Source organism: Arthrobacter sp. Bi26 (genome assembly GCF_918697925.1).
Taxonomy (GTDB): Bacteria; Actinomycetota; Actinomycetes; order Actinomycetales; family Micrococcaceae; genus Arthrobacter.
In genome coordinates this window covers 1-41,293 of sequence record NZ_CAKKMF010000041.1, presented here as the reverse complement: position 1 = coordinate 41,293, position 41,293 = coordinate 1, and the positions used below count along the sequence as shown (strand labels likewise).

The 41,293-nt window shown below is 63.5% G+C and carries 32 protein-coding genes and 4 pseudogenes; 22 read left to right on the top strand and 14 right to left on the bottom strand.

Going from position 1 to position 41,293, the window contains the following annotated elements:
• Nucleotides 1–489: 489 nt before the first annotated feature.
• The 3 genes from LQV16_RS12495 to LQV16_RS12485 all read left to right on the top strand — a co-directional run bounded on the left by LQV16_RS12495 (nucleotide 490) and on the right by LQV16_RS12485 (nucleotide 3,155).
• Entirely contained in the window at nucleotides 490–1,068 is a 579-nt protein-coding gene (locus LQV16_RS12495; protein WP_229994210.1) for a TetR/AcrR family transcriptional regulator, read from the top strand.
• Between the two features lie 456 nt (nucleotides 1,069–1,524).
• Nucleotides 1,525–2,745, top strand: coding sequence for an acetyl-CoA C-acyltransferase (locus LQV16_RS12490; protein WP_229994209.1), 1,221 nt, complete (start codon nucleotides 1,525–1,527; stop codon nucleotides 2,743–2,745).
• Nucleotides 2,742–3,155 (top strand): hotdog fold thioesterase, encoded by a 414-nt coding sequence (locus LQV16_RS12485; protein WP_229994208.1) that lies wholly within the window; start codon nucleotides 2,742–2,744, stop codon nucleotides 3,153–3,155. The genes LQV16_RS12490 and LQV16_RS12485 overlap by 4 nt, the downstream gene beginning before the upstream one ends.
• Before the next feature lie 142 nt (nucleotides 3,156–3,297).
• Here the strand turns inward: LQV16_RS12485 and LQV16_RS12480 are convergent, their stop codons facing one another.
• The 4 genes from LQV16_RS12480 to LQV16_RS12465 form a co-directional block, all read right to left on the bottom strand.
• Nucleotides 3,298–4,617 carry an NADH:flavin oxidoreductase gene (locus tag LQV16_RS12480; protein WP_229994207.1) on the bottom strand — a complete coding sequence of 440 codons (1,320 nt, stop codon included), beginning with the start codon at nucleotides 4,615–4,617 and terminating at the stop codon, nucleotides 3,298–3,300.
• A 125-nt stretch (nucleotides 4,618–4,742) separates the two neighbouring features.
• Nucleotides 4,743–5,771, bottom strand: coding sequence for an ABC transporter permease (locus LQV16_RS12475; protein WP_229994206.1), 1,029 nt, complete (start codon nucleotides 5,769–5,771; stop codon nucleotides 4,743–4,745).
• Nucleotides 5,768–6,727, bottom strand: a complete 960-nt coding sequence (locus LQV16_RS12470) for a hypothetical protein (protein WP_229994205.1) — start codon at nucleotides 6,725–6,727, stop codon at nucleotides 5,768–5,770. The genes LQV16_RS12475 and LQV16_RS12470 overlap by 4 nt, the downstream gene beginning before the upstream one ends.
• Complete coding sequence (locus LQV16_RS12465) at nucleotides 6,724–8,232, bottom strand: sugar ABC transporter ATP-binding protein (protein WP_229994204.1); 1,509 nt, start codon at nucleotides 8,230–8,232, stop codon at nucleotides 6,724–6,726. The genes LQV16_RS12470 and LQV16_RS12465 overlap by 4 nt, the downstream gene beginning before the upstream one ends.
• Before the next feature lie 127 nt (nucleotides 8,233–8,359).
• On the opposite strand from LQV16_RS12465, the gene LQV16_RS12460 reads away from it, so the two are divergent.
• From LQV16_RS12460 to LQV16_RS12450, 3 genes are all read left to right on the top strand, one after another.
• Complete coding sequence (locus LQV16_RS12460) at nucleotides 8,360–9,616, top strand: substrate-binding domain-containing protein (RefSeq protein ID WP_229994203.1); 1,257 nt, start codon at nucleotides 8,360–8,362, stop codon at nucleotides 9,614–9,616.
• A gap of 14 nt (nucleotides 9,617–9,630) precedes the next feature.
• Nucleotides 9,631–11,043 carry an MFS transporter gene (locus LQV16_RS12455; protein WP_229994202.1) on the top strand — a complete coding sequence of 471 codons (1,413 nt, stop codon included), beginning with the start codon at nucleotides 9,631–9,633 and terminating at the stop codon, nucleotides 11,041–11,043.
• 668 nt (nucleotides 11,044–11,711) lie between these two features.
• Entirely contained in the window at nucleotides 11,712–12,077 is a 366-nt protein-coding gene (locus LQV16_RS12450; RefSeq protein WP_229994201.1) for a DoxX family protein, read from the top strand.
• A gap of 384 nt (nucleotides 12,078–12,461) precedes the next feature.
• On the opposite strand, the gene LQV16_RS12445 is transcribed toward LQV16_RS12450, so the two are convergent.
• Both LQV16_RS12445 and LQV16_RS12440 read right to left on the bottom strand, forming a co-directional pair.
• On the bottom strand, nucleotides 12,462–13,481 hold the full coding sequence (locus LQV16_RS12445) for a dihydrodipicolinate synthase family protein (RefSeq protein ID WP_229994200.1): 1,020 nt from the start codon (nucleotides 13,479–13,481) through the stop codon (nucleotides 12,462–12,464).
• Between the two features lie 27 nt (nucleotides 13,482–13,508).
• Nucleotides 13,509–14,522 (bottom strand): ornithine cyclodeaminase family protein, encoded by a 1,014-nt coding sequence (locus tag LQV16_RS12440; protein WP_229994199.1) that lies wholly within the window; start codon nucleotides 14,520–14,522, stop codon nucleotides 13,509–13,511.
• A gap of 144 nt (nucleotides 14,523–14,666) precedes the next feature.
• Between LQV16_RS12440 and LQV16_RS12435 the strand changes: the two genes are divergently transcribed.
• The 10 genes from LQV16_RS12435 to hxlA all read left to right on the top strand — a co-directional run bounded on the left by LQV16_RS12435 (nucleotide 14,667) and on the right by hxlA (nucleotide 25,691).
• On the top strand, nucleotides 14,667–16,043 hold the full coding sequence (locus tag LQV16_RS12435; protein WP_229994198.1) for an aldehyde dehydrogenase family protein: 1,377 nt from the start codon (nucleotides 14,667–14,669) through the stop codon (nucleotides 16,041–16,043).
• A 104-nt stretch (nucleotides 16,044–16,147) separates the two neighbouring features.
• Nucleotides 16,148–17,653, top strand: coding sequence for a bifunctional 3-(3-hydroxy-phenyl)propionate/3-hydroxycinnamic acid hydroxylase (locus LQV16_RS12430; RefSeq protein ID WP_229994197.1), 1,506 nt, complete (start codon nucleotides 16,148–16,150; stop codon nucleotides 17,651–17,653).
• Nucleotides 17,654–17,694: 41 nt separating this feature from the next.
• A complete protein-coding gene (locus LQV16_RS12425) occupies nucleotides 17,695–18,633 on the top strand; it encodes a VOC family protein (protein WP_229994196.1) in 939 nt (312 codons plus the stop codon).
• A 30-nt stretch (nucleotides 18,634–18,663) separates the two neighbouring features.
• The gene (locus LQV16_RS12420; RefSeq protein ID WP_229994195.1) at nucleotides 18,664–19,695 is read left to right on the top strand and encodes a fumarylacetoacetate hydrolase family protein; all 1,032 of its coding nucleotides are present in this window, start codon (nucleotides 18,664–18,666) and stop codon (nucleotides 19,693–19,695) included.
• Nucleotides 19,692–20,543: an ABC transporter substrate-binding protein gene (locus LQV16_RS12415; RefSeq protein WP_229994194.1), complete on the top strand. Its 852-nt coding sequence runs from the start codon at nucleotides 19,692–19,694 to the stop codon at nucleotides 20,541–20,543. Before LQV16_RS12420 ends, LQV16_RS12415 begins: the two co-directional genes overlap by 4 nt.
• Before the next feature lie 86 nt (nucleotides 20,544–20,629).
• Nucleotides 20,630–21,646 carry a fumarylacetoacetate hydrolase family protein gene (locus LQV16_RS12410; protein WP_229994193.1) on the top strand — a complete coding sequence of 339 codons (1,017 nt, stop codon included), beginning with the start codon at nucleotides 20,630–20,632 and terminating at the stop codon, nucleotides 21,644–21,646.
• Nucleotides 21,646–22,254, top strand: coding sequence for a cupin domain-containing protein (locus tag LQV16_RS12405; protein ID WP_229994192.1), 609 nt, complete (start codon nucleotides 21,646–21,648; stop codon nucleotides 22,252–22,254). Before LQV16_RS12410 ends, LQV16_RS12405 begins: the two co-directional genes overlap by 1 nt.
• Nucleotides 22,251–24,221 (top strand): acetoacetate--CoA ligase, encoded by a 1,971-nt coding sequence (locus LQV16_RS12400; RefSeq protein ID WP_229994191.1) that lies wholly within the window; start codon nucleotides 22,251–22,253, stop codon nucleotides 24,219–24,221. Before LQV16_RS12405 ends, LQV16_RS12400 begins: the two co-directional genes overlap by 4 nt.
• Before the next feature lie 41 nt (nucleotides 24,222–24,262).
• The gene (gene hxlB, locus LQV16_RS12395; RefSeq protein WP_229994190.1) at nucleotides 24,263–24,952 is read left to right on the top strand and encodes a 6-phospho-3-hexuloisomerase; all 690 of its coding nucleotides are present in this window, start codon (nucleotides 24,263–24,265) and stop codon (nucleotides 24,950–24,952) included.
• 115 nt (nucleotides 24,953–25,067) lie between these two features.
• Entirely contained in the window at nucleotides 25,068–25,691 is a 624-nt protein-coding gene (gene hxlA, locus LQV16_RS12390) for a 3-hexulose-6-phosphate synthase (RefSeq protein ID WP_229994189.1), read from the top strand.
• 1,362 nt (nucleotides 25,692–27,053) lie between these two features.
• Here hxlA and LQV16_RS12385 read toward each other — a convergent pair.
• The 4 genes from LQV16_RS12385 to LQV16_RS12370 form a co-directional block, all read right to left on the bottom strand.
• Entirely contained in the window at nucleotides 27,054–27,902 is an 849-nt protein-coding gene (locus tag LQV16_RS12385; RefSeq protein ID WP_229994188.1) for a bifunctional 5,10-methylenetetrahydrofolate dehydrogenase/5,10-methenyltetrahydrofolate cyclohydrolase, read from the bottom strand.
• A gap of 1 nt (nucleotide 27,903) precedes the next feature.
• On the bottom strand, nucleotides 27,904–28,746 hold the full coding sequence (gene purU / locus LQV16_RS12380) for a formyltetrahydrofolate deformylase (protein ID WP_229994211.1): 843 nt from the start codon (nucleotides 28,744–28,746) through the stop codon (nucleotides 27,904–27,906).
• Between the two features lie 142 nt (nucleotides 28,747–28,888).
• On the bottom strand, nucleotides 28,889–30,196 hold the full coding sequence (locus LQV16_RS12375; RefSeq protein WP_229994187.1) for an MFS transporter: 1,308 nt from the start codon (nucleotides 30,194–30,196) through the stop codon (nucleotides 28,889–28,891).
• Between the two features lie 43 nt (nucleotides 30,197–30,239).
• Nucleotides 30,240–31,580 carry a hypothetical protein gene (locus LQV16_RS12370; protein WP_229994186.1) on the bottom strand — a complete coding sequence of 447 codons (1,341 nt, stop codon included), beginning with the start codon at nucleotides 31,578–31,580 and terminating at the stop codon, nucleotides 30,240–30,242.
• A gap of 243 nt (nucleotides 31,581–31,823) precedes the next feature.
• Here LQV16_RS12370 and LQV16_RS12365 point away from each other — a divergent pair, with 243 nt between their 5' ends.
• On the top strand, nucleotides 31,824–32,771 hold the full coding sequence (locus LQV16_RS12365; protein WP_229994185.1) for a LysR family transcriptional regulator: 948 nt from the start codon (nucleotides 31,824–31,826) through the stop codon (nucleotides 32,769–32,771).
• Between the two features lie 457 nt (nucleotides 32,772–33,228).
• Here the strand turns inward: LQV16_RS12365 and LQV16_RS12360 are convergent.
• From LQV16_RS12360 to LQV16_RS12350, 3 genes and pseudogenes are all read right to left on the bottom strand, one after another.
• Nucleotides 33,229–33,435 (bottom strand): annotated as a pseudogene (locus LQV16_RS12360) (GntR family transcriptional regulator); the annotation flags it as partial.
• Nucleotides 33,428–34,329, bottom strand: a pseudogene (locus LQV16_RS12355) (fumarylacetoacetate hydrolase family protein); the annotation flags it as partial. The pseudogenes LQV16_RS12355 and LQV16_RS12360, both read right to left, overlap by 8 nt.
• Before the next feature lie 67 nt (nucleotides 34,330–34,396).
• Entirely contained in the window at nucleotides 34,397–35,308 is a 912-nt protein-coding gene (locus LQV16_RS12350; protein ID WP_229994184.1) for a LysR substrate-binding domain-containing protein, read from the bottom strand.
• Nucleotides 35,309–35,423: 115 nt separating this feature from the next.
• Here LQV16_RS12350 and LQV16_RS12345 point away from each other — a divergent pair, with 115 nt between their 5' ends.
• From LQV16_RS12345 to LQV16_RS12325, 5 genes and pseudogenes are all read left to right on the top strand, one after another.
• Nucleotides 35,424–36,719, top strand: a complete 1,296-nt coding sequence (locus LQV16_RS12345) for a cytochrome P450 (protein WP_229994183.1) — start codon at nucleotides 35,424–35,426, stop codon at nucleotides 36,717–36,719.
• A gap of 28 nt (nucleotides 36,720–36,747) precedes the next feature.
• The gene (locus LQV16_RS12340; RefSeq protein ID WP_229994182.1) at nucleotides 36,748–37,071 is read left to right on the top strand and encodes a 2Fe-2S iron-sulfur cluster-binding protein; all 324 of its coding nucleotides are present in this window, start codon (nucleotides 36,748–36,750) and stop codon (nucleotides 37,069–37,071) included.
• Nucleotides 37,072–37,087: 16 nt separating this feature from the next.
• Nucleotides 37,088–38,404, top strand: a complete 1,317-nt coding sequence (locus tag LQV16_RS12335) for an FAD-dependent oxidoreductase (RefSeq protein ID WP_229994181.1) — start codon at nucleotides 37,088–37,090, stop codon at nucleotides 38,402–38,404.
• Nucleotides 38,405–38,419: 15 nt separating this feature from the next.
• Nucleotides 38,420–39,805: an MFS transporter gene (locus tag LQV16_RS12330; RefSeq protein ID WP_229994180.1), complete on the top strand. Its 1,386-nt coding sequence runs from the start codon at nucleotides 38,420–38,422 to the stop codon at nucleotides 39,803–39,805.
• Between the two features lie 146 nt (nucleotides 39,806–39,951).
• Nucleotides 39,952–40,741 (top strand): annotated as a pseudogene (locus LQV16_RS12325) (alcohol dehydrogenase catalytic domain-containing protein); the annotation flags it as partial.
• Between the two features lie 379 nt (nucleotides 40,742–41,120).
• Here LQV16_RS12325 and LQV16_RS12320 read toward each other — a convergent pair.
• Nucleotides 41,121–41,293, bottom strand: a pseudogene (locus LQV16_RS12320) (IS481 family transposase); the annotation flags it as partial.

Sequence of the window (41,293 nt, the reverse complement as noted above, 5' to 3'; positions counted from 1 at the left end):
GGGCTGGATCGGCTTCGTGGGCGCCGGGTCGATTCCGGGCGTCGCCGATGCTGCCGGCGATTTGTGAGTCCGACAGCCCACGACAACCGAGCTCACCGTCAAGTCCCTCGCCTGGGCTGAACCTCCGGCTTCCATGACCTCCGTGGCAGAAGACTCAGTCACGGCACCTCCCTTAAAGATTCGATCCGTTTCGTACTGAGTGTAAGGTGAGTCACAATTCCATGCAAAGATGCCACGTCACCTCGTCGGCGGGTTACTGAAGAATGCCCGAAGGTCGCGGGCCTGAGTGGGAATCCGTGGCAATCCATTTCGTGGCCCCAGAAGACCCTTTGTTGCCAGGCCACTTGGGGCGTTGTTGTTCCTATATACACAGGCTGACGCTTTTTGCCGGGCCCCATCGCCAGTACCTCGCGATACCCGGAAGATTGAAGCATCAAAGTGTGATCGTGTACGTTTCGTATTGGATGGCTAAGCACGTATGGTTGACCCATGGCAATCAGAAGCGAAGAAAGTCGTCGGGCCATTTTGGAAGCAACCATGAAGTTGCTCGAAGATTCGGGGCCTGACGGATTTACGGTGCAAAAGCTCTCGATCGAGCGCATTGCCCGTGAGGCCGGAGTCAGCAAGACCACTATCTACAGGTGGTGGTCGAGCAAGGTTGCCGTGGTTATCGATACATTCCTGGACAACCATGTCGCGCGTACTCCGGTGCGCCAGGATGTCCCTGCGATCGACGCGCTTCGTGAGCACATGGCCTCACTTGCGGAGGTCTACGCGGGCAATGAGGGCCGGCTCGTGGCGCAACTCATCGGTGAGTGCCAGGGCGACGAGGCAGCGATGGCTGAATTCAAGAAACATTTCTGGACCCCGCGCGCGCTGGTCGTTACGTCCCTGGTTGAACGGGCCATCAACGAGGGGTCGATGCGCAAAAATCTCGACGCCCAGCTCGTCACGGAGCTGCTCTATGCCCCCGTGTACTTCCGCCTGTTGTTCCAATCGGGCCCCCTCGACGCCAAAGCCACCGATGCCATCATGCAGACGGCACTTGAAGGGCTTGCTGCAGGGTAGCGGCCCCAAGTATTACTTGTGTTCCGTCCGGGCCCATGGGCCCGATCGGCTCCGTGACTGAAGAATGGACCCTATAGCCTTGGGTTGCCGCGGCATGTTGGGCGAATAGCATGCCGGTGCTGGCTTTAGCCGGGGCGCAGCCCGGCGCCCGCGTTGAGTGGCGTGCACCCATTTGAGGGTGCGCAAGAAGTTTTCGGCGGCGGTCCGGTAGGCGGCGACGCCCTGTCATCGCCTGCTCCCACCGTGACTTCTTTGCGACATGCCCGTGGCGCCCTTTGCCTCCCGATTTCCCTTCCACGTGTCCGGTGTGGGCGTGGGAGGCCTCGAGTCTGTGCAATACGATACGGTTCGTATATATTGGATGTGACGTTAGATGTAGGAAACTGACCCTGATCTGTCCCTGCCCGTGGAGCCAGCCCGTTAGGGAAGCCGTCCACACTGAGAGGAAACATCATCGTGAAAACCGCCATCGCGCCGAATGATGCGGTCGTCGTCGCCTATCGCAGGACACCGATCGGCCGGGCCCGCAAGGGGTCTCTGGCCGGTGAGCGCCCCGAAGACCTCGCGCTGGCAGCCATCCGGGGAGCGCTCGCTGCGGTTCCGCAGGTTGACTCCGCCGAGTTTGCGGACGCCTACGTGGGGTGCGCGGTACCGCAGGGCGCGCAGGGCGACAACATTGGCCGCCGCATCATGGTTCTTGCAGGGATGGACAGCGTCCCCGCGGTTACTGTGAACCGCTTCTGCGCGTCCTCGTTGCAGGCCACCGCGATGGCGGCCCAGGCCGTGCGGGCGGGCGACGGGGACGCGTTCCTGGTTGCGGGCGTCGAATCGACCACCTCGACACCGCCCGTAGTTGAATCACTCCACCCCGCCTTCGCGGACGCAGCACGGCGTGCCGATGGCATCTTCGAATCCGGCCAGCCTTGGTCCGACCCCCGGGATCACGGGGAGCTGCCCGATGTGTACCTCTCTATGGGCAAGACCGCCGAGTTCGTGGCCCGTCAAACCGGCACCACGCGCCGCGACCAGGACGAATGGGCTCTGGAGTCCCAGCTCCGGGCGGAACGGGCGATGGAGTCCGGCTACTTCGCGCGCGAGATCGTGCCGGTGGCCACGGCTGCCGGCACGGTGGTGCGGGCCGATGACGGCCCGCGTCCTGGCACCACGCTGGAGGCCCTCTCGGGCCTCAATCCCGTGTTCCACGAGTCCGGTACCGTCACCGCGGGCAACGCCAGCCCGCTCAACGACGGCGCGTCGGCCTTGGTGGTGATGAGCGCCCGGCGCGCGGGCGAACTCGGGCTGAAGCCGCTGGCCCGCATTCTGGGCAGTGCCGCAAGCGGCCTCTCGCCGGAAATCATGGGGCTGGGTCCGGTGGACGCATCCCGCCGCCTGCTGGATCGTTTGGGCCTGTCGATCGGTGACATCGACATCGTCGAGCTGAACGAGGCCTTTGCCGCCCAAGTGGTTCCCGTGGTGCGGAAGCTGGGGGTAGATCCCGAGCGGGTCAACCCGTTTGGCGGGGCGATCGCCTTGGGCCACCCATTCGGTGCGACCGGCGTGCGGCTGGTCGGAACGCTCATCAACGGACTGCAAACCAAGGACGGATCGCTCGGCCTGGCGACGCTCTGCGTGGGCGGCGGCCAGGGCATGGCGATGGTAGTGGAGAGGTTGTCGTGAACCAGCCAGCGATCATTGCCGACCCGGCCCGCTCGATGCTGGCCGCCGACCGGAGCCTGGAAGGGCTCGGCATCCAGGTGTTGCGCGCCAGCGAGGGCCGTGCCACGGCCGTCCTCCGGGTCACGCCCGAAATGGCTAACGGGCACGGGATTGCCCACGGTGGATTGGTCTTCGCGCTGGCAGACACCGCGTTCGCTATGGCCGCAAACACATTCGGCGCCGGAATCGCGACCGCCGAGGCTTCCATCTCCTACATTTCCCCGGCCTGCATCTCGGAGGAGCTAGTCGCCTCCGCTGAAGTGACCTTTCACGAGGGCCGCCGGATGATAGTGGATGTGGTGGTGCGGGCGGGGGAGCGGACTGTCGCCATCTACCGCGGAACGGGCAGGGCGCTGCGCCCGGCGGACTGAGGCTTCTTGAACAGCTGCCGATATGGGGCGGCAAGACATGCGTGTGTGCCCGGGCTCCAAGTCGGAGTCCGGGCACACAAGTATTTGTAACAAGGTTGCCGCGCCGGCTCCCGCCACGGGTGGGGCCGGCGCGGCGCAGGTGTCAGCTCTTGGATGCCTTCGAGCCGGCGGTCGCCAGTTTGTCGGCGATGCCCATGAGGACCGGTGACCCCGTCGCGGCAATCAGTAGGCCCTGGACTGGACGCTTAAGCATTACCGATACAGGTTCCTTGGCCCCCGCAAGGACCGCTTCGCGTCCCATGGCCGGGTTCTTGTGGCACCGGACCGGCACATTGAATATCAGGCGGCGCAGGCATGAATTGCCGTGGTCGCACCACACGATCTCATCCTGTCGTCCCTCGAGGACCTTGTTGGGGAATTCCGGATCGGCCAGCATTTGCCGGGCCAGCATGATTCCGTCCGCGAACCCGGCGGTGATGGCGTCTGCACACTGTTGCGGGTCGAAAGTGCTGCTGAGGAGCAACGGGACCTCGGGCATGGCGGCGCGGAATGCTTGCGGCTCTCCGTGCTCCAGGATGGCGCCCGAAAAGGAGGTGACGTTATTGTCCATCGACTCGTAGTTCGCATCGCTCAGGGCGATATATCCAACCCCTTCCTTTTCAATGATCGACGCAACTTCGGCGAACCCCTCAGGTCCCTGACCATCGGGAAGGTGATCGTTGGTGCTCATTCTGAGGCCCACCGGATAGTCGGTTCCGACTTCGGCCCGGATCGCCCGAATCGTGTCCGTGAGGATGCGGGCGCGGTTTTCGGCACTCCCGCCGTATTCGTCCGTCCTCCAGTTGGTGCGCGGTGAGAGGAAGGAGGAATAGAGGTAGCGCATGTGCGCGCCCAGCTCGATGCCGTCGAAGCCGGCCGCCTTTGCACGCCGTACGGCGGCGACGGACTGCTCCTGGACCTCGAGGATTTCCTCCTTGGTGATCTCCTCCGGCGTCGGGTTCGTTCGACCGCCGGGAATGTAGAAACCGTGAGGCAGGCGGGGTGCGGCCATGCGGACGGGCTTCGGGCTCGCGGCCCTTGTGGGCCGGCCGTCGCCCGGCACGCCCATGGCGCCGAAGCTCGGGAAGATCTGGGCGAAGATGGGTACATCCTGCTCGTGCACGGCATCGACCATGCGCCGCAGCCCCGGAATGAACTCGTCCCGGTCGAAGCGCATCAAGGGCTGGAACGGCGCCTCCTGGTTCCCGCGCTCGGTGGCCACGCCGCCACCGATGATCAGCAGCCCAGCGCCGCCGCGTGCCCGCGTGGTGAGGAACGCGATTGTCTGATCGCTGGGATGGCCGTCCTTTGTCGGCTGGAGGACGGCCATGGGGCTAAGCACATAGCGGTTCTTGATCGTCAGGCCGTCGATTTTCCAGGGGCTGGAAAGCACTTCGGCGACAGTTGCTGTCTCGGGGGACATTTATTCTCCTTGGTTTTCAGTTGGACCAGGATGAAATGACTCATCCAAAATTGGCATCCGACTCGGCTCGTATCGTGACCGCGCGTCGCAGTGGACCGCCGGAAGTAGGGGACCCGGACCAGGCCTCAGAACCTGTCTCGGACGTGGCGTTCCCGACCGTAGAGCGAGACCACGGCAAGGATGATGACGCCGAAGACGATGCGGCTCTGGGCTTCCGTCAGCCCATTGCTGACGATGATCGTTGACAAGAGGGTGAGAGTGAGTGCGCCCAACAGCGTGCGGGTGTAGCTGCCGCGAATCGAGCCGAAGATCGAGCCGCCGACGAGGACCGCGGCCAGGCCGGAGAACAGGTAGGGTTCCCCGATGGTTTGCGACCATCCCGCGCCGAAGGATGCGATGAAGATGCCGGCAACCCCGGCCAGGGCTCCGGAGGCCGCAAAGACCATGGTCCACACGGCAGCGGTCCGGACCCTGGCCAATCGCGCGGCCCGGAAATTGATTCCCGTCGCGTAGAAGCGACGTCCCGCCGCGGTGCGATTGAGGAAAAGCCACATTCCCGCCCCGCAGAGAAGCACGATCAGGATGATCGGGGGGAACGGCAGGCCGAGGGTGGTCCCCCTTAGGCTGGCCAGGGAACGCAGCGCCTCCGGCGGGGCGGAGGAATAGTCGCCGTCGGCGAGGAACAGGGTCGCGCCCGTGATGGCCGCGCCGGTGCCCAGCGTGACGACTAGTGGCTGGACCGCGAAGCGGTGGCAGATCCAGCCGATCAGGGCGCCGATGCCGCCGCAGGCCAGAACTGTGATCAGCAGGGCTACGACCGGAGGGACCCCGAGCTTGCCCGCGACGTTCGCCGCCATGAAGGCACCGAAAAGGATGTAGCCCGGTGCCGCCAGGTCAAGTCCGCCCAGGATCACCACAAGCGTCTGGCCCATGGCTGCCAGGGCCAGCAGGGACGTGATGACCAGTATCGACGTGATTGACCTGGGGTTCGCGACGGCCGGTATGGTGATCACCAGCCAGGCTGCCAAGGCCGCCACGACGAGTACCTGGAGTGCCGGTACCTCGAAGGCCCAGGCCCTGAACGTGGTCCAGGGCCTGGGCCGGACCGTCGGTGCCTGGGTTCTTGGTGCGGGGGACAGGGTGTCACCAGTCATGATGCGTTCCTCTTCAAACGGGGGGCCAGCAGCGTCGCGCCCAGCACGACGCCAACGACGAGGACGGCGCCGTAGGCAAATTGGATGAGGCTGGGGGCCACGCCCGAGGCCGTGAGCAACTGCTGCAGCAGATAGATGGAGACCGCCCCGAAGAGGGCACCCAACAGCCCGCCGCGGCCGCCGGCCAGGCTCGTCCCGCCCAGCACGGCCGCGGCGAGCCCCAGCAGGGCATAGGTGGAGGCGAGCGAAGACTGCGATGACTGCACGATAGCCGTCAGGGCGATTCCCGCGATTCCGGCGAACAGGCCGCCGAGGGTATAGGCCAGGATCCGGATTGCCTTGATGTTCACGCCGGAACCGTAGGCTGAAACATCACTCTCGCCGGTCGCGAGGAGATTGCTGACGAAGGCCGTTCGGCGCAGGGCGAACCAGATCAGCCCGGCGACGCCGATGGTCAAGAGAGCGCCCGGGACGACGCCGATGCCCCCGGCGAAGACCTCCGTCCAATTATTCGGGGCGGCCACCGGATTCTGGGCGATGGTCAGCGACAGGCCAACGAGCAGGAACAGCATCCCGGTGGTTGCGACCACCGGATGCAGGCGCAAGACGGCGACCAGGATTCCGTTCAGGGCTCCGATTCCGGCAGCCACCGCCAAGATGATGGGTGCCGCGAGATCCCAGTTGCCCAGCCCCGCGGGAATGAGGATGGCGACGAACAGGCAGTTGATGAAGGTGGCCAGGGGACCGACCGAAATGTCAATGCCACCGGCGAGGATCGAGGGCGTGGAGGCGAATCCCACCAGCACGAACGGCGCCAGCGTGGCCAGGGTGCCGGGGAGACGCGCGGGGGAGAGGAAGGACGGTGAGACGATCAGGTTCAACACCAGCAGCACCAGTGCGAGCAGGAAGGCAAAGGCGAAAGGCCAGCGCTGGAACAGGGGGAGGACGCGGTTCATGTATGCACCTCTGATTTCTGGCCGAAGTATGCGGCGACGATGGACTCGGTGGAAAGCTCGGAATGGGGGATCTCGGCAAACACTGATTGGTCGCGGAAGACCAAGACGCGGTCTGCGAGGTCAACGAGTTCGTCGACCTCGCTGGAGAGGACCACGACGCTCATGCCTTCGGCACTGAGTCGGTGCAGGATTGCGTAGATCTCCCGCTTGGTCCCGATGTCGACCCCTCGTGTGGGGTCGTTAAGCAGCAGGACCTTGGGGTCCGTGGCAAGCCAGCGGGCCAGCAGCACCTTCTGTTGGTTACCGCCGGACAATGTTGAAATTGCATCCTGCGCTGCACCGAAGCGCAGGGACAAGGTCCGAGCGAACGCATCGAAACGGCGGGCAATGCTGCGGGTGTCCAGCAACCCGCCGCGGCGGTCCTTGGCCAGGGTCGGGAGCGCGAAGTTTTCGCGGATCGACATGGACTCGAACAGCGACTCGCCACGACGTTCGCGCGGCAGGTAGGCGACCCCCAGGGCATCCCCGTTGCGCTCGGTAAGCTCTGCGGCGCCCTCGGGACGGATGCGAACAACACTGCCGGGCCCGGCAGCCACGCCGGCCAGGCGTTTGATGAAGTGGTCCTGTCCGTGGCCTTCTAGCCCGGCAAGGCCCACGACTTCGCCGGCGCGCAGCTCGAAGTCGATGGGTGCCGAGGCCGGCGCAAGGCGGACGGCCGCTCCCTGAAGGATGGTGTCCCCGGCATCATGCGGTTGCCGCCGGGTCTCGGCGTGGCCGGAGTTTCCGGTCATGTCCGCGATCAGCCGGTTGATGGACAGATCCGACCTCTCCACGGTGGAGACGCTGCGCCCGGACCGCAGGACGGTGACCCGGTCCGAGATCTCCGCGACCTCGTCCATGCGGTGCGAGATGAACAGGATGGCGGTCCCCTCGGCTGCGAGCCGGCGCATCTCGACGAAGAGCCGATCGCGGGAGCTGACATCCAGGGAGGCTGTCGACTCGTCGAGGATGAGAACCTTGGGCTTGCGCACGAGTGCGCGGGCAATGCAGAGGGCCTGCCGCTCGGAGAGCGAGAGCTGCCCGGCCGGAAGATCCAGCGGGATCGCGCCGGCAATGCGCGTCAGGACGTCCTGCGCGATTGATCGCTGCTCGGCGCGGCCCAGCCGGCGACGAAACGTTCCGTGGGACCCGAGCCAGACATTCTCGAGGACCGATTGGCTCCCCGCGGTGAGGACTTCCTGGAACACCGTCGCAATCCCCAGGTCCATGGCCGCTCGGGGCGATCTGCTGGTTACGGGGACGCCGTCCAATGTGACGGTGCCGGAATCCGGGCGGTGGACGCCTCCCATGATCTTGACGAGGGTACTCTTCCCGGACCCGTTTTCGCCCAGGAGCGTGTGGATCTCGCCCGGCCGGAGGCGGAGGTCGCCGTCGATGAGGGCGCGGGTGGCACCGAAGCGCTTGCTCACCCCGGTGAGCACCAGTCCGGATGGTTGGTTGTTCACGGCGGATCTCCTTTGAATGGCCGATAAATGTGTCGCAGGTCATATTCGAAACTAGACGAATCGTACCGCATGCATTTACTCTGATGCCATACGATACGAATCGTTCATTTAGCAGGGAGATTAATCAATGAAGAAGACCTCTTTCCCCCGTTTTACGCCTGTTGGCGCCGCGATTCTGGGGGCCGGCACCCTCGTTCTGACGGGCTGTTCGGCGTCGGCACCAGCGGCCCCGGGCTCCGCCGGAGGGGCCACACCCGGGCCGGCGTCGTCGGCGGCCGCCGGGACCTGCGGGTCGCTGCCGACGGGTACGGCGAACGATCCGAATGGCCTGCTGGCCGGTGTACCCAAGGAGATCGCCGCGGGCTACAACCTCTACCCCTACGAGATCCGGAAGTCGGCATGGGCCGACTACAAGTCGAAGAAGACTGACGGTTTCACGGCCGCGATTGTGGGCATGCCACCTGCCAGCCCGTTCATAGCCTCCATGTCGGAGGCGATCCGCTCGAGCCTCAAGGCCAATGGTGTCAAGATCGTCGGCGACTTCGCCCCGGACGACCCGTCGAACGTGCCCCTGCAGCTCCAGCAGTTCAACGAAGCTCTCTCGCTCAAGCCGGACGTGATCATCTACACCGCCATCGCACCGGAGCCTTCCGTGGACCTGGCCAAGGCAGCCCATGACGCTGGCATCCCGCTGGTCGCCGCCCAGATTCCGATCGATTCCGAATACGCCGTCAGCGTCACGAGGAACACCCCGCTGGCCGTCGCCCAGGTCACCGCCGGGACAGTGGGAGCACTCGGGGGCAAGGGGACCGTCCTGCGCGTCGAGGGCATCCCGGGGATCCCTGCCTCGACCTTCGCGAACCTGGGCATCGATGCTGTCCTGGATAACTGCCCGGAGGTCAAGGTCACCGGGTCGGTCACGGGCTTCTTCCAGCCGGCAAAGGCCCAGGCGGAGGTCCAGAAGTTCCTGGCGACCAACCCTGCCGGGGTTGACGCCGTTCTCCAGGCCGGAACGATGGGCGTAGGCATCCGCAACGCCTTTGAGGAATCAGGCATGGACGTGCCGCCGATCGCGGACGACGGATCGAGCCACGGCTTCTCCTCCTGGGCGCTGGCAAACCCGGACTACCCGTTCTTCGGCACCACGACCCCGTCCGTGCGCACCGGTGAGGCAGTGGTCGACGTGGCGCTGCGCATCCTGAAGGGCGAGGGCCCGAAGATCAACCAGATTGTTGAACCCTCGGTGATCGTCTCCCGGGAGAACCTTGCCAAGGTCGCGGACCGCTCGTGGGACCACAATGATCTGACCGACTTGGCTGGCGCCCCGGAGGATTACCTGCCTACCGATCGCCTCAACGAGTTCTTCGCACACCCCGGCAAATAGGGATGGTGCGATCCTTGAACACGAGCAGTGGGTCCACCGCGCGGTCTGCCGACAACGCGAGCCCCGAAAGCCTGACTCCGAGGCACTGGCTCTACTTCAGCCTGATCACGCTCGTTCTGCTCTCCGATGGTATGGACGTCACGATCGTCGCCCATGTCTTTCCGACGCTCATCAAGAGCTGGGGCGTCTCCGTCGGGGGCGGCATCGCGTTCGTGGTCGCTGTGGGTTTCCTGGCCATGGGCCTTGGTGCCGTTGTCGCCGGCGGCATGGCCGACAGGTGGGGACGCAAGACAGTGCTCATCGGCAGCGTGGTTGTCTTCGGCGGGGCCACCGCCCTGGGCGGAACATCTGGCGACTTCACGGCATTCGCCGGCTGGCGAATCCTGGCCTGCCTGGGGATGGGCGCTGCCATGGCATCAGGGAACGCCCTGCTGGCAGACCTGATTCCCGAACGGCGGCGCGCGGCATTGATCGCGACGGCCTACGCCGGAGTGGGTTTGGGGACAACGTTAGGTGCGGTTCTCGCCGGCGCCTTGATACCCACCTCGGGGTGGCGCCTGCTGCTCGTGGTGGCAGGCTTGATCCCCTTGGCAGTGATCGCTGTGCTTGCCGCCGTCGTTCCCGAATCTCCCGCGTTCCTCTTGGCCAAGCGCCGGGTGGACGGTGCAGCGTCGACGGACGGACGTGGTGCTGAAACATTTGATCCGGGTTTGAGGGTTCGGCCGTCACTTGCGGGGTCCGCGGTGTCGGTGCGGACCGTCCTGTCCCGTCCACTGGCCCCTAAGACCCTCCTGCTGTGGCTTTTCGGCTTCTTCTCCCTGGGCACCCAATTGCTGATCGCCCAATACATGCCAACCTTGCTGCAGCTGCCCAAACCGGGGCTCGACACCGTGCAGAGCAGCACCATCGTCGGGGTCTATGGATTGGCCAGTGTCGTGGGAGGGGTGGTGCTGGGAGCCATTCTGGCCCGGTTGTCACGCTTCCTGATCATCGGGATTGTCCTCGGATTGGCTGCGGTGATGTCCATCGTGGTTTATCTGCTGCCCGATCCGGGGTTCGGTTCCCTGCTGGTCGTATTGGGGATCGCCGGATTCATTTTGCCGAGCGCCTTCGGCCCCACGCGGAGCGTCCTGGCAGCCATGGCCTACCCGGCCGGCATGCGGGGTGCGGGAATAGGCGTGGCGGAATTCGGCGGACGTTTGGGAGCGGCTGCCGGCGGTGTTGCCGGCGGCACGCTCATCGCCGCCGGAATGGGGCTCTCGGGTCTGTTCCTGGTCCTACTGTTGCCAATCGGCGTGCTTCTTGGTTCCTTGACGGGGCTTCGTGCGCAGTCACGGCGGACCCCGGTGTCTGAACAAGCGGAGGTCGGTCCAACTGGCCCCGCGCCGGCGGAAGGAACCCCCGAACGCGCGGCCGCCATGGACTGATGGCTTCCCTGGTTATGGCTGTCCGTAGCCACGCATCGTCGAGTGCCGGGACGAACGGCGCACCGGTGAGCGATGCATTGCGTCCCTCGGATCATCCCGGCGCCTGATGCCAATGCGGGAACACGCTCATCACCAGGCTCGATGCGGAACCGAATACTTTGTCCCACGGTGGACGTCGAATCGACATCCACCGTGGGACGAAGCGTGCAGTTGTTTGCACCGCGAAACATGGTTACCGGCCCGGAAGCGGGGACGCAGGGCATACGGCCTCAGAAGAACATGCGGCTGCTGCCCCGTACAACACAGGCACACGCCGGAACTGGCTGCCGGCGTGTAAAACAAAGCGAGCGGTGACACGCCGTCGAGTCGCATCGGTCAGGACCGAGCCGTTGGCCCTGAATATTCCCTGGCAATCGATACCAGACGTACCGCCCTGCTCTCCATGCAATGACAAAACGTTCGGCCCTGCAAACTTACTGGGGAGCTTTAACAATGTTTCTTGCACTTCGGCGCCATTGCGACGCCTCGAACCCTTCGTCCCTTTGCTCCTGCGAATCGCGATCAGTGCAACGCTGATTGCCCACGAACTCCAGTTCGCGCCGGCGAAGTTCGCCGCGATTGTAGAGGGCGCGTGAGGACTTCCATTCCCTCTTCTGATCGGTTCGTACGTGACGCTTCTGATGTTCGTCGGCGGGAGCTTCATCGCGTTTGGTTTCCTCACCATGCCGGTGGTAATTCCGCTAGTGGTATGCATGCTCCTCGCGATCTTCATGGTCGAAATCAATAGGGGGTTCGCGCCCGCGGAAGGCGGCGGCATGCAGGTACCTGTTGCGTTGGTCGCGGGGTTGTTCGTTCTCCTGGTGACAGGTCCGGGACCGGTTTCCATCGATCGCCTGTTTGGCTGGGGACGGCGGATTGGCGCGGGAGGCCACCCCGGATACGCAAAGGCTTGCATCGATGAGCTGACCGAGCCGTTCCAGAAACGGAACCGAGGGCCCTTCGCAGGTGGATGTTGCTTCGACCCCCACCTTTGAAGGAGCCTTTGCCCGTGGGTGGGCTTCATCGCGAACACGGGGAATGGCTCGAATGCCCGGGGGGAGGGCAGATGGCGGGCGGGAAACGCCCGTTTTGCAGCTTCCGATTTCATAGTCGGCGAGCCAGTTGTTCACGGCGGCTTCCGGTTGGTCCGCGAAGGGTCGTCTACGAAGCTGTAGCGCGCTGGTGCAGGGAATATCCCAACTATCGACGAGCGCAGCCGCTTCGACAAGCCGCCGTCGTGGCGTCAACCCTCGGTTCGGGTGCCGCGTTGTGTCCGGCACTTTCGGTCACACGCAAAGAAGCCCCTTGGACCAACGAACCAGCCAGCCGGTTCAGTGGTCCAAGGGGCTTTGCAATGCCGGCACGCGGCCGGGCAAGGCTTAGGCGCTGACGCGTCCGCGCAAGAATTCAGAGTCCGGGGAATCGGTGACGGGCAGTCCCGAGGCTTCCAGGCTTGCGCGCAGCTGCTTCATGAAGCGGTCGGGAAGTCTGACTGCTGGCGGGCGCAGGGCGCCGCCGTTGAAGCCGGAGAGCCACTCTTGGTACTTCCACTGGGTGCGGTTGATGGAGCTGGTGCCCGGTGTGGAAGTGGACGATACAGCCATATTGGCGGCCCGGGCCGGCTGGACCTCCCAGTAGCGCTTCATGGCTTCTTCCCACTTGCCGGTGCGCGCCAGTTCGAAGGCCTTGGGGTAGTAGTCGCCCATCCAGTTCGTGTTCGCGGTGCCGGAGAACTGGACGTCCAAGACCGACATGAGGGGGATTATTTCCGCCTCGATGGGGCAGGAGATCACGACTTCATCGCGGAAATGGTGGTACATCTCCATGACTCCGGGGATGCCCGGGTAGCCCTGTTCGGCCTTGATGGCAACGATGCTCGGCATCGCGTCAAGGACGCGGCGCACGAAGTCAACGCTCATGCCTGCAGGGTGGATTCGCTCGAAGCCCCAGGCCGGCAGGGGGAAGAGCATGGTGGCCAGATCGGTTTCGTCGGTGAACCGCTTGGTGTAGTCGAAGACCTCGTCGTAGGAGGTCGGCCAGAACGAAGAGGGGTAGGCCAGCAGCGCTCGGTCGGCGCCGGCCTTGGTAGCCAGGTTTGCCGCGTGGATGTTCTCCTCCAGGGTGCCGAAGATGGCGTGGAAGAAGAGTGCGAAGTCCGGGCCGGCTGCTTCGCGGGCGATGGCCGTGATCCGGGCGTTCTCCTCCGGGGTGACATTGGCTTCGGCGATCAGCAGGGAACCCTTATAGCCACGTTCCTTGAGCAGGAGGATGTCGTGGCGGATCGCATTTTCGTTGATGCCAGAGAAGTCCGGGGTGAAGGATGGGTGCGTCACCGCGACGGTGCCGACGAAGTTCTCCCGGGCCCAGGAGCGGGCTTCGGATTTGGTGTAGTCCACCATGTTGTTCTCCTTTTGTCTGTGAGGGGTCTATTTGCGGCTGGTGACGATGCCGACGGGCAGGACAGTGCCGATGCCCTCGGCACGGGCGCGGTCCACGAGCATCTCGGCAACCACGATGTCCTGCAGGCCGGACCCTGTTGACTTGTAGATCCGGATCCCTTGCTCTGCGTCGATCTTGGTTTCACCGGTCAGGACGTCATTGAGGGTGACGACGAGCGAATCGACATCGACGCCATGTGCCCGGGCCGCAATCATGTCCCCGCTTCCGTGAACAACCTCGTCACGGGCGTCCACCACGACCACCGCGGCGCGGGCGATCAGCTCCGCGGGCAGTTCGCGCTGGGCGGGGGTGGTTGAACCGATCGAGACCACCGCGGCGTTCGGGCCGACCCATTCGGGCAGCAGCGTCGGGGATTCATCGCGAGAGCGTGCAGCGCACAGGATGAGATCCGCGCCTTCTGCGGCCTCCTGGGCCGAGTCGACAGCTCGTGCGGGTGCGCCGAACGCGCCGTCGAACTCGCGTGCAAAGACCTCGCGGTTGGCAGGGGTCGGACTGAACACACGGATGTCGGCGAACTCCAACAGGTGGGAAAAGGCTGTCAGGTGGGAACGCGCCTCAAAGCCGGAACCGATCACACCGACGATCAGCGGCCGCTGCGGCACGATCGTGGAGGTGCCCACCGCAGTGGTCGCGGCGGTGCGCAGGCCGGTGACGCGGTTTCCGTCAACCAGCGCCACCAAATCTGCGGTGTCCTTGTCGAAGAGTGAAATCAAGTAGCTGACGCGCAGGCCGTCCGCGAAGGACCCGGCGATTGACTTTGAGCCGAAAAGTTGGCCGCTGGGCGGTACCGAGGGCATGATCCGCAACCATTTCCGAGGTGTCTGGGCGAAGATCCGGCCCGGGGTTCCGGCCTCGTCGCCGGGGGCCTTGTAGGCGGTGCGGACGGCTTCGATCGCCCCGGCCCAGTCCGAAAGGCTGGCGACGTCGGCGTCGGTGAGAAAGAGCGGAAGGCTGTTTGGTAGCTCGCCATTGGTGCTCACGGGGGCACTCCTTGGATGTCGGGCAGCCGGTCCACAGGCTGCGGGTGTGGGTGGATTTACTAAGTAGACCCAAATAGTATCCGATACGAATCGTATCCTATATAGTCGTGACAGAGAACACGTCTCCAGGAAAGGATCCCAACCATGGCAATCGCAACCGTCAACCCAACCACCGGTTCGACCGAAATGATCATTGAGCCGCACTCGGCCGAGGAAGTCCAGGATCGCATCGCGAAAGCCGCCGAGGCGGCACGCCTGCTGCGCGGCAGTACGTTCGCCCAGCGTACGCAGTGGATGCTCGCCGCGGCGGACATCCTGGAGGACCAGGCCGAGGGCTTGGGCGAGCTAATCACCGTCGAGATGGGCAAGCCGATTGCGCAATCGATCGCCGAGGTGCACAAGTGCGTCAAAGCCATGCGTTTCTACGCCGCGCATGCCGAGGGCTTCCTGGCCGATGCCCCGCTGGCGGACCCGTCGTCGGTCGGTGCTAGCCGAGCGTGGACGCGCTACGAACCGCTGGGCACCGTCCTGGCGGTCATGCCATGGAACTACCCGCTCTGGCAGGTCATCCGCTTTGCCGCCCCGGCGCTCATGGCGGGCAACTCCGGCCTGCTCAAGCATGCATCGAACGTGCCCCAGGCGGCACTTTTCCTCGACACGCTCTTTGAGCGGGCAGGGTTCCCCCTCGGCTCCTTCCGCGCCCTGCTGATCGGCGGCTCCGAGGTGGCCGCCGTCCTGGCCGATGCGAGGGTCAAGGCGGTGACCCTGACGGGTTCCGAGCCGGCGGGGCGCTCCGTAGCCTCCATTGCAGCGGACCATGTGAAGAAGTCTGTGCTGGAACTGGGCGGGTCGGATCCGTTCATTGTCATGCCCTCGGCGGACGTCGCCGCCGCTGCCGCAAGCGCAGTGCGTGCGCGGATCAGCAACAATGGGCAGTCCTGCATTGCCGGCAAGCGCTTCATCGTGCACACCAAGGTCTATGACTCGTTCGCTGCCGAATTTGTGAAGCTGATGTCAGAGCTTTCCATCGGGGACCCGCTGGACGCCGCGACCCAGGTGGGGCCGCTGGCCACCGCGGCCGGACGCGACGAGCTGGCCGGGCTGGTGGAGGACGCCCGAGCCCTGGGTGCCCAGGTGTTGACTGGCGGCACCATTCCCGAGGGCCCCGGCTTCTTCTATGCCCCCACGGTGCTCGCCGGGCTCAGCGAAGGGATGCGGATCATCCAGGAGGAGACCTTCGGGCCCGTCGCGTCTCTATACCGTGCGGCGGACCGCGAGGATGCCCTGCGCATCGCCAACCAGACCACCTTCGGTCTGTCCAGTGCGGTCTGGACCAACGACGCAGAGGAAGAGGAGTGGTTCACGGCCAACCTCGACGCGGGCGCGGTGTTCATCAACGGCATGACCGTCTCGTACCAGGAGCTGCCGTTCGGCGGGATCAAGCGCTCCGGGTTCGGGCGTGAGCTCGCCGCTGACGGCATCCGGGAGTTCTGCAACCTCAAGACTGTTTGGAAGGCCTGAGCGGCAGGGCTCGACGCACGCCGGGAGCCGTTAGCTCTTGTGTGGGCGAGTGATGGGTGTTACCTTTTTTACGAAACGATACGTACTGAACACAAAGGAGTGAGATGGCAAACATCGTCAATGTTGACGTGGTGGTGGTCGGGGGAGGACCCGTGGGGGTCACTGCCCTGGCGTTGCTGGGCCGCGCCGGCCTGAGCGCCGTAGGCGTCGAACGCGAGGTCCAGGCATGGCCCACCGCGCGTGCCGTGCACTTCGATGGCGAGACCTTCCGCACGCTCCAGTCGCTGGGCGTGGCCGAACGCTTTGCCGAGGCCACGTTGCCGATGGCCTCGTTCCACATCGAGAACGAGGAGCGCGAAGTCCTGGTGTCGGTGCCGACCGGTCAGCTCGGCACCCAGGGTTGGCACGATGACCTCACCTTCCACCAGCCGGACATCGAAGTCCTGCTTCAGGAGGTCGTCCATGAGCTTCCCGGTGTCGAGCTCCGCCGCGGCATGACCGTGGTCTCGGTGCGCAATGTCGGGCAGGGCGTCGAGGTCGCCGTGCGTGACGCGGACGGCGACGATTTCCTCATCCGCGCCCGCTGGGCCATCGCGGCGGACGGGGCGCGCTCGCAGAGCCGCCAGGCACTGGGCATCGAGTGCGAGCAGCTGGGCGAGGATGCGCAGTGGCTGGTCGCGGACGGGATCCTTGAAGAAGGTCCAGGCCTGTCTTCCGACATGATCTTCCTGGGCCACCACACGCGGCCCGCCCTGTGGATCCGCCTCCCCGGCCCGCGGGTGCGGATGGAGTTCATGCTGATGCCGGGGGACGATCCCGAGGAAATTGCGACTCCCGCGGGCGTGGAACGGATCAGCCATGGCGTGCTGCCGGCAGACAAGTTCGCTGCGGACCGGCTGGCGATATATACGTTCCGGGGGCGCATCGCGCATCAGTGGCGCGCCGGGAACATCTTCCTGGCCGGGGATGCCGCGCACCAGGCCCCGCCGTTGTTTGGGCAGGGCCTGTGCGCCGGAATGCGCGATGTGGCCAACCTGGTGTGGAAGCTCGATGCCGTCAAGCGCGGTGCCGCTGACGACGGCCTGCTTGACACCTACGAGAGCGAGCGTATGCCGCACGCACGGTTCTGGGTCGAGCAGGCAACCCGCGCCGCCGGCTTCATGCAAACCACGGACGCCGACATTGCCAAGCAGCGTGATGCCTTCATCCGTGCAAACCCCGCGGCATCGGCACCGGTCGCCCCCGCGCTGGGTCCAGGCCTGCACGAAGGCAGCACCGACGAACGCGCCGGCCGGCTCGGCATGCAGCCGATCCTCGCCGACGGGGTGCGCCTGGATGACATGGTGGGAAGCCGTTTCCTGGTGGCAACAACCCGCGAGCTCTATGCCGCGGTCCCCGCCCCGCTGCGGGAACAACTCGAGGAACATACCGACGTCGTGGTCCTGTTCGATCCGGCCAAGGTCGGCCAGATCCTTGCAGCCGCCGGCGCCCAGGCTGTCGTCGTGCGCCCGGACCGCTACATCCTGGGCCTCGGCGACACACCCGAGGCCCTGGAGCGCCTCATCGGCAGCATTCCGCAGGTCGGCCACAACGTGCCGGCACGCATCTAAACCCACATCCGCGTCAAACGGACAGAACACAGGAGACCATCATGGCATTCAGCCCGATCACACACCTGAGGCACTTCGACATCGCGGTGCCCGACTATCAAAAGCAGGTTGAGTTCTACAAGAACCACTGGGGACTCACCGAAATGGAGAACGACGGCGGCGTCACCTACTTCGCCGCCGAGGGCTCCCCGGAGCAGTATTCGGTCCGCGTGCGCGAGGCCGAGGAGAAGCGCCTTGACATGGTCGCGTTCGGCGCTGCGGACAAGGCCTCCGTGGACCAGCTCGCCTCGGACCTCATTGCCAAGGGCGTGAAGCTCATTGGCGAACCCGATGACGTCAAGACCCTCGGCGGGGGATACGGCTTCCGCTTCTTCGACCTGGAGGGACGCACCATCGAGGTCTCGTCAGACGTCGAGGTGCGCAAGCACCGCAAGATCGAGGAACGCGAGGCGATCCCGGTGCGGCTCTCCCACGTGGTGCTCAACTCCCCGGAACCGGAAAAGATGCGCGCCTGGTATGAACAGCATCTGGGCTTCCGTCTCTCCGACACCCTCAACCACCCGCACATGGGCGACCTCTTCTACTTCATGCGCTGCAATGCGCAGCACCACTCCATAGCGATCTCCCGCGGCCCGCATGCCTCGCTGCAACACGCGTCCTTCGAGCTGCGCGGCATCGACGAGTACATGCGCGGCAGCGGCAAGCTGCTGCGGTCCGGGTTCAAGAAAATCTGGGGCCCTGGCCGCCACAAGGCCGGGGACAACACCTTCACCTACTTCCACGATCCCAACGGGAACACCATGGAGTACACCACCGAGCTGGATTCGGTGGATGAGGATACATGGCATCCAAGCATCTTTGACACGCGCGACCCCGAGACCTCCGACCAATGGGGAACCGGAGGCGACATGGACGAATTTATCGCCCGCGAAATGTTCAACGACCGCGACAAGGGCCTGTTTGTCCCGCCACCGGTATAGCGGCAGCAGACAATGACTAATGGAGGATTCATGGAAGAAGCACGCGTGCGCGGATTCATGCTGGGCACCTTCGAGGACGGCGGGGAGCAATTTCCCGGTGTGGTCTTCGGGGACACTGTCGTTGACCTGCGCACAGTGGTGCCGGGAATCGCGCGGATCGGGGATCTGTTCGCCGGCTGGGACGCGCACCTGGATACGCTCGAGTCCGTCGACCCGGCAGCGGCCGGCGCGCGCCCGCTCGAGGGGCTGAAAGTGCTGCCTCCAGTGCAGCCGGTGGGCACCATCATCGCCGCGGGGGCGAACTACCGTGAGCACGTCCTGCAGATGAGCGTGGCCCACAAGCTCGGCAAAGAAGGCGCCGATGCGACGCAACTGGCCGCCGACGCCGCCGCTGAAATCGATGAGCGCGGCCGCTCGGGCGACCCCTACGTCTGGACCGGGATCCCCTCGGCGGTCTGCGGCGCCTACGACGACGTGCAGTTGCCGGATGTCGGCGGCAACGTCGACTGGGAACTGGAACTCGGCGTGGTCATCGGCCGCAGGGCGCACCGAGTCTCGGCCGACGACGCCTTCGACTACGTGGCCGGATACACGATTGTCAACGATGTCACCGCGCGCACGCTCGTCCCGCGCAACGACATCGCGATGATGGGCACCGACTGGTTCCGGGCGAAGAACCAGCCGACGTTCTTCCCCACCGGCCCCTACGTGGTGCCAAGGCGGTTCATCCCGGATCCGGCGAAGCTCCGGATCCGTTTGAGCCTCAACGGTACGCTGATGCAGGATGCTCTGGCAGATGACCTACTTTTCGACATCCCGAGCCTGATCGCCTACGCGTCCTCGATGGCCGTACTGCTGCCCGGGGATGTCCTCATCACCGGCTCGCCGGCGGGGAACGGTTCGCATTGGGGCCGTTTCCTGAGGGACGGCGACGTGATGGAGGCGGAAATCTCTGGTCTCGGTACCCAGCGTTCAACGGTCCGCGGGCCCAGCGGGCAGTTGCCTCCCTGGTATGTTGACCGCCCGGTCGCCGTCGCCGCGGCCGGCGGGGCCTCCTCATGAGCCTGCGCCAAAGCCACTTCGTGCCGCCGGTTTCCTATCTGCTGGCGGACCAGCTGGGATTCCTGCGCTCAGTGGATGTGGTGCCAAGCCGAACCACCTCGAGCGCGGAGCAGTTGCGTGCCCTGCTCGCCGCGGAACAGGACATGGTGGTCACAGCAATTGACAACCTGTTCGAATGGACCCGGGCTGGGGCCGACCTGCGCCTGGTGGCCCAAGTCGAGGCGACCACGCCGCTGGGCATCCATGCAGGCGGTGACGTGGAATCCATCGCGGACCTGGCCGGTTGCCGGTTCGCGGTGGACGCGCCCGACAACGGTTTCGCGCTGATCGCCAAACGCCTGTTGCGGGACGCCGGCGTCGAGGTCGACTACGTGCTGGTGGGTGGCGTGCGTGAACGCCTGGAGGCGCTGGTCGAGGGGCGCGTGGACGTGACCCTGCTCGGGCCCCCCTTCGACAAGCATGCTGAGCGGGCCGGGTTCCGGGCCCTTGCAGATGTCAACGCCCTGCTGCCCGGACTGCCGGGCCAGGGCTTGGTGGCCCGCGCCGATCTTCTTGGTTCCGCGGAGCTGGAAGACTACCTGCGAGCACTGGTGCGGGGGGTGGAGGCCGGAGCGTCGATGGCCGAGGCGCAGGGCATCGAGTTCCTTGAACGGCGCGGTTACCAAGCGGCGGCCGCGACGGCCTGGGGCACACGCGCCTGCACGCTCACCGTTGATCACCACGGCCTGGAGCTACTGACGGAGATTCGTCGAAGCCTGGGCATGCTTCCGCCCGACATCGGCCTGGAGGAACTCTGCGACGCGGGACCTCTCCTGAGGGCCACTAGGTCCGCCACTATCGGTAGCTGAGCTTCACCCCCACGTAGTTGCCTATTGCAACTCCACTAACGCAATACGATACTGTACGTATCGTATTATTCATTCAAAGGAGCACCATGAAACTGGGACGTATAGCAGTGCCCACGCCCGACGGCGAACAGATTCGACTCGTCGCAGCCCAGCCAGACCAGGGCCGGGTCATTGATCTCGCCCGCGCTTATGCCCTGACGCTTCAGCGCAAGGCGGCCGATCCTGACCGGGCTCGGGCGCTCGCCCTGGCCATTCTCCCCGGGAGCCTGGCTGCAGGAATCGGCGGAGGTGCGATCTTCATGGATGCGGCCCACGAGGCGCTTGCTGCTGCTGATGATGCTTCGTACGGCATCGACGAGGTCTCATGGCGCGCGGCTGTCGACTCCCCGGTCATACGCGACGGGCTGACGTTCGAGAAGCACATCCAGAACTTCCACCGCATTGTTGCCAAGGCCCAGCCGGCACGCTCGATCTACGATCGTCCGGGCTATTTCAAGGGCACCACTGCCATGTCCTACGGACACAACCAGGAGCTGCCCTATCCCGACTTCACCGAGGCCCTGGACTGGGAACTTGAGGTCGGGTACGTGGTAGGCAAGTCCGGCAGCGACCTGACCCCGGACACGGCGCTGGACCACCTCTTTGGCATCACCATCTTCAACGACTTCAGCGCACGCGATATCCAGGGCGCCGAAATGGCCATCGGCATGGGCCCGCAAAAGTGCAAGGACTTCGGCTACGGCATCGGCCCCTGGGTCACCACGATGGATGAAATCACGTCGATCGAGGGGTTGCGCGGCCAAGTCCGTGTCAACGGGGAAGTCCTCTCCGACACCAAGGTCGAGGACTTCGTCTACACCCCCGCAGAACTGCTGGCCTACGTCTCCATCTCCGACCGCCTGCAGCCCGGGGACATCATCGGTTCCGGCACAATGGGCTTCGGCGCCGGCGTCGAAATCGGGAAGTTTCTGAACCCCGGCGACGTCATCGAGTTGGAATTGGAAGGCGTGGGCACTTTGCGCACGCCGATTTCGACCGAACGCCACAAGGCCCCCTGGTGGCCCGAGCCCCGCACCTACCCGCACGAAGAATGGGTGGCGTGATGACCCGGCCCCCAGTTCGCCGCATCGTCACCGGACACGACGACCAGGGACGCGCCATCATCCTCTCGGACGGGGCCGCACCCAACCACTGGTCCTCGGACATGATCCCTGGATTCGGTGCCACTGTGCCCTGGCTGACCCAAGCTGGGATAATCGACCACGTTAGTGACTCGGATCCGGCAAGCGCCGATGCGGAAATCCCCAGCTTCCCGGCCCCGGGCCAGACGATCATGCGCATCGCCGACTTTCCGCCGGACTCCGCGTATCCGGACGAGGCGGGTTCGGTGATCTTCAGCGAGCTCGACGGACACGACGAAGCCGAAGCGGGAGCCGAGCACAGCGGCTCCAGGCACTTCTGGTTCCACCGCACCGACTCCCTGGACTACGCCGTCGTCCTTGAAGGTGAAATCACCCTGCTGGTCGATGAAGGTGAGGCGACCATGCGCGCCGGCGACGTGGCAGTGCAACGTGCCACCAGCCACGCGTGGTCCAACCGCACGGAGACAACGGCCCGCGTCCTTTTCGTGCTGATCGGGACCGAGCCCCTCACAGCGGCCCAGATTGCCGAGCGGCGCAAGGAAGCCTCGCAGACGCTGGAGAGGGCATGATCACCGACGCCCAGGCTGCAGACGGGGAGGTGATCTGGGAACCTGACCTCGAACACAGCGCCGAGACCGGCGTCGCCCGTTTCGCCGCCTTCCTGGGCGGCCAGGGCATCGAGATCGGTGCTGGCTATGAGGAGCTGTGGCATTGGTCGGTTGATGAGCCCGAACAGTTCTGGGAACTCTTTGCCCGGTTTGCGGGAGTCGAGTTCGGCGGGGCGGCAGGGCCGGTCTGCACCACTGACCCCATGCCGCACACGCGGTGGTTTCCGGGACGCACCCTTAATTTCGCCCGGCACCTGCTGCAGGGCCACGAGGGGACCGCACTTATCGGCATCGCCGAGGACGGGACACGCGAGGAGGTCACCTGGGATGCGCTGAGGCGCGAGGTGGCCTCCCTCGCCGCGCACCTTCGTGCCCGCGGTGTGAGCCACGGGGACCGGGTCGTCGGAATCCTTCCGAATGTCGCTGAGGCCGTCGTCGGGCTGCTCGCCGCTGCCTCGATCGGCGCGATCTGGTCCGTCTGCGCCCCGGAGTTCGGCCCCGGCGCGATCGTTTCAAGGTTCGCCCAGCTCGGTCCAAAGGTCGTCATCGCCGCGCCCGGCTACCGGCTCGGCGGGAAGGACCGGGACCGACAGGCGGAGCTGGGGGAGATCTTCGCCCAACTCCCCACCCTCGAGCACATCATCTGGGTGGGGCGGCACACGTCCGTCCCGAGTATCCCAACCCGGGTTCCCGCCGTGGACTGGGCACAGGCCGTGGCCGAACCGGCGGAGCTCGCCTTCGAAGACGTCGAGTTCAGCCACCCCCTGTGGGTCCTGTTCTCCTCCGGGACAACAGGCATTCCCAAGGGCATCGTGCATGGCCACGGCGGGGCGCTGCTTGAGGAAATGAAAATGCTCCTCATCCACTCCGACCTGCGGCCCGGGGACCGCTACCTCAATGTGGCCTCGACGAGCTGGGTGCTGTGGAACGCACTCGTCTCCGCACTGGGCGTGGGGGCGACGGCGGTGCTCGTCGACGGAAACCCCACCTTCCCGTCGATCGACCGGGTGTGGCAAATTGCCGCGGCCGAGCAGGTCGCGGTCCTCGGTGTGGGTGCGGGATTTGTCCATTCCTGCTCGAAGGCCTCCCTGGTGCCGATGCGCGACCACGACCTGGGTGCCCTGAAATCCCTTCAGGTCACCGGATCGCCGCTCTCGGCCGACGGCTACCGCTGGGTCTACGGCAATGTGGGTGACATCTGGTTGAGTTCGATGAGCGGTGGAACCGACATCGCCTCTATCTTCGTAGGAGGATCCCCGACACTGCCGGTCCGTGTCGGCTACATCCAGGCTCCGGCCCTCGGAGTGCGCGTGGAGTCGTGGGATGAAGCCGGCAATCCCACGACGGGCAAGGGTGAACTGGTGGTAACCAAGTCAATGCCCTCGATGCCGCTGAGCTTCTGGGGGGATGACGGCAGCCGTTACCACGAGAGCTACTTCGGCATGTATCCGGGGGTGTGGCGGCACGGGGACTACATCGAGTTCACGCACTGGGGCATCCTCATCCACGGCCGTTCCGACTCGACCCTCAACCGCAACGGGCTCCGGCTCGGTTCGGCAGATATCTACGCGGTGGTTGAATCGCTGCCGGAAGTCGCCGAGGCACTGGTTGTCGGCGCGGAGCTGGGCACTGACTACTACATGCCGCTGTTCGTCCACCTGGCCGGAGGCACCAAGCCGGGCGTGGCCCAAGAGGCGATCACCAGATCCATCCGTGAGAACCTGTCGGTCCGATACCTGCCAGACGAGATTGTCTTCATGCCTGGAATTCCGCATACCCGCACCGGAAAGAAGCTGGAGGTTCCGGTCAAGCGGCTTCTGCAAGGGGCGCGCCTGGAAACGGTCGCGGATCTAGGGTCGGTGGATGATCCCGTGCTGTTGGAAGAATATGCCCGGTTTGCCCTTGAACGGCAGACGACCTCACCCTAAGTGGCACCGCTACCGGCTTCCGACAGGTTCAGGCCGCCGTAATGGGCGATGGGCGCCGGGAAGTATCGAGGATAGAACATCAGACGACTCCACGGATCGCTGAATACGGCTCACCCCTCAAAGGAGAGACATTGGGAACCACGCCACTAGCAACACCTGCCAGTCAAGAAACGGCCGACGCCATCGGGCACAGCATCTCTCTGATCCGGGGCGAGGTTGGAGAGACGGCAGACCGCATCAATGAACAGGAACTTGCTCTCCTGGCCGCCCATCTCACCACCGTTAACCGGGTGTTTGTCGCCGGGGCAGGCCGCAGCGGCCTGGTTCTCAGGATGGCCGCCATGCGGCTGATGCATCTTGGCCTCACGGTCCACATCGCAGGGGACACCACCACTCCTGCGATCCGCGCAGAGGATCTGCTGGTGGTGGCCTCTGGATCCGGAACGACCTCAAGCGTGGTGAAGGCGGCAGAAACTGCGGCAAAGGCCGGTGCAAAGGTGGCCGCGTTCACTGCCAACATAGATTCCCCACTAGCTGCAGTAACCGACATGCTCGTGGTTATCCCGGCCCCGCAGAAAACCGACCACCAATTGGATGCTTCCCGGCAATATTCCGGAAGCCTCTTCGAACAGGTGCTTTTCCTCGCCACCGAAGCGGTGTTCCAAGCCCTCTGGGAGGAATCCAGCATTTCTGCCCAGCAGCTCTGGACCCGGCACGCCAATCTCGAATAGTAGAACCCAGAATGGCGACGACGACGGCGGCGGCGACCGACGCAGCGGAAAACACTAAGCAACCACTCACCCCTAAATTCCTTCAACCTAACAATTCCTAAAGAAAGAGCCGATCATGAAACTCCAAGTTGCAATGGACCTCCTCACCGTCGAAGACGCCCTCGAATTGGCCGCCAAGGTAGCCGAGTACGTGGACATCATCGAACTCGGAACACCCCTGATAAAGGCTGCAGGTCTCTCCGCTGTCACCGCCATCAAAAATGCCCACCCCGACAAAATCGTTTTCGCTGACATGAAAACAATGGACGCCGGAGAATTGGAGGCCGACATCGCCTTCAAAGCCGGCGCCGATCTGGTATCTGTCTTGGGCAGTGCAGACGACTCGACCATCGCCGGCGCCGTGAAAGCCGCCCGGGCACACGGCAAAGGCATCGTTGTTGACCTCATTGGGGTACCCAATAAAGTCTCCCGCGCCAAGGAAGCTCGTGCCCTTGGCGCCAAGTTCGTGGAATTCCACGCTGGCCTTGATGAGCAGGCACAGCCCGGCTATGACCTTAACGGGCTCCTGGCCGCCGGCGAAGAAGCGCGCGTCCCCTTCTCAGTAGCCGGAGGAGTGAACCTCTCGACGATCAACGCTGTCCAGCAGGCAGGGGCGGACGTGGCCGTAGCGGGCGGCTCAATCTACGGAGCCGCGGATCCCAGCCTGGCCGCCAAAGAACTGAAGGCCGCCATCATCTGACGTTTCTCTTCCATGACCTGCGGCGGCCCGCCCGTGCAAAACGTGCGGCCGCCGCATCCAGTCCACTCACAAGGAACCGGACCGATAGAAAGCGGGTATGCGATGAATGCTGGAGCCACGCTTCAGCCTCGGCCCACCCATCAGCCCATCCATCAATGGGAATACCTGAGCCTAGGCGACAGCGTAAAGGTGTGTCTGGAGGATCTCCAGTACGCCGGATGGGCAGAGGCGGTCGGAGACCGGGGGCATCTGATTTGGGTGATTGAGAACGGTACGGCTGACCGCCGACTGTTCCTGCGCGGGGATGGCGTCACACTATGTCCGATCTGACGTTGCTTCCCAACCCGACTCCGACCAGGTCCGCGGTACACGGTCAAAGCCCTTCCCTCCTGGCGTATTCGGAAGAGCGGCGCGAGGTGTCCACTGCTAACCCAAATCTTGTCGAGCAGTTACTGAACGAGGCTGAGTCGTCGCTCATCGAAGTGGCTCTGAACCGCCGGCCCGCCGGCATTTTGGTCACCCGCCATCACTCAGGCCGGTACGTCCTAGAGCTCAGTGAAGAAGTGCCGTTCGGGGAATCTCGGGAGCGGTCCGCCTGGTAAGAGCGCGTACCTGCTTCCGGAACCACGTGGTCGTTAGCCATGCATCCGTTCGAGAGCCAGCACGCAACGCAGCCTGAACCTAGGAGTAGTAGTTCAGCCGTGCTTCAATCCGTTGCCATGCCGTCCGGCCGAGGGCTTAATCCGCTTTGGGATCCGTGGGATCGCCGTTTGAACCGGATTGCCGTCCTCGCTGGTGCTCTTTGGAGTCACCGGTGACCTTGCCCCTAGGAGCTCATGCCGGCGGTGTCTGACCTGGCGAACCCCTTTGGCAGCGCATGGGGGTCCTGTGCAGGAAAACTAAGGCCTTAGGTGAAGCTGTGCCGCCGCCAGGATGCCGAAGGCGCAATGGAGCAAGGACGAGCGTTTCATGAGACTTTGGCCCTTGCGGGGGGTAATCCCCGTATGGCTCAGACGCTTACACGCAGTCTTCTTGAGACCGCGAGGGCCTACCACGTTGGGCCCGGAATGCGCCCCTATTTGTGCAGCAGTACTGAAATTACCGAGCATGCTATTTTGCTGCCGTCTCTGCGGGGACAGCGGCGGAGCTAGGCAAGCAATGCGTTGGCACTTGCAGTCCATTCGGCGTGCGGTCGTTGTGCAGTTCGCCTGGATTGTGATGCCAATATCTGCTGGACAAATGGGCTCCATTTGTCTGCAAGGCCCTCACATATGACGCACACGTTGTAGGGACTGGGCTTCTCATGCCTCAACATTTAGAATCGTGGCCACTGCTTCTAGCCGGGTCGAAGCGTGACGCCGTTCAGCTCTGGAGCTGTGCTGCTTTGAGTGTGTTGCGGAGGAGTTCGGCGATGGTCATCGGACCTACCCCGCCGGGGACTGGGGTGATTTTTGACGCGACCGTGCTGGCTGCGCTGAAGTCGACGTCACCGGTGAGTCCGTCCTCGGTGCGGTGGATGCCGACGTCGATGACGACGGCCCCGGCGGAAATGTGTTCGGCGCCGATCAGGTGGAGAACACCGGCTGCAGCTATCACCACCTGCGCCTGGAGCGTGGCGGCAGCCAAGTCCTTAGTCTTCGAGTGCGCTACGGTCACCGTGGCGTTCTTCTGCAGGAGGAGTTGTGCCAGCGGTTTGCCGACGAGGTCTGAGCGTCCGATGACCACCACATTGGCGCCCTGCAGCTGGACCCCCTCATTCTCTAAGAGAGAGATCACTCCGAGCGGAGTGCAGGGCCGCAGTCCCTCAACGTTTCGGGCTAGCCGGCCGGCACTAATAGTAGTAAGACCGTCGACGTCCTTTTCCCAGGGGATCCGGTCAATCAACGCTGTTGCGTCCAAGTGGGCGGGCAGCGGAAGCTGCAGCAAAATGCCCGACACTGCAGGGTTGGCTGCCAGTTCATCGAGTGCGTGAGCTACCTGTTCCTGGGTAGCGTCTTTGGGGAGGCGGCGGTGGTGGTCCTCAATTCCTGCCTGCTTGGATAGTCGGCGCTTGCTGTCGGCATAGACCTCGGATGCCGGGTTGTCACCAACAAGCACGGTCGCAAGGCCGATGGGCCGGCCGGTGGACTGTTTGAATTGCTCGACGTCGGTTCGGAGTTGTTCCCGGAGCCTCGTGGCGAGTGCTTTTCCGTCGATGATGTGGGCTGCCATGTCAGAAGACGATCGTTGTGTTGCCGTCGCGCATGACCCTGTCTTGGCAGTGCCAGGTAACGGCCCGGGAGAGCACGCTTCGTTCGACGTCGGCTCCGGAGCGCATGAGCTCCGCGGTGGATTCACGGTGGGTGACGCGGATGACGTCCTGTTCGATAATCGGGCCCTCGTCCAGGTCCTTGGTCACGTAGTGAGCTGTGGCTCCGATGAGTTTGACGCCGCGGTCCTTGGCTTTCTGGTACGGGCCGGCGCCGATGAAGGCGGGCAGGAAGGAATGGTGGATGTTGATCACCGGTACCTGGACATCGTCGAGGAACTCAGCGGAGATGATCTGCATGTACCGTGCCAGGACCACGAGGTCGACGTTTCCGTTCAGGAGTTCCAGGTGCCTGCGTTCGGCGTCCTTCTTGTCCCCCGTCACGGGGACGTAGAAGTAGGGGATGTCGAACGGGCGCACCTGGTCGGCCAGGCCGGGGTGGTTGGAGATGACCATGACGACATCCATCGGGATCTCTCCGCGCCGGTGCCGCCACAAAAGGTCCAACAGACAGTGGTCGGTCTTCGAGGCGAAGATCGCGACCCGCTTGCGCTTGGAAGCATCCGTCAGTTTCCAGTCCATCTGAAGCGATTCGGCAAGCTTCGCCTGAATATCGGCCTCAAGGACCTCTCGCTTGGCGGCGAAACCGGGAAGGTGGAACACGGTCCGCTGGTAAAGGGTCCCGTTTTCGGCGCCGGTTGTGAACTGGTCCAGGGACACAATGTTTGCCCCGTGCTCTCCCAACAGCTGCGTCAGCTGGGCGACAATGCCCGGCTTATCAGGGCAGCTGACAGTGAGTCGGCCGATTTCAGCGGTGCCACTAGCCGTAACGGGCTTGGCCGGAAGGGTGGTGCTAGACGGTTGCAAGAAGATCACCTCGTGAAAACGATAGGTTGAGTAATGGGTTCGCCGGACCAGGGAAACTCCTGGTCCGGCGGGCGCGCATGGTTTAGCGGCGGTCGCTGAGCGCCGAAGACGCGCCGGCGACTAGGTCGATTCCCTTTGGTTCCCTAATAAAGGCTGCGCCGATGTACGAGGCAATGCAGAGAATCATGATGTAGGCGGCGATGGAAAGCGAGCTTTGCGTGGCTCCGAGGAGCCACTCTGCTGCAAGGGGGGCGAAGGCCCCGCCAAGGATAGCGCCGATGGCGTATGCGATCGATATTCCCGAATAGCGAATCTCTGCCGGGAACATCTCAGCGAACAGGGCCGATAGTGGCCCGTAAGTCAGACCATTTCCGATGGTCAACCCCACCAGAGCCAGAAGGTAGAGCCACACGTTCGCGGCATCTATCAGCAGGAACAGCGGGACCATCCAGACGAACATCAAGATATAGCCGACCTTGACGGTCTTGATGCGTCCCCACCGGTCGGAAAGATGGCCGCCTACCATCGTGAAGACAAGCCAGCTCATGCCGGCGAGCGTGGAAGCCAAGAGTATTCCTGGCCTGTCCATCTTGTGAACCCGGATGGCGTAGGAGGAGAGGAAAGCAATCAGCAGGTAGCCGGCGGCGTTGCTGCCGATGAAGACCAGCGCTGCCAAGACGATCGCTTTGGGATTCCGTTTGATGAGTTCGCGCAGCGGAGATGCAGTCTCCCGTTTTTTGGCCGCCATTTCCTGGAATACGGGACTCTCGGAGACCGCGCGGCGGATGAAGTAACCGACAATAATCATCACGACGGAGAAAAGGAACGGTATCCGCCATCCCCAGGTCAGGAATTGTTCCGGGGTAGTTACGGACGTCATGATGAAGACGACCAACGTTGCCAAAATCATGCCGGCCGGAACGCCGATCTGTGGGTAGGAACCGAAGATTCCTCGCTTGCCAACAGGTGCGTGCTCGACAGCCATCAATGCGGCACCGCCCCATTCGCCACCCGCGGAGATGCCCTGAATGATGCGCAGGAGCACCAGGAGCAGCGGAGCAGTGATTCCGATCTGGGCATGCGTGGGCAGTATGCCAATAAGGGTTGTTGCAGCGCCCATCAGGATCAGTGTGGCGACCAGGACTTTTTTGCGTCCGAACTGATCGCCGAAGTGCCCGGCGATGACGGCGCCCAGTGGTCGGAATAGGAAGCTGATGCCCAGAGATGCCCAGGACACCATCTGGGCAAGGACGGACCCTTGACCCAGGGGCGCGAAGTACAGCTGAGCAAAGACGAGTCCGGCTGCTTGGGCGTAGATGAAGAAGTCGTACCACTCGATAGTGGTGCCGATCATCGTGCCGGTAAGTACACGCCTGTCTTCAGCCGTCATTTTCTCTCTTGCCCCGGCGGGGGCCATGACTGACATATTCGCGCTACTTGGCGCTGGGCAGAGAGGTCCCGGAGCCGACGAGTGCCAGCTCCGTGCGCCGATTGTCCTGCTTGAAAGGATAGGCATGAACGGTGGCCCGGATCTTCTTCTGGCGATGTCCCGGGTCACCCCACAGGACTTCTACCTCAGTGCCGGGTTCCGTGTAGGCCAAGTCGAGCACCCCGTGGGAGAGAACCTTGCGGAAGTAGTAGCTGTAACCGCGCGAGGTTGTTGAGCCGATAATGGTTTCCCCTTCCAGCACCGTGCTGGTGTACATCGCGAACCACTGGCCGCGCGGCCAATCCATGAAATCGTACGGTTCGCCGTCCTGGAAGAAGGAGTCGTAGACGTCCTTGACGTCCTCTTCATTCCAAACGAGCGTGACAATCCCGCGCTTGGGGTCGGCCGTCTCCCTCTCCAGAGCTGCCCGACCGTAGAAATCGTGATCGAACTTGACGTTTCTGGTCCATCCCAGTTCGACAGGACTACGGAACCATGCGCTGGGATCCTCGCCGTCAAAGCTTCCTTTGACCTTCATGCACCGCTCGAAGCTCTGGTACCACTCCGGGCTGCCGTCGTCTGTCACCTCGACGTTGTACTGCTCGTAGTATTCCCGTTCAGTTTCGCCGGTAATGGCGGGGAGGTAGTCATGGGTGACGGTGGGGAAGCCGGCCTCCAGGTGGTTGACCATGGCTGTTCGGGCACCCATGCGGCGGATGTTGAACGCCTTCCCGGCTTCGAGCACTGCGGCCCGGATGACTTCGGCGATCGATCCGGGACCCTGCAGCTCGAATCCGATTTCGCCGGCCATTCCTTGGCGGAGAAGGCGAACCTGATGTCCGGCAATTGTGGCTTTCCGGAAATGCATGAACTTGATGTCCCGCAGCGACTCGAAGGTCAGGAGTTCGAGGAGTTCAAGGGACTTCGGTCCCGAAACCTGGAACTTGAACTCGCTGATTTTCAGGGACAAGTCGGCCTTGTAAGCACCCTTCTTGAAGTTGTATTCAAGCCAGGTGCTGACCGGCCCGCGTGCATTGAACAGGAAGTCATCCTCTGCCCAACGGGCCAGGATGCCTTCCCCGATGACCTTGCCGTCAAGATTGCAGAAGATGGCGTGCTTGGCTTGTCCGATGGCGAATTTGGCGAAGCTGTTGACGGCGAAGTCTGAAAACAGCTGCAGTGCATCTGGGCCTGTGACGCGCAATTCGTCCAAATAGGACCAGTCTCCGAGGTAGACGTCCTCCTTCCACGACATGTTCTCGTCCTGCCAGCCCGAGTACTCGAGCCTGCCCCACGATGCGGCAATGTCGAGTCCGGCACGCATGGTCTGAATGTTTGATCTCACGGTTTCTCCTTTGAAGCGGGTCTCGGCACCGGCGACGCTTAGGTGCCCTTGCAAAACACGTTAAAGGGCCGGAGTTTCTTTGAAAAACGGAAAATAGTTGAGGTATTCAGCACTAAAAGTTCGGTATCAGCGGGGCTGTTCGTATGCATCCCAACGCCCAAGCGGATCATGAGAGTCCGGCGCAGTTTCCTTTCCTTCACTGCACTTGCGGTTTCCCTCTCAAAAACCAACTAGCATTTGGGTATGCCGTCGTTCAACCTAATCCAATTGCAGTATTTTTGTTCGGTGGCCGAGACCGGGTCCTTCGCCGGGGCAAGCATCCGCGAAAACGTTTCGGCTACTGCCATCGCCGCTTCCATCTCACAGCTGGAGCGGGGCATGAAGACTCAGTTGTGCGTGCGGCGCCGGGCCCATGGGGTGGACCTCACTCCCAGCGGGCGACTTCTGCTGAACGAAGCGAGAGCTCTTCTGCGGGCAGCCGAGGAGGTTGACCTGACAGTGGCCGGTCAAGGCGAAGAGCTTGTGGGCCCCATTACAGTGGGTTGCTACCCGACGTTTGCTCCCACTCTTATCCCTGCGCTCATCGACGAATTCGCGGCTCTACATCCGCGCGTGGACGTCGACTTCCGGATCGCACCTCAAGGTGCTCTGATGGAGCTCCTCGGCGAGGGGCGGATAGACCTGATCCTGGTCTACGATCTGAATCTGCCATTGGACCTCCAAGGAGTTGTCCTTTATGAAACGCCTGTCCACATCATTGTGGGAGCCCGACATCGGCTGGCGGGAAGAGGATCCGTGGCACTTGCAGAGTTGAGAGATGACCCATACGTATTCTTCGACTCCCCGCCGGCGAGCAACCACGCGATGGAGATCTTCAAGGACTTCGGCATCAGACCCAACATCCGGTACCGCAGCGAACAGTATGAGTTGACTCGTGCCTTGGTCGCCAGGAACCTCGGTTACTGCATGATGATTCACCGCTCGCGCTCCAAGACGAGCTACGAGGGTCTGGCACTCGCAACTTTGGAGCTTGAACCGGCAATGCCGCTCGAACGCGTACAGGTTGCCTGGCTCCGCCGAACGCCGCTGACGACCAGGGCTGCTGCATTTACCGAGTTTGCCCGCGATTCTGTCGGTAAGGAGCAACAACGCTGGTTCGACTCAGTCCGGGGTGTGGGCGACAGAGGTTGAAATTAGCACGGTGCCGTATTTCTGTTGCGGTTACGGCTACGGCTACGGACCCGGCGCCAGCCAGGTGTCACCGAGAACGAACAGGATCCGCTTGAGGCAAGCTGAGAGCGTCACCCAGCGTTTTGACAGCGGTGAAGTCGTTAAACGAGAAGAGGTGGATTCCGTAGAACTGTGCTCCTGCGGCTTGGGAGTTGGTCGCCACCGATGAGATGAACGGCAGGGGATCAAATCGCGTGGAGGACAGAAGTCCCTGCGCCATGTTTGGCCGCCAGCCGGATCAGACGAATCCTACTGACGGGCCCATGCGTACCGAGCGATACCGGGGGAGTGACACCCTCCGAGCTCAATCGTCTGCAATACTCAAACCACAGCCGGAACATCAAAGCACATTTGAGTCACGAGCATTTGCGCATGCAACTGCTTCACCTTCAGCGAGGCCAGGTCTTTCCGCTCACGGGATGGCCTCGCGGACCGGCACCACGCTGACGCCCAGGTCCTCGGTGATCTTGGCCAGCACCAGCCGGTAGCCGGGGGAGTAGCTCCCGTCCACGATCCGGGTCTTGACGGCCGCGTAGGCCTGCTCGGATTTGCTGGCGGTGTGCGTCGCGGTCTGCGTGGCCGTGAACGTGGCGGTAGGAGAGCCCACGGCGGCGGTGTCATTCATTGGCTTTGCCGGCTTCCCAGTTCTCGTAGCGGGCCCGCCAGTCAGCGTTCAGCGGATAGAGTCCGTCCACGCTGTGGCCCTGCTGCACCATCTCGGTGATGAACGTTTCCTCGCGTTCCTGGGCGATGGAGTCGTCGGCGAGTTCCGCGGCCAGCGCCGGCGGGATCACCAGGATGCCGTCCGCGTCGGCGACGATGATGTCCCCGGGCTGCACGGTGGTGCCGCCGCAGGCGATGGTGATGTCCGTGTCCCACGGGATGTGCCGGCGTCCCAGCACGGCGGGGTGCGGGTTGGCGTAGTAGGTGGGCATGTCCATCGCGGCGACGGCGGAGAAGTCGCGGACGCCGCCGTCGGTGATGATGGCCGCGGCGCCGCGGACCTGGGCGCGCAGGGCCAGGATGTCGCCGATGGTGCCGGTGCCCTTCTCGCCGCGGGCCTCCATCACCAGGATCTCGCCCTCGTTGACGGAGTCGATGGCCTTCTTCTGGGCATTGAAGCCGCCGCCATGGGTCTTGAAGAGGTCCTCGCGGTTGGGGACGTAGCGCAGGGTCCGGGCCAGGCCCACGATCCGCCTTTCCGGCCGGGTGGAGGTCAGGCCGTCGATGCTGACGTTGTTCAGGCCGCGCTTGCGCAGCTGGGAGGACAGGGTGGCCGGCAGACGCTCTCCAGCCTCGCCTTCAGCGCCAGGGACAGGACCGGACCGACGGCCGCGGTGCCGGCCGCTTCCCGCGAGCCGTATGCCTCCTCCCGAGGCAGATCATCGGTCTTGGGCCGGGCGCCAAAGTCCGCGAACGGCGTTGTGCCTTCCTCCACGCGAGTGACCAAGCCGCCGGTTGTCCAGGCAGCGCCGGTGAGTCCGCCGGCGCTGCCTTCAACCTCGACGACGTCGCCCGGCTATCGCTGAATCGCCGTCGTGCATCAACCCTTTGGTCTTCATTTTTCTGGCACCTGGCGGTCGCTATCAGGGTTCAATGGCGTCCAGGACCTCGACTGCATATTGGATGACAGCCAGTGACCGGGCAGTTTGCGCCGTTTCTTTTGGCCAGACCGCAACAACAGAGGTCTGTCCGGCGCGGGGGCGAAGGTGCCTGGTCACGAGTCCCTTGCCCTCGCTGGAAACCGGGATCTGGTTGGGCCGCGACATCAAGAGACTATAGCCGAGCCCCCGCCCGACCATTGCCCGGACAAGATCGATTTGCGGGACTACTGCACCCACACTTGGCTTGAGTCCACGCTGAGCGAACATCAACTGTGTATATTCCGTGCTGGGGGCCGTGTTAAGCATGATGAGTGGCTTGGCCGACAGATCCGCGAGATCCACGTCGTCTTCTTCAGCAAGTGGATCGTTGGCCCCCAGAACGGCCATGACTTCGGTCTTGTAGATGACCCTGCGCTCCACGTCCGCTGGCAAGCCAATGTCATAGACGATGGCCGTGTCCAGTGTTCCATCTTCAAGCGCCGGCAGCAGGTCTGAGTGGTCCCCTACCGTGATGCTGATTTCGATCTTGGGGTGCAGGTTGGCCATGCCTTCAAGCACGGCGGGCAGGACGTTGCTTGCCAGGCCCGTATAGCAACCCAACGACACCGGCCCCTTCAGCTCGCCGCGCAACTCACCCAATCCGTCTGCCAGTGCACTGGCCTCGCGAAGCAGTTCTTTGGCCCGCTTCGCGAAGTGGCGCCCTGTCGGCGTCAGGTGCATGCCCCGGGCCTTCCTCCGGATGCACAGTTGTTCCCCCAACGCTGCCTCAAGCTCGCTGATGGCGTGCGAGAGCGCGGATTCGGAGATGTGGAGCTGTAGCGCCGCGGATCCCAGGGTGGTGTGTTCCGGCAGCGCGGCGAAGAGTTCGAGCTGACGAAAGGTGAATTTAGGCACGAAAATCTCTTCTCCTAAAGAATCGAAATACTTCCACTAATATTCACAGTTTACTAGAAGAAGGTTGGCTGTGACACTGATTACACAACGACGTGCCAGGAGGAGTAGGACCACAATGACGACACAAGCCACACAGTGCCCCTTCCACGGGAACTCGGAGACCCGAAGCGTTGACGCGGAATCGGTGCGCGGCAGCAGCGATCAATCTCGCACCACCGCTTCGCACGACGCCGCCGACTACCCCGTGGCTGACTGGGTTGACGTGGCTGAACTTGCATCGGATCCCTACCCGACCTATGCCAGGCTGAGGGCGGAGTCTCCGATCGCCTGGGTTCCGCAGCTCAACAAATTCCTCGTCACTAACTACGCCGGCTGCCACACGGTGGAACAGGATCAGGAAATCTTCAGCGCCAACGTCTCCGGCTCAACGATGACCCGGGCCGTTGGAGCCCGGCCGATGTTGCGCAAGGACGATCCAGAGCATTCGGCAGACCGGGCACCCGTAAATCCTGTACTTCGTCCCAAGTCCATCAAGGAAGTCTGGGGACCGGTTTTTGAACGCAACGCCGAAACCTACCTTGAGAAGTTCGCCGAGATCGGTCCCCGGGAAGCAGACCTGAACCGGGACTACGCCGCGCCCGTGGCCTCGCAGAACCTCATTGACCTGCTGGGGCTGAAGGACGTTTCGGTCGATCAGGTACGCCGCTGGTCCCACGACTTCATTGCTGGCATGGGAAACGTTCTGGACGATCAGTCGATCTGGGACCGATGTGACTCCTCGACCGAGGAGGCCGACCGCTTGCTCGAGGAGTTGATCCCCTACTACCGGCAGAACCCGGACGCCTCGATGGTGTCCGCATTCGCAAACAGCGGGCTGCCAACCTCCAACGTCACCGCCAACATCAAGCTGACTATCTCCGGCGGAATGAACGAGCCCCAGCACATGGTCACCAACATGGTCTGGGCCCTCAGCAACCACCACGAACAACGCGCGCAGGTCCTAGCCAACCCCGCATTGTGGGCTTCGGTGTTTGACGAAGCTGTCAGATGGCAATCGCCGATCGGGATGTACCCGCGCGAAACGACCCGGGAAACCGTCCTCGAAGGGGTCCGGATCCCCGCTGGCGCCGGTATAGGCGTGGTCGTTGCATCCGCCAACCACGACGCCGCCCACTTCGGAGAATCCGCTGCAGACTTCGACATCCACCGGCCCAAGCGCCCCCACCTCGCTTTCGGCAGCGGCGTCCACCTCTGCGCCGGGCACTGGGCCGCAAAGACTTCAATCGGCCAGGTGGCGGTACCGCTGGCATACAAGCGCTTCCCAGGGCTGCGCGTAGATGAACGGCGGAATGAAAGCTGGGATGGCTGGGTCTTCCGCGGACTGACCAGCCTGCCCGTCACCTGGAACTAGAAGCACCACCAAATACCAAGGAGCAACGATGCCCACCGTCACCTACACTCAGCCAAACGGCACCCAGCAAACCCTCCAGGTCCAGGAGGGCACAACACTGATGCGCGCCGCCGTCACCAACGGCATTGACGGCATCATCGGCGAATGCGGCGGGCAGGCCATGTGCGCCACATGCCACGTCTACGTGCGGCCGGAATATGCACAGGCGCTGCCCGAAATCAGCGACGATGAAGACGAAATGCTCGACTGTGCCACAGCCGAGCGGTTGGACACATCCCGTCTGGCATGCCAGATCAAAATCGACGCAGAACTCACAGAGATTGTCGTCGACATCCCTGCCGGCCAACTCTAGAAGCGGGGAAAATGACATGAGCGTTGTCATCATTGGCGGCGGACAGGCCGGCCTGCAGGTCGCCGATACGTTGAGGACCGAGGGGTATGCGGGCAAGATCCATGTGATCGCTGAGGAATCCGGGCTGCCCTATCAGCGTCCGCCGCTGTCAAAGGACTACCTGGCCCCGGACAAGGAACCGGCTCCCTTGCCGTTGCGCGGCGCATCCTTTTTTGAGGACAAGAGCGTCACACTCCATGAAGGTGTCCAGGCACTCGCCATTGACCTGGCCGAACGGAAGGTGAAGCTCACCGAGGGTTCACTCGACTACGACCACCTCGTCTTCGCGACCGGCGCCCGAAACAAGATGCTGAACTGTCCGGGCGCGTCCCTGTCCGGCATCCATGGACTGAAAACCCTGACAGATGCAGAGGCGCTGCACCGGGCGCTGCCCACCGCCCGCAATGTCGTCATCATCGGTGCCGGATTCATTGGACTGGAATTTGCCGCCGCCGCCCTGGCCCACGGATGCAAGGTGACCGTCCTGGAATTCGCGCCTCGCCCGATGGGACGTGCACTGACCCCCGTCATGGGGGAGTGGTTTGCAGCCGCTCACCGCTCACAAGGTGTCGACCTGCGTCTCGGCGAAGGCATCGACCGCTTCGAGCCTGGCACGGATGGCTGCGTCGGAGCCGCAGTGTCAACAACAGGGGCGTCATATCCTGCTGATCTGGTCCTCGTGGGCATCGGCGTGCAGCCCAACGACACCCTGGCCTCGGACGCCGGCCTCGAAACCAGCAACGGCATCGTTGTCGATGAAACGCTGCGCACGGCGGACCCTGCCGTTCTGGCGATAGGCGACTGCGCCAGTTTCCCCAGCGCGCACGCCCAGGTCCGTCTGCGTCTGGAGTCGGTCCAGAATGCCACCGATCAGGCCCGGCATGCCGCCCGTACCATTCTCGGGGCTGTACACCCCTACACGGAGCTGCCCTGGTTCTGGTCCATACAGGGCCCCTACCGGCTGCAGATGGCAGGGCTCGCACGACCCGACGACGACATGCTGGTCGTGGGTGACCAGGCGGCAGCAAAGTTCTCCGTCCTCTGCTTCAGGGACGGCGTCCTCACGGCTGTGGAATCGGTCAACGTCACCGCGGACCATATGGCTGCCCGCAAACTACTCGTCGCCGGCGCAGGCATCACCCGCGCCCAGGCAGAAACCGAGGGGTTCACCCTGAAGGCAGCTGCCAGCACCCCGTGTGCCAGTAGTGGCCTGACACGGATTACCAGTCTCCGCCCAAAAAATCGGCAGCAAAGTTTGATGCCCCAGGGTTTCCTCTCTGGGTACAGCTCTTAAACCAACTGGAGAACCATGAGCATGTACACACACAGTTCGAAGGCGAACCAACGTCGCGTCGCCTTTGCAACCGTCATCGGCACCACCGTTGAATGGTACGACTTCTTCATCTACGCCACGGCCGCCGGCCTGGTCTTCGCACAGCTGTTCTTCGAACCAGCCGGCACCTCCATCGGACTGCTGCTGTCATTCGCCTCCGTCGGCATCAGCTTCCTCTTCCGGCCCCTCGGCGCCTTCCTGGCCGGCCACTACGGCGACAGGATCGGCCGCCGCGCCATGCTCGTGCTCACCCTGATCCTCATGGGCGCAGCAACCACCCTGATCGGCTTCCTGCCGACCTACGCGACCGCCGGTGTCATCGCCCCGGTCATGCTCCTGCTGCTGAGGATCCTGCAAGGCATCTCCGCGGGAGGTGAATGGGGAGGGGCCGTTCTGATGGCAGTCGAGCACGCCCCCAGCGACCGCCGCGGACGGGCCGGGGCGTTCCCGCAACTGGGCGTTCCACTGGGACTGCTGCTGGCCTCCGGCGTCACAGCACTCATGACCGGTGTAGTTTCCCCCGGGGCAGCCTTCCTCGAATGGGGATGGCGGGTACCCTTCCTGCTGAGTATCGTTCTCGTTGCCGTGGGCTACTTCGTACGCCGCGCGGTGGACGAATCCCCTGTATTCCAGGAAATCGCTGCAGCCAAGAAACAGCCCAGGACACCAATCGTGGAGCTATTCCGGCGCCACGGACTCCTCGTAATCATCGCCGCCCTGATCTTCGCGGGCAACAACGCTGCAGGCTACATGGCAACGGGCGGCTTCATCCCCAGCTACGCGACCAGCCCCGCTGTCGGTCACGGACGCACTGACGTGCTCGTTGCAGTCGCTTACGGTTCTGCTATCTGGCTCGTCTTCACCTACCTCGCCGGATACCTCTCGGACAGGATTGGCCGCAAGCGCACCTACTTCATAGGCTTCGGCGCCCAGCTGCTGGCCTGCTTCCCGCTCTTCTGGCTGATCAACACAGGGTCCTTGGCGATGCTCTATCTGGCGCTGACCATATTTACCGTCGGTCTGGGACTGGCGTATGGCCCGCAGGCTGCCCTGTACTCGGAAATGTTCCCTGCCTCGGTGCGTTTCTCGGGTGTCTCCATCTCCTACGCTTTGGGAGCGATCCTGGGCGGCGCCTTTGCCCCGACTATAGCCACAGCATTGGTACAGGCCACAGGCGGAACCGATGCCGTTTCCCTGTACCTGGTCGGGATGACCCTCATCTCTCTTGTGGCCGTCTCACTGGTGCGGGACCGCTCAGGTATCGACCTTTCCATCCGGAATCAGGCCGAACAGGAAGTTGGAGCCCTCGTCTTTGACCGGCGCACCGCGGACGTTCCAAATGAGCTCATTCGCACCAACTGATCACGCCGTCATTTGGGGCCGGGGTAGCTGACAAGGCCCTGGCCCCAAGCGCGGCGGATGACAGCGTCGAGCCGGCAACAATGAAGCACAAGACTTGAAGACCACAATGGCTTGCTGCACGGCGGACGGAAGAAGGGCAGCTAATCATGGCACACCGGGTTAGGACAGCTGTAGCCAGGGAAAAGAATGCGCCGATGTCGGTGGAGACTATCCTGGTGCCGGATCCCGGGTTGGAGAGGCCCTGGTGGACATTCTCACCTGCGGCGTCTGCCAAATGGACCCGCACTACAAGCAGGGCGGAATCACTGACGATTTGCCCATCCTGTTGGGCAACGAGGCCAGCGGTGTGGTCAGCGCCGTCGGACCGGACGCCAACGAGGTGGCCCCCGGCGACCGCGTGATTCTGAACTGGCGGACGGTGTGCCGTGAATGCCGGGCGTGCGCCAAGGCCAGCCGCAGTCTTGCTTAAACACCCACAACGCTGCGGACAGATGACCCTCGAGCACGGCACGGAGCTCTCGCCCGCCCTCGGCATCGGCGCCTTCGCCGAGAAGAAGAAGGTCGTCGCTGCCGGGCCGTGCACCGAGGTTGAAGAGGACAGTGATTCGGCAGCCGTCGGGCTGCTGGGATGCGGAGTGATGGCAGGCATCGGCGCCGCCATCAACACCGGTGAGGTCAAGCGCCGCGAATCCGTCGCCGTCATCGGCTGCGGCGGTGTGGGTATCGCCGCGATCGCTGGCGCCATGCTGTCCGGCGCCACCACGATCGTCGCCGTTGACATTGACCCGAACAAGGTGGAGATGGCCAAGTCCTTTGGCGCCACCGACGGCGTCCAGCCGGGAAGATCCCATTGAGGCCATCCGGCACTGCGGGGCAGCGGCGCGGACCTGGTGATTGACGCCGTCGGCCGTTCCAAAAACGCAAAAGCAGGCCTTCTAACGGCGCCTGCGGAGCCTTGGGTGCCCCACTTCTACAAGGGGCGGCCAGTGAGTGTCGGTCATGCGGCTACGTAACCGTTTGCCTATTATGAGATGTTCGGAAAGGAGGGACGAACAGCCATGACCCATGTCGACTCCCAAACTGTCCAATGCCGCCGCGTTGGGTGTCTGGTAGCAGTCGTCACCGACGGTTCGGAGAACATTACGCCAGAGCGGAGCACCATCACGGACAGCGTGAACCTGTCGTGGCCCGCAGCGTCACGACAGACTTCTGGACCAGGGAAGATTATGGGCAGAAAGAGGGTGTGCACAATGTGCACACCCTGGGCTTCGGATCGGGTCGTGTGATGTCTCGGGACATGGGTGACGGTTCTGTATCAGGACATTGGTGACATTTCATGTATCAGGACATCGGTGACGGTCGGGGGTTGTTTCGCCGTGAATCCGGGGGGCTTGCCGTTTCCGACTGTTTTGGTCCCGGCCTGTGGACGGGGGTAGGACGTGATGTGGGTGCCCTGGTCATCGAAGAACTGGATTGTCTCGGGGTCCC

Excerpts from the sequence above, each read along its gene's own strand:
- LQV16_RS12340 (WP_229994182.1), top strand. The coding sequence starts at position 36,748 with ATGCCCACCGTCACCTACACTCAGCCAAACGGCACCCAGCAAACCCTC.
- LQV16_RS12415 (WP_229994194.1), top strand. The coding sequence starts at position 19,692 with ATGAGCCTGCGCCAAAGCCACTTCGTGCCGCCGGTTTCCTATCTGCTG.
- LQV16_RS12430 (WP_229994197.1), top strand. The coding sequence starts at position 16,148 with ATGGCAAACATCGTCAATGTTGACGTGGTGGTGGTCGGGGGAGGACCC.
- LQV16_RS12475 (WP_229994206.1), bottom strand. The coding sequence starts at position 5,771 with ATGACTGGTGACACCCTGTCCCCCGCACCAAGAACCCAGGCACCGACG.
- LQV16_RS12400 (WP_229994191.1), top strand. The coding sequence starts at position 22,251 with ATGATCACCGACGCCCAGGCTGCAGACGGGGAGGTGATCTGGGAACCT.
- hxlA (WP_229994189.1), top strand. The coding sequence starts at position 25,068 with ATGAAACTCCAAGTTGCAATGGACCTCCTCACCGTCGAAGACGCCCTC.
- LQV16_RS12330 (WP_229994180.1), top strand. The coding sequence starts at position 38,420 with ATGAGCATGTACACACACAGTTCGAAGGCGAACCAACGTCGCGTCGCC.
- LQV16_RS12410 (WP_229994193.1), top strand. The coding sequence starts at position 20,630 with ATGAAACTGGGACGTATAGCAGTGCCCACGCCCGACGGCGAACAGATT.
- LQV16_RS12495 (WP_229994210.1), top strand. The coding sequence starts at position 490 with ATGGCAATCAGAAGCGAAGAAAGTCGTCGGGCCATTTTGGAAGCAACC.
- LQV16_RS12375 (WP_229994187.1), bottom strand. The coding sequence starts at position 30,196 with ATGACGGCTGAAGACAGGCGTGTACTTACCGGCACGATGATCGGCACC.
- LQV16_RS12425 (WP_229994196.1), top strand. The coding sequence starts at position 17,695 with ATGGCATTCAGCCCGATCACACACCTGAGGCACTTCGACATCGCGGTG.
- LQV16_RS12365 (WP_229994185.1), top strand. The coding sequence starts at position 31,824 with ATGCCGTCGTTCAACCTAATCCAATTGCAGTATTTTTGTTCGGTGGCC.
- LQV16_RS12435 (WP_229994198.1), top strand. The coding sequence starts at position 14,667 with ATGGCAATCGCAACCGTCAACCCAACCACCGGTTCGACCGAAATGATC.
- LQV16_RS12460 (WP_229994203.1), top strand. The coding sequence starts at position 8,360 with ATGAAGAAGACCTCTTTCCCCCGTTTTACGCCTGTTGGCGCCGCGATT.
- LQV16_RS12420 (WP_229994195.1), top strand. The coding sequence starts at position 18,664 with ATGGAAGAAGCACGCGTGCGCGGATTCATGCTGGGCACCTTCGAGGAC.
- LQV16_RS12470 (WP_229994205.1), bottom strand. The coding sequence starts at position 6,727 with ATGAACCGCGTCCTCCCCCTGTTCCAGCGCTGGCCTTTCGCCTTTGCC.
- LQV16_RS12345 (WP_229994183.1), top strand. The coding sequence starts at position 35,424 with ATGACGACACAAGCCACACAGTGCCCCTTCCACGGGAACTCGGAGACC.
- hxlB (WP_229994190.1), top strand. The coding sequence starts at position 24,263 with ATGGGCGATGGGCGCCGGGAAGTATCGAGGATAGAACATCAGACGACT.
- LQV16_RS12480 (WP_229994207.1), bottom strand. The coding sequence starts at position 4,617 with ATGTCCCCCGAGACAGCAACTGTCGCCGAAGTGCTTTCCAGCCCCTGG.
- LQV16_RS12335 (WP_229994181.1), top strand. The coding sequence starts at position 37,088 with ATGAGCGTTGTCATCATTGGCGGCGGACAGGCCGGCCTGCAGGTCGCC.
- LQV16_RS12385 (WP_229994188.1), bottom strand. The coding sequence starts at position 27,902 with ATGGCAGCCCACATCATCGACGGAAAAGCACTCGCCACGAGGCTCCGG.
- LQV16_RS12445 (WP_229994200.1), bottom strand. The coding sequence starts at position 13,481 with ATGGTGGACTACACCAAATCCGAAGCCCGCTCCTGGGCCCGGGAGAAC.
- LQV16_RS12405 (WP_229994192.1), top strand. The coding sequence starts at position 21,646 with ATGACCCGGCCCCCAGTTCGCCGCATCGTCACCGGACACGACGACCAG.